We start from the raw sequence: 45,166 nt of genomic DNA on the forward strand, positions 1-45,166 counted from the left end.
CTGCCCATATCCGAATGAAACGCTCGTTTGCTTCTTTTATAATTGTTGAATATTTAATTCTTATTTCATTTATTCTATCCATGTGGCAAAGATAGGAAAAAAAATTAATAATGGAGCAATTATATATTTACAATTACTAAGTATCTTTATCAACTGCTGATTATAGAAAGGCCTGATTTTGTTCAGATATATTTCTCGTTTAATATTTTTATCAAATATACTTTTCATATTGCCACTATTTCTCATTTATATTAAATATACTTAACAAAGATAGATATATTTTCATATTCATTCAGCATACTTATAATTTTTTTAATTTTATTGAAAAAGACCAAAACCCTGAAAGGGTGGAACAAATATTCGGTCATAAAATTCGAAAATAATTATTAAATATCGGACTTTCAGCCCTAAATCTTCATCATTTCGCATATCACACAGGGTTTTACCCTGTGCTTTTACATGGTGGGCTTTCAGCCCTTTTAACTGCTAATTGGTATTGAAAAGAGCTATATCTGCATTTTTTTGTACTTATTACTGGACGGTTTACTTTTTTTTGAATAGTAATCTAAATTTATAGTTTTATACTTTATTGTGTAAACCTACTTTTAGAACAAGATAAAAAAACAAATTCGTAATTCGAAATGGGTGAAAAGTAAATTTCCAAGGTTTTATATTTGGAAATTTATGGCAATCTAAATTCAATGAAAAAAGCCCTGAAAAAAACCTTCAGGGCTTTGGGTGAATAATGGGAATCGAACCCACGACCTCTGGAACCACAATCCAGCGCTCTAACCGACTGAGCTATATCCACCATAATAAATCGGCTGCAAAAGTATTTATATTTTTTTTAATAATGAAATATTATTATTAAAATATTTTTCAGTTTTTATTGCAAAAAAATGTTTTTTCCCTATCTTTTGTCATTATACAAAAGAAACAATTCCGATAGCTTTCGGAACAATAAAAAAAAAGATGCTTCCACTCATATGCCATCACCCGCCCGCTTTTGTTCTGGTCAGGTGTAAAGATTGCTAATTTTACCAATTAATCAACAAACCAGCCTTAATTTGGAAAACACTATTTTTACTAGTCAAATCGCTGGTAATTCCGGAATATTTATTTGTTGTTTCCAATGTGATATCTGCAAATCCGTATGAATATCTGGCATCTAACATTAACTGGAGCTTCGGTCCTCTTCTGATATTGCTCCCAAGAGGAAAAAGTCCACCGAAACCACCAACAACACCATAATCGTTAGAAAGGGTTTCTCTATACAAATCGTCGTGAAGATCGTAGATAGTTTCTATTGCCATGCCTGAACTATTGATAGTGCCAATAGTTTGCTCACCTACAATTTGAGCAGATCTTAAAAAACTATAATACAAGCCGGCATTTAAATAAAACTTAATATCAACCCCAAAATATCTTTTCAGCATAATTGGAACTGTCAAATAATCGTAGGTTGTTTCTGCATCAGTAGCAATTGAACCAAAAGTTCCGGAGCCGGTAACACCACTTTCCTTGTTTACAACTCCAAATTCCGAAAAATTCAACTCAAGTTGAAACCCATAATCGTTATTTATGTTATAAATACCTAAAATTCCGTATATCGTACCTAATTTTTTTTGAGGATCTTCTATATCCTGAATTAAATCGGAAAGATTCGCACCCATCGAAAACCCAATTTGAAATTTTGGAATGTCGTTTTTATAAGCATTACTGCCTAAATTGCTATTAAAAGAATTATTCTTAAAAAATAGTTTTTGTGGTTTCAGAAATCTAAAACTTTCACCTACAGCTTTTGCTTTTATCACAGAATATTCTGCAAATGATTTCAAACTTATTGCATTGAAAAACACTAAACTAAGCACCAAAATTTGAATAAATCCTTTTTTCATAACTATCACATTTTAAAAAGCTGCAATTTAATACAAATCTTGTTTATTTATATTTTTTCTGATTTTATTGTTACAATTTTTCTTGAGTAAACTCAGAATTCTACATTTGAGATTTTCCTAAATCCTATCACCGTACATTTTCATTTGAAATAAAAAGAGTCTGTTGAAAACCTGTATCAAATAAAACTTATGGTTTATTAGTTTGAAGTTTTAACTTATGGGGACTTCTATAAATGCAAATTTCTTCGTTGTTTCAAAATTTCAAAATCCTCATTTACAATAGTAAACTGCGGTTTTGAAATTTCTTACGCCTTGAAATTTACTATTTTTAGAAGCCCCCTTATAATATTATTGATTGAAAAGGAATACCCTAATACTCAACAATAATAAACAAATCTTCGTCTTTTTTCTTCATCAAATATTTCTCTCGGGAGAATTTTTCAAGTTTGTTTTTGTCGAAATGAAGTTCGTTGTAGCTGATTTTATCTTGAGCAATTTTTTCAATATAAAATGCCTTATCCTTTTCTAACTGTTTGATATGGTATAAATCTTTTGCTCGTGAAATCCAGTCGTTCGAATCAATAAATGTTATCCAAATTAACGAAAGTAGAAGGGTAAAAATAAACTTATTCTGTAGAAAGGCCGGGATATATTTTTTATACTTATTAATATTCATTACAACATTTTTTTTTACAAATGTATAATTTCTGAATGAATTTCAGCTATAATATATTAAATTTTATATAATATTTTCATTCCTGAAAAATCCTGACTTACAATCGGATTCAAACGAATCCCCCAATTATTGGCATTATAAATAATTTTCCCAACAGCATATCCAAAACATGCACCGAGAAAAACATCGCTAGCCCAGTGAGCATTATCATAAATTCGTGATATTCCAACCAAACTTGCAATACCATATGCCAAAATTTTTGTGCCCGAAGAATTAGAATACTCCGAAGCTATAATTGTTGCCACTGAAAAAACAACCGATGTATGCCCCGAAAAAAAGGAACGGTAGTCAAAGCCCGGACCACTCCAGAAATGCGGATTTTCGGCACCGGTTTGAAATTGTCCGGGAGTATGCCTTCCAAACAGAAATTTTGGAACATGTGTAAGCAATCCTGTTAATGCAAAAGCTTTTGTGCCTAATATTGCAACTTTTTTTGTTTGTTCGTTGTGCAAAAAACTTCCGTGAAGATACAGCAAACCCAACGAAATAAGGGTGTAATTTCTGTAAAGATGAATATTGCCAAAAGGTTCCACAAAATTCTTTGAAAAATTATTCAATGAAGTAGTTTTACTTTTTTGTACAATCGACTGAATATCTCCATCTACACTCATTAATAAACCAGTAGTTCCAACAGCAATGCCAACTTTCAACCACTGGTTTTTTGTCAGATTTTTTGGGCTTAATGCAATATCTCTTATATCGTGCCAATACGACCAAATATATTCTCTATTCACTGAGGCTTTATTCGGAAACTGGAGTTTTTCCGATTGTGAAAAACCGTTTTTCGAAAAAGTTGAAATAATTATAAGAAATAAACCAAAATAAAAAACAATCTTGAAATCTTGATTTATGACTCTGAGTTTATTCATATAAAAAGAAAAGTCGAAAGATAATGCTAACAACAAATATCTTTCGACCAACTTTACAATTTTCATGTTTGAAACTATGATATAGGGTTATTTTCGGCAAACTTCTTCAAACGAAATTCTAAATCGACAAACTGGCTTCTTTGAATTTGTGAAACACAAGCGCGCATTCCTTCCAATCGTTTGCTGCCTGTAATATCAAGAGAAATTGCACTAATTCCGTAATATAGCAATTCTTCTAACAATTCTATACCGGAAAATCCGGGGTACGAAAATGTGAAATAAAATCCATCGGCAAGTTGCTTTTCTTCATCTTTATCGTAAACAATTTTAAATCCATTTTCAATAAACAATTTCTTCATTATTTTTGCTCTTTCGCCATATTCTTTTACCATTTCAATGAAATCGAAATCTCCATCGTTTGCAGCTTTCAGCATAGCTTTTAAGGCATATTGAGACGAGTGGCAAACTCCGGATGATAACGAATATAATGCTCCAAAAACCATTGCATATCCTAATTCGTCTGAATTGAAAAATCGTTTTAAATCTGGAAATTTTCTATAAAATAATTTGTTTGAAATTACCATACTACCAATTCTTTGCCCGGCATAACTAAAAACTTTCGAGCTTGAAATTAGCAAAATATAATTGTCGGTATAATTTGCAATTGTTGGCTGATAGGGCGGCTCACCGGGCTTTGAATAATCTTTTCTGAAATCCATAGCAAAATATGCAAGGTCTTCTAAAACTATAACATCATATTTATTAGATAGTTCTGCAATAATTTTCAATTCTTTTTCGGTGAAACAAATCCATGAAGGATTGTTCGGATTCGAGTAAATTATTGTGGAAATATTGCCTTTTTCTAAATAGCTTTCCAGTTTTTCATGCAATGCTTCGCCTCTGAAATCATAAACATCAAATGTTTCAAATTTAAGTCCAAGAACACGATGCTGTTGCTTTTGAACAGGAAATCCAGGATCAATAAATAGTGTTGTGTCCTTTTTGATGTCTCGTCGGCATGAAACTAAAAATGAAGCAAATCCTCCTTGCATTGACCCAACTGTAGGAATACAACTTTCAGCGTTCACATCAATGTTTAGAAACAATTTCACAAAACGTGCAATCTCAGGTTTCAATTCTGCAACTCCTTCAATCATAGGATATTTAGAGGCAACTCCACTTTTAAGTGCATCAATTTCTGCTTGAATTCCAACTTCTGCAGGTTCTAATCCGGGCACTCCCATTTCCATTCTGATAAACTTATCGCCACTAACTTTTTCAATATTATTTACCAATCTAACAATTTCTCTAATTGAGCCTTTCCCAACTACCGGCAATCCTGACTCTTTAATTTTTTGTTCAACCAATACTGAATCAATAGGTGTATTTTTCATTTTATAAAAATTAATTTTATTATCATTTTTCAGCAATATTACATTTTTTTTATTAAAATCTTATATTTTTCTATAATTAAAATCAATGAATGATGAAAGAGTTAATTGTGAGCTTAATTTCAATTTTATAAAATGCAATATCTATTTTACATTCAAATAATTATTTAGGAAAACTTGAAGAATAAACTAATTTTGTAAATAAATACTGGAGAAATGAGGTTAATAAATCCCTTATACTATAAGGCTTTTAAATATTTAATAGAGAATGAAAGGCTGACAAAAAAAGTGCGAAGTATTTTGTCTGACAAAGAAATTTTAGACAAAAGTATAAGCCAGCAGGAAACTGTTTTAAACAAAGAAAAATTAGAAAACATTTTATAATAATAAAGAATTGTACCTTATTAATGAACCCACAACTTAAAACCATAATCAAAGAACTTTCAGATAAATATTTTAGTGAAATACAAAATATCAGGCGGCATATTCATAGCAATCCTGAATTATCTTTCGAAGAATTTGAAACTTCAAAATACATTGCTTCAAAACTTGAAGAATACAATATCCCGTTCATTTCCGGGATTGCAAATAACGGCATAGTTGCGACAATAAAAGGAAAAGCAAATTCAAACAAAATTGTTGCACTGCGGGCAGATATAGACGCATTGCCAATTACTGAAAAAAATGATATTCCTTTCAAATCGAAAGTAGTTGGAAAAATGCATGCTTGCGGTCACGATGTTCACACCGCATCGCTTCTTGGAGCAGCAAAAATTCTTAACGAACTAAAAGGCAAATTTTCCGGCATCATAAAACTTGTTTTCCAACCGGCTGAAGAAAAAGCTCCGGGCGGAGCAAAAGCCATGTTAGAAGAAAATCTGTTCGGAAGTGAAAAACCAAATCTTATTATAGCTCAACATGTTATGCCAAGTATTGATGTTGGAAAAGTAGGTTTTAAATCTGGAATGTACATGGCTTCTACTGATGAAGTTTTTATTACAGTGAAAGGTAAAGGAGGACATGCCGCTTTGCCACACGAAATTACCGATACAGTTTTGATTGCCTCACACATTGTTGTGTCTTTGCAACAAATAGTTAGCAGGCATGCACCAGCCTCAATTCCAAGCGTATTGTCTTTTGGGAGATTTATTGCTGATAGTGCATTGAACGCAATCCCCGATGAAGTGAAAATTTCCGGCACATTCAGGACAATGGATGAAAATTGGCGAAAAGAAGCAAAGCAAAAAATAAAAACAATTTCAGAATCTATTGCAAAAGGGATGGGTGGCGAATGTGAAGTAAATTTTATTGACGGTTATCCTTTTTTGGTGAACGACCCAAAAATAACTTCACAGGCAAAAGAATTTACATCTGATTTTATTGGAACAGAAAATATTGAGGATATGGAAATCAGGATGACCGGAGAAGATTTTGCATATTTTTCTCAGGAATATCCTGCAACATTATTTAGACTTGGGACACGAAATATTAAGAAGAATATTACTTCACCTCTACATTCCTCCACATTTGATGTTGATGAAAATAGCCTAAAATTAGGAGCAGGAATTATGGCATGGCTGGCTGTTTCTTTTTTGAAATAGATGATCAGGTTTTGGATTTTCTAAAAATAATTAATTTATTCTTTAAACTACACCGTCAACATGTCGACGTGAGCGGAGTTTTATTTCCTTTTATAAAAAAAAACTTCATTTTAATACTTATTTTCTCTTCCAGAACTTCAAAATAATTTTTAACCAAAATTTACTAAGTTAAAAATATTGTTATTTTTGTGGAATATTAATTGCACAAACTAAACAAGGTTTTAGATGAATAGAGAAAAAAATAAACAAATCACACAAGAATCTATGAAATTGTTAAACCTTAGAATGATATGGATGTTTTAAACAAAACAATAAAGAAATATACTGAATTTTCTGTATATACTAATGTTAAGTGCAATTAGGAGTGACTACACAGCCACCTGATTTGGTTGAAAAAGAATTAAAGATAAAGAAACCTATTTTAAGAAAAAAACTGTATTTTTGTTTTAGTATAATTTATGTATTTTATAATGGAATTAACTCACAAATATTTAGAAAAAATAGGATTTTCAGTAGATACTGAGAGTACTAATTTTGGTGAGATATTCCTTAATATAATCACAATAAACGATGAAATAAACAATAATATTTTAATCCCATTCATATTTTATAAAAATGAAGATGCCTTATTTAAGTTTTATCTTAATGAATGGAATAAAAATGAAATTAATTATTTTATAGCAGTCGGTTCAGACAGGTCATATATTATTAATGCCAAAGAAAAAACTAAAAGCGAAGACATCTTAAAGAGTAGTTTGATAATTGATAATTTTGATTACGGAACTGATACTATCGACTACAATGATATTAAATTAGAAACATTACCTTATACAAAAGAAAATATCGACAATTCATATTTTTTCGATTATGTTCTAAAAAAACAAAAAGAAGTAAAAAATGAAGTTGATACATACCTATTAAACAACTTAGTAGCTTTAAAAGAGGAGTTGTCAAAGTTTGATACCGACAATGAAAACATAAACGGTTTAATTTTAAAAAGTCTTTTTGTAAAATATCTTGAAGACAGAAAAATACTTGCCAAAACATCTATTGCAAAAGTTTTAGAAGAAGGTAATCCGTCTGCATTAACTGAATTGTTTTCTAAAATTGCAGTAATAAATGGAGATATTCTAAAAAAGGATTTAAGGGTTACCGAAAAACACATAAATGAACTTAAGATTTTCTACACTCACGACTATAAAGAATATAAAAAAGGGCAACAAAATTTATTCTACCCTTATAAATTTAATAAAATTCCTATACAACTAATAAGTAATGTATATGAGGAGTTTTTGGGAAGAACGAATAAAGAAGAAAAAAAATCAAAAGGTATTTTTTATACAAAAACCTTTGTGATTGATTTTATGCTTTCGCATACTATATATCCTAAAATTGAAAAACAATCTCACTCAACTATACTTGACCCTGCGTGTGGGTCAGGTGCTTTTTTAGTTCAAGCATTTAATAGAATATTAAAATCGCAGCTCGAAAAAAATCTTTCAATAGACGAGAAAGCAGAAATTCTTCAAAAACAAATTTTTGGAATTGATACAGATGTAAATGCTTTGCAAATTACTGCATTTAGTTTATATCTTACTCTGTTGGACGGAATAAGCAAAAACGAAATTCAAGAACAACTCAAAAAACGAAATCCTATTTTACCTTCATTAATAGGATACAACTTATTGCAAAGAAACACCATTGTAGATGATATTAAATTTGAAATTAAAATCAATTCAAATATTTATTCATTCACGAAATTTGATTGTATTGTTGCTAATCCACCATGGTCACAATTAGATAAAAAGGAAAACATTGTTAGGAATGAAATAGATAAATTAGATATTTATAGAAATGTTTATAATTATCAAACATCTCAAGCTTTTTTATTAAAAATTGATAAGTTATGCCATACGAATACAGATATTGCAATTATTGTAAATAATTCAAATTTTTTAAACGAGAAATCCAAAGAATTTAGAATTGAAATTCTTGAAAAATATCGACTAAAATATTTTTATGAACTTTCCGAGATTGCAGATATTATTTTTAAAGGAACAAAACATCCAAGTGCTGTTTTAATACTTGATAAAAAAGATATAAAAACTCATGCGATAAAATATATAAGCCCAAGATTATCAAAGTTTAGCAAAATATTAAATATTATATCTTTTTCATCAAAAGACATAAGAGAAGTTAAACAAGAAAATTTAAAACAGGAAGATATTTTATGGAAAATTTTTGTGAATGGAAACTGGAAAGATTATCAATTAATAAGTAAAATTATTTTAAATAATAGTTTTTCAAAGGAGATAAGATGTCAAAGAGGATTTGAGGCCTTGCAGGAAAATAAAATGGTGCAAATAAAGAGCCCAATTAAGCATTCAATTTATAATACCAATGATAAGACGAACTATTTTATTATTGACAAATTAAATAGTTTTATTTGGAATAGAAAGTTAAGGCGTTTACCATTACCAAAAATATTTAGTGATAGTTACTTCAAAAAACATATTCTTGATAAATTGAAATCTGATAATGATAAGAAATTAATACAGAAATATTATAAAAAAACTAATGAAGAGTACATCTCAACTATAATTAGAGATTATAAAACAAAACTTGAAATAGATTATATTTTATCTAGAATTAATCAATCATTATTTAGTGGTAAAAGAATAATTATTGAAAGACAACCCTCAAGCCTTAATAAAATCAAAGCAATATATGCTGAAACCAAAGTGCTTAGCAAAGATAATACGTTGATATTAAAGGTGGAGGAGTTTAATAATTATAACATATTGTTAGCTATTTTAAATTCTTCTCTTACAGGATATTTTTTCACAAATGTATCTTCACAATTTTCAAAAGGAGGAAGAAGCTCATTAAGTGTAACAGATATTTCAAAATTTCCTTTCCCGAAAGTTGATATAAACAATTCGATTGTTAAGAAAATACAAAATAAGGTTGTTCTTATTAAAGAATATAAAGGTCTTAATAGAAATACGATTGAAATTGAAAAACAATTAGACGAGCTTATCTTTGACTTATATGGGTTACTAGAATTTGAAAAAGAAATAATTAGAGAGTTTTATCAAATAAATGTTGAACGAAAGAATAATGTCGTAGAGACACAAGACATACAAAATTATGTTGAAGCATTCCGAGATACTTATCAGTTAATGATTAAAAAGAATTTACGATTAAATGCTTCATACATTATTTCAACAAATATTGGTACAATTGTAGAGTTTAGTATTGTAGATAAAGAGGATTTCATTAGCGAAATAAAATACGGTAATTTTACTCAAAGGCAAGTTTTAAATCTTGTAAAAGAGCTTCAAATACAAAAAGAATTATTAAACGGTAGTATTAATGAAGAAAAGGTGAAAATTTATGAGGAAAATATTTTTTATATAATTAAAAGTAATCAGTTTAAAGATTGGACAAAGCGTCAGGCAATGGAAGATGCAAATGAAGAGGTAAAAGAAATGCTAAAAAAGTTGTTATAGTTATGGAGATGCCGACTGAATTTTATGATTTTATTGCTCAATATAAGGATAAGGAAGATTTTATAGAAAATTTGTTTATAAAAGCATTGATTGATAGTTATTCAAGAGTAAAAAATATTGAAAATATACACAATATAAGTGAAAATAAAATTCGTAATAAATTTCAATATGATTTAACACATTCAAATAAATTAACAAAACAAATAATTGAAAAAGGGTTTATAACGTTCACGGCTGAAAATCAAATTATCAATTATGAAAGAGAAGTAAAACGAACAGATATACAATTTATCATAACAGGCTTGTTAACATATGTTGTTGAATGCAAGAAGCTAAAAGGAATAAGCAAAGCTCAATATATTGACAGCGGAATTAATCGTTTTGTTGAAAACATATACATTAGTAAAAATGAGGAATATGCAGGGATGTGTAGTTTTATTGTTAGTGAAGATGTAAAGCATATTATTTCGGGTACAAAAGACAGAGTTAAGGTATATAATTTTGTATCATTAAACGACAATTTAATTTGTGATTTTGAAAATTCTTTTAGTTCCACTCATAATAGAGTAGATGATAATAATATTCAAATTCATCATTTATTTTTTGGTATGAATAATAAAAGTACATAATCGAGTAGGCGGCTGATGGTCAAATAACCGCCAGTACAACTCTCACTCCAGCTCACTCGAATATATTGTCCGTGCTTTTAACAAGCAATAGTTAATTCCGTATCAAAACCAGATAATCCACAATCAATTATTTTACAACAATCCGCCATCAATTTTGTTCAAAAAATTCAAGATTAAAATTGAAAAACCGAAAGTCTAATCAACATTATCATCAAGATAAGAATTCCTATTTAAGCCAATTTCCGGATCATCAGAGATTGAAAATCGTGAGATTTCTGAATCTGCCGATTGATTAAAATTTTCAATGTCAATATTTTTTCTTTTATATGCCGGAATATTTTCCATTAATTCTATATCGACATTTGATTGCTGATTCTGGTTTGCATAAGATGTATAATTCTCAGCTGATGTATTCATTTGATTTGCAGCAGGATATTTAGACTTTTTACTATTTGTACTATTTCCATTAGATGTATAATTATCATCTTTCGTATCAAATTCATATGATCTGGATCTATTTGTATCATCAGAAATTTTCCTGTTCTCAACTTTCCCGCTAAGTGAAACAACTGTTTTTATTCTTTCCTTTTTAACATAAATTTCCGGAATTACATCGGCAGAGAAGCCCGTTGCAATTATGGTGATATTAATCTTGTCGCCAAGGCTTTGGTCAATTCCATTTCCCCAAATCAAATTTGCATGAGAGCCTGCCGAATTTTGAACATGTTCGGTAATATCCCCAATTTCATCCATAGTAACTTCAGCATTTCCGGAAGTTATATTTAGCAGAATATTTTTAGCACCGGTAATATCATTATTATTCAAAAGTGGAGAATTTAAGGCTTCTTTAATTGCCCGCAGAGCTCTACCCTCGCCTTCCGACATTGCTGAACCCATAATAGCCACACCACTGGTTTTCATCACAGTTTTTACATCAGCAAAATCTACATTTATATATCCATGAACAGTTATTATTTCGGCAATTCCTTTTGCAGCAATAGTTAGAACATTGTCGGCTTTAGAAAATGCATCAGAGATTTTCAAATTTCCATGAATCTCGCGAAGTTTTTCATTATTGATTACTAAAAGTGAATCAACATGATCTTTAATTTTATTGATACCATCGATTGCCTGATCGATACGTCTTTTTCCTTCAAACCTGAAAGGAATTGTAACAATTCCAACTGTCAGAATATCAAGCTCTTTTGCTGTTTCAGCAATTACCGGAGCAGCCCCGGTACCAGTTCCTCCACCCATACCGGCAGTGATGAAAGCCATTTTTGTATTGTTTTTTAAAATGGTTTCAATAGCTTTAATATTTTCCTGAGCCGATTTTTTTCCCTGTTCAGGAATATTTCCTGCACCTCGCCCATCTGTAAGATTTTCGCCTATCTGAATTTTAGTAGGAACCGGACTTTCCAGCAAAGCTTGAGAATCGGTATTTACTACTACAAAACTTACATCTTTTATTCCTTGCCTATACATATAATTCACCGCATTGCTACCACCTCCACCAACACCAATAACTTTTATTATAGAATCGTTGTCGATGTTTGGAATTTCAAGATTTAATACATTTTCTTCCATTGGTTATTGTGTTTTGAAATTTGCTTTTAAAATAAATTTTTCAATCAGGAACATTCTATTGTATTATAATTTGTTAACTTTTTTCCTTAATACTATTTTCTTCTGTAGAATCTCCAACGAGTGTATCCGAAGCGAATGTTAGATTTAATTCTTTCTGAAATTCTACGATTGTTCTTCCTATTTTTTTTATAAAACCGTTTTTCTTCTTTTCCTTCTTTTCTTTTATAACTTTTTTCCTTTGTTTTAGCCGTTCAGGTTCTACCGGCATTTGAGGGAAAGCGCGAAGTTGATCGGTATTATCTGTTGTCTTTTTGTTTCTCTTTACATATTTCTTGATAGACTTATCGTTAGAATTATTTAATGTTGAATTTTCTGTATTCAGGTTTGTAATCTTTTCCTTTTCAATGTTTTGATTCTGAAAGCTGAGTTTTTCTGTCTCTTCAATTCTCGGAACAACTCGAATAGGTTTTACCCTCTTGTTTTCAATTGTATTTAAATCAGATTTAAGTGTTACAATTTCTTTTTTCTCAATTCTATTTTTTCTATCAAGTGTTTTGTTTATTAGTTCCGATTGAAAACCTGTTGCAATAATTGTTACACTAAGATTGTTTTCTAATTTTGTATCTGTGCAGTTTCCCCAGATAATTTGAACATTTTGTCCAACTTGCCCTTGCACAAAATCAGTTATCTGCGAAAGTTCCTCTATGCTACATTCTTCTGTGCCTGAAGCCACATTCAGCAAAATATTCTTTGCTCCTCTAATATTCGTGCTGTTTAACAAGGGTGAATGCAAACTGTTTTTGATTGCATCAATTGCCCGATTTTCGCCCGAGGCAATTCCTGTTCCCATAATTGCATCTCCACTAGCATTCATAACCGTTCTTACATCAGCAAAATCTACATTTACATAACCGTGAACAGTAATAATTTCAGCGATTCCTTTCACAGCTGAGGTTAAAACATCGTCAGCCTTCGAAAATGCGTCTGTCATTTTCAAATTTCCATAAAGGAAACGAAGCTTTTCATTATCTATAACAAGGAGCGAATCTACGTATTTTCGCATCTCTTCAATTCCTTCCAAAGCTTGATTGAACCGAACTTCACCTTCAAATCTGAATGGTACGGTTACAACCCCAATTGTTAATATATTTAAGTCTTTCGCAATTTTTGAAATTACCGGAGCAGCACCCGTCCCTGTTCCACCGCCCATTCCGGCAGTTACAAAAATCATTTTTGTATCTTCAAGTTCTTTTTCAATCTCGTGAGAACTTTCGATGGCTGACTCTTTTCCTTTTTTTGGAATATTTCCTGCCCCTTTTCCTTCGGTTAGGCTAGGTCCCAATTGTATTTTCTTTCGGATTGGGCTTTCTTCCAATGCCTGCCAGTCTGTATTGCAAATCATATAATCAACATCGTTAATTCCATATTTAAACATATGATTAACGGCATTGCCTCCACCTCCACCAACTGCACAAACCTTTATAATCGACTGTTTTTTTGTGGGAAAATCAAAGTCTAATAGTTCATTGTCCATAATTGAATATTTTAAGGTTTATAAATCTGACTTATTTTTATTGCATGTTTTTATCAGTAAGCAAGTTTTTGAAAAATCCCAAAACTCCGCCATTGTCAACATTTTTACCATCCGGCTCAACATCATTATCACTGTTTTGAATTGCAGGTTTAGTTTGATCTTTTGCTTTTTTTATCGCTTGGAGTGAATCCTCATAATCGCTTGCCTCGATGAGAATCCCAAGTGCTGTAGAAAATTCGGGTTTCTGCAATTCGATATCCAAGTTTTCAAATTTATCTTCAAATGGAATACCAATTCTTACTTCCATTCCTGTTTTAAAAGCCAATAATTCGTCAAGGTTTCTTAATAAAGCTCCGCCACCAGTAACAACAATTCCTGCACCAATTATATCGAAATATTTTGATTTCTCAATTTCGAATGCAACTTGTTCGGCAATTTCTTCAATTCGGGCTTGAATGATATATGCTAAACTTTTGAATGAAATTTCTTTAGGTTTTCTTCCATTTATTCCTGCAATAGATACTACTTTATCTTCAGGAGCACCGTCTCCAATTGCCGAACCAAACTGAATTTTAAGCAATTCTGCATCTCTCAACAAAATTTGGCAACCTTCTTTAATATCTCGAGTAACAACATTGCCACCAAAAGGAATGACTGCAATATGACGAACAATATTATCGTAAAATATAGCTACATCAGTAACACCTGCTCCTATATCTACAAGAACAACTCCGGCTTCTATTTCGTCCGGAGACAATACAGAAGCTGCCGAAGCAACCGGATTTAGAAATACCTGATTATATTTCAAATTTATTCGATTCAGGCTCTTTTCAATTCCAATTTTCGAGATTTGCTTATTTGTAATTATTTTGAAATCAGCTTCAAGCCTGTTTGCAGTAATACCTATTGGATTTGATTCTTCAGGATCGCCATCAATAATGTATGCTTGTGGAATTATTTCTAAAATTTCTTCGTCCAATCCTATTGAAATCTTATTCATTTCATCAATCAATAATCGAACATCATCGGCAGAAATCTCATTATTTTTGTTTTCGATATATCGCGAACCTTTGTTGAAAATCGTTTTTATCTGATGGCTTGTTACACCTACAAAAATATTATTTAATTCATAATCGTAGTTTTTTGTTGCCATTTCGATAGCTTCCTCAATAGAATTAACCGTTTCTTCAACATTTTTCACTACACCTTTTTTTATTCCTTTTGATGTAGAAGTTCCTATTCCGAGAATCTCAATTTGTCCCGATTCTTTAATCTGTGCAATCAACACAACAGTTTTTGTTGTCCCAATGTCGATTGCAGTTATATGTTTCATTTCCATAAGCATATGTTTTATATAGTATAACCTTTCTTTTGTTTATTAATTACTGATATTTTAGTTTTTTAGTGCAAACTATTTGATTTTCAAATTTTAAATTAATTGTTTTATACTTTCCCCAACCTTCCACTTTTAAGGCTTTGTTGTAAAAGTTCATCAAATTTTTGAATTTGATTTCTATATTTGTAATATCGCCCAATAAAACCTTATGTGCTCCAACTCTCGGAATTAAGATAAAATCTTTGTTTTCATCAATTTCAATATGTTCTATCTGCGATTTCCAAAATTTGTTTGAACTTATAAAGTTTGACAATTCAATAATTTTCTTAATTATTCCCAAATCTTTTTCATCAGAATTTGCATTTTTGCTCTCTTCATATTTTATAATATCACTTTTTGTAATATGGCCTGTTGCAACCAAAACATGAGCGGTATAATTTGTTGAAGTAGGCATAATATCTTCATTTTCATCGATATAAATATCTATTTTAGGTTGATTTATAATACGTAGAATTGGCTTTCTTTGTACAATTTCAATCATTAGATTTCCTCTAAAAGTAAAATAAACTTCTGCATTTTCGATAGATGGATGATTTTCAATAGTAGTTTCAATTTGAGCAGTGTTTATGCTATCAATATCTTGTTTTTTTAGATTTATTTTACTTTTTTCTAATATTTCAATTATTTCAGATTCACTTACAAATTTGTTTAATGAAGTATCTATCTCAATTTGTATATTTTCATAGCTGATATTTTTCCTTTTGAAAGAAACAAAACTAATGCTTGTAATTAAAAAAACAAGAAATACCGACCATAATACAATGGGACCTAAACGATTAGTTTTTTTTATATTTTGATTTTTAGGGGTTTTCATTTTTTTAACAGCACGTTTTTTATTGGTTCAACTAATTTATCAATATCACCGGCACCTAATGTTAGTAAAAGTTCAAATTTATTTTTTTTAATAATTTCGATAATATCATTTTTAGAACATAAGTGCTTATTTTCAATTTTTACTTCATCGAATATCAATTTTGAGCTAACATTTTCGATAGCTTCTTCGCGAGCAGGATAAATATCCAAAAGAAACAATTCATCCAATAAACTCAAACTTTCAGCAAATTCTTTATAAAAATCTTTTGTTCGACTGAATAGATGAGGCTGAAAAATTCCGCTTATAGTTTTCTTTGGAAAAAGCTTTTTAACAGAAGTTATAGTTTCAATCAATTCCTGTGGATGATGAGCATAGTCATCAATAAAAACCAAATTTTCTTCCTTTATTTGATAATCGAATCTTCTATTTATTCCTTCAAAATCCTTGAGTGAAGTATTTAAATTAGATGTATTTGCATCAAATAAAACTACTGCTGAAAGTGCAGCAATAGCATTTTCAACATTTATTATACCAGGCATTTTTAACTCAAAATCCTTAATTTCAATATTTTGAGAAACAAAATCAAAAACGTAAACTGAATTTTTAATTCTTATATTTTTTGCCCAAAAATCAGCATTTTCATTATCAATAGAGTATGTATAAAATTTTGCATTTGTGTGCTTCTCAAACTCTTGCTTAATCTTGAAGTTTATCAATAGTTTTCCACCTTCTTTAACTTGTGAGGCAAATTTGAAAAAAGCCTTTTGCAGGTTCAATTTATTTTCATAAATATCCAAATGATCGGGGTCCATTGATGTAATCACAGCAATTTCCGGATAAAGTTGTAAGAAAGAACGATCAAATTCATCGGCTTCAAGCACATAACAATTATCTTTTCCAATCATTAAATTGCTATTATTGCTTTTTGAAATTCCGCCCAAAAATGCAGTACAATCAATTTTCTGTTTCGTGCAAATATGAGCAATCATAGACGAAACGGTAGTTTTTGCATGTGTTCCGGCAACGGCAATAGAGTTTTTATCTCTTGTTATCAATCCCAAAATTTCTGCTCTTTTATATATTTTAAATTGTTCGTTTCTGAAAAAATTTAATTCTTCACTATTTTTCGGAATTGCCGGAGTATAAATTATTATTGTATCTACATGATTTTTAAACGTTTCAGGAATATTTTTTTCATCATCTTCGAAATGAATATTTATACCTTCGGCTTGTAAAGTATCGGTCAATTTAGTTTTAGTTTTGTCGTAACCGGCTACCTCATAACCCATTGCATGATAATATCTTGCAAGCGAACTTATGCCAATTCCTCCTATTCCAAGGCAAAACACCTTTCTAAATTTTTTCACTTTTTTGCTATTTTGTTGTTTTACAAAGTTTTAAAACTTCCTTCGCTATAATTTCATCCGAGTTTCTTAGGGCCATTTTTGCAATATTCTCCGACAATGATTTCAATTTTTCTTCGTCGTAAATAAGTTTAAATGCCACATCTACAAGCTTTTGTTCTGCTTCTCTGTCTATTATTAGAATTGCACCATCCAAATCTACAATTGCTTGAGCATTTTTAGTTTGATGATCTTCAGTAACATTTGGAGAAGGAACAAAAATTGTTGGTTTTTCAAGCACACAAAGTTCAGAGATAGTTCCTGCACCAGCACGCGAAATCACTAAATCTGCAATCGAGAAAGCATAATCCATTCGAGAAATAAATTTTGTTACACAAATATTTTCAAAACTAAAAGGTGTAACAAATTCTTCAACTTCATTGAAATAATATTGCCCGGTCTGCCATATCATTTGAATTTCACTTTTCCCAATTTTTTCAATAAATGACGAAATACTATCATTTATGGTTTTTGCTCCAAGACTTCCGCCAATTATTAATAGAGTTTTTTTGTTCGGTTTCAAGCCAAAATATTTTAATGCTTCGATTCTATCAATTTTATTGTTCAAAACATTTTGCCTTATTGGATTTCCTGTCAATACTATTTTTTGAGCTGGAAAATATTTGTCCATACTATTATATGCAACACAAATTTTGTCAGCCTTTTTCGAAAGCAATTTATTTGTTATGCCCGGATAAGAATTTTGCTCTTGCAATAAAGTTGGGATTCCAAGATGAGAAGCCACATAAACTACTGCTCCACTGGCATATCCTCCAACACCAACAGCTACATCTGCTTCAAATTTCTTTAATATTTTTTTCGATTTTATCAGACTTAATAAAAGTTTAACAACAACAACAATATTTTTTAGCGAAAACTTCCGCTGTAATCCAATTATCGGAAGCCCAACAATTTTATATCCTGCTGCTGGGATTTTCTCCATTTCCATTCTATTTTTCGCACCAACAAATAAAATTTCAATGCTACTATCAATTTTCTTCAAAGCATTTGCTATTGAAATAGCTGGAAAAATATGCCCTCCTGTTCCTCCTCCTGAAATAATTATTTTAGTCGTTTTACTCATATTTTTTCAATTTTTCTTGGAGAATTACTTACTGAGAGAATAATTCCTAAAGAGGCACTTGTGAAAATGATTGATGTACCGCCCATACTAATTAATGGCAAAGTTTGACCAGTTACAGGCATCATACTTAAAGAAACTGCAATATTCACCATTGCTTGTAGAACAAGACTTATAGACAATCCCGCTGCAAGCAGTCCACCAAAATGATGCGGACATCGTCTCAAAATAACTCCGGCTCTGTATAATAGAACGATGTATATAAAAAAAACAAAAGCAGAACCAAAAATTCCATATTCTTCAACAATCATAGCATAAACATAATCTGATTGTGCTTCGGGCAAAAAACTACGTTGAGTTCCATTTCCAGGACCTTTCCCAAAAACTCCCGCTGAAACTACCGCAGTTTTAGCTTGTCGAACTTGAATATTTCCATCCATATTTTCATAAAAATCCACGACTCTGTTTATCCAGGTTTCTATCCTGAATTTGTCGGTAAATGGACGGGAAACAACAGAAATCAACAATAAAGTGCCAATTATTGTAGAAAATAAGACAAACAAGTGTTTATATCTCACATTTCCAATAAACATAAGAATTATTGAAGCCAAAAATAAAAGTGCTGCTGTGGACAAATTTGATGGCAAAATTAAACCACACATTGGCAATAAAATTGCAAGAATTGGGACAATAACTTTTTTGTAGTTTCCCATGTCATGCTGATTTTTAGATAAAATTCTTGCAATGAACATTATCATAGCAAACTTTGCTAAGTCGGAAGTTTGAAATGAAATTCCAAGAATTTTCAAGCGTCTTGTAGCTTCATCGTCGGTTTCTCCAAAAATCAAAGTCAAAACCAATAAGACAAGTGAAAGTGCTACAAAAAGTATAGATAAATTTGAAAAGTAATTGTTTGGTATTCTATGCACAAATATTGCCATTAAAAAACCAATAGAAAGAAAACCGGCATGACGCAAAATTAATTTTGTAGTACTTGTGTTGTCGTGCCTAATTGGTAAAGCTTCTATTGCGCTATAAACTACAACTATAGAAATAAATGACAAAACAATCATTATTGTCCAAATCATTTTATCTCCTTTTAATAATTTGCCACTGAGTTCTTTCATTTTTTCTTAAAGTAATTGTAGATTTATTTCGGATAAAGAATTATAAATTTCGCACTTCTTCTTTAAATTGCGTTCCTCTGTCTTCGTAGTTATTGAAAAGATCGAAACTTGCACAAGCAGGCGAAAGCAAGACTGTATCATCCGGCATGCCATGATTATAAGCCTCATTTACAGCTTTTTCCATCGAATCTGTTTCAATTATTTCATCAACAATATCTTTGAAATATTCTACAAGTTTCGAGTTATTTTTTCCGAGGCAAATCAAAGTTTTAACTTTGTCTTTAACTAAATCGTGAAGAATTTTATAATCATTGCCTTTGTCAATACCGCCGGCTATCCACACAACAGGGGTTTTCATACTTTCGAGAGCATACCATGTTGAATTTACATTAGTTGCTTTTGAATCGTTAATAAACTGAATTCCACGCACTTTAATATGATATTCAAGCCTGTGCTCTACACCCTTAAAATTTTCCAGACTTTTTCTGATTACCTCTTTTCTTATTTTTAAAGTACTACCCACAATCCCTGCTGCCATTGAATTATAAACATTATGTTTTCCCTTTAATGACAAATTTTCTATAGCAACAGAGCAATCCTCAATTTCTTTGAGAAAAAATCTATTATTTTCCATATATGCCGAATTATTTTTATTATTTGAAAGTGTAAATGAATGTTTCTTAGAATTAATATTTAGCCTTTGTATCTCATCAAATATTGCCTGATCGTCGCCACAATAGATGAAATGATCATTTTTAGTTTGATTCTGAATTATCCTGAATTTAGACTCAATGTATTCTTTCATATTGTAGTTATATCTATCGAGATGATCGGGTGTAATATTCATAAGTGTAGCAATTTCCGCTTTAAAATCGTACATTCCGTCAAGCTGAAAACTGCTTAATTCTATAACCCAATATTGTATTTTTTCTTCTGCTTCATTTGCAATTTGATAGGCAAGACTTTTCCCAATATTTCCGGCAAGCCCTACTCTGAAACCAGAATTTTTAAGCATTTCATAAATCAATAATGTTGTGGTTGTTTTCCCATTACTGCCTGTAATACAAATCTTTACGGCATCAGTATATCTTCCAGCAAATTCTATTTCAGAGATTATTCTTATATTTCTATTCCTAATTTTAGTAATGATTTCAGCTTTTTCTGAAATTCCGGGACTTTTAACAATTTCATCAGCTGTGAGAATTAAATTTTCTGAATGCCCATTTTCCTCAAATTGAATTGAATAAGTATTCAAAAGTTTTTTGTATTTAGATTTAATCTTTGAAAAATCTGAAACAAAAATTTCATAGCCTTTATTTTTGGCAAGAATTGCGGCACCAACTCCGCTTTCTCCGGCACCAAGGATAACTATTCGTTTTATTTTTTTTGTTTTCTTCATATCATAAAATTTTTGATATTTTGCTTTTCGCTATCTGATTTTTAGTGTTACAATAGTTATTACAGCGAGAAGAATTCCTACGATCCAAAATCTAAGAACAATTTTTGACTCGGGATAGCCAAGTTTTTGGTAATGATGATGTAATGGAGCCATTTTAAATATTCTTCGTCCTGCACCAAATTTTTTCTTAGTGTATTTAAAATAAGTTACTTGCAGTATAACAGAAATATTTTCGATTAAAAATATCCCACACAAAATTGGAATTAAGAGCTCTTTGCGAATTACGATTGCAAAAACTGCAATTATTCCTCCAAGAGCAAGAGAGCCGGTATCTCCCATAAAAACCTGAGCCGGATACGAATTAAACCAAAGAAAACCAACAGTTGAGCCAAACAGTGCTGAAGCAAAAATTACAAGCTCAGCAGAATTTGGTATAAACATAATATTCAAATAATTAGCAAGTATAAAGTTACTCGAAACATAAGCTAAAATTCCAAGAATTGATGCTGTGATGGCAGAAACTCCGGTTGCTAATCCATCAAGCCCATCTGTAAGATTAGCCCCATTCGAAACTGCTGTTATTATGAATATTACAATGATGATAAACACTATCCAAACTCCATATTTTCTTCCTTTTTCGCCAAGAAAAGATACTATCCATGAATAGTCGAATTCGTTGTTTTTGAAAAAAGGGATTGTGGTTTTGGTCGATTTTTTTTCATTGCTGAAAAAATCTGTAATTTCAGTCTTTTGAGCACTGTTTTGAATTAATTCAGTATCATTTTCAATTGGCAATTCTGCTTTTTCTCGCACTACAATATCGGAACTAAAAAACATAGTTACGCCCACAATAAAACCTAATCCAACCTGACCGATAATTTTTGAACGACTTCGTAGTCCTTCCTTATTTTTTTTGAATACCTTTATATAATCGTCAACAAATCCTATAATTCCAAGCCATACAGTAGTGATAATCAATAGAATAATATAAATATTTGTGATATCAGCAAACAACAAAGTAGGAATCAAAATTGATCCAAGAATAATTAAACCTCCCATGGTTGGAGTTCCCTTTTTTTGCATCTGACCTTCGAGGTCAAGGTCTCTTATTGTTTCTCCAATTTGCTTTTTTTGCAATACATTAATTATTTTTTTACCGTAAAGCATTGAAAGTATGAGAGATGTGATAACCGCCATGGCAGAACGAAAAGTAATATATTTGAACATTCCTGCCCCCGGAATATCGAATTGATCTAAATATAGGAAAAGATGATATAGCATTTTATTGGTTTAAATATTTGGTTTCTAACAATTTAAATTGGAAAATATTTCTTTATCGTCGAAAGGATATTTTACTCCTTGAATTTCTTGGGTACATTCGTGCCCTTTGCCGGCTATAAGAATAATATCTTGTTTAGAAGCCATGATACAAGCAGTTTTGATAGCTTCTTTTCGATTTTTAATAGCAATAATTTTGTCTTCTTTACTTTGTTCTATTCCCGAAACCATATCATTAATAATTTCATCGGGATTTTCGTTTCGAGGATTATCTGATGTAAAAATGGCTAAGTCGCTATTCTCAGCAACAATTTTTGCCATTAATGGACGCTTAGACTTATCACGATTTCCACCGGCTCCTACAACTGCAATTATTTTGTTGGAATTCTTAACGTTTTTTATAGCTTTTAAAACATTTTTCAAAGCATCGGGAGTATGTGCGTAATCGACAATTGCAATTTTTCCGGATTTCGATTTTGCAATTTCAAAACGTCCTTTCACACTATCAAGATTGCTTAAAAACGGTAATATTTCTTCTCTCTTAGCTTTAAGCAAAATAGCAGTAGAATAAACTGCAAGAAAATTATAGGCATTAAACTCGCCAATAAATTTTGTCCAAATTTCTTGTTTTTCAATTTTCAGCAACATTCCCTCAAAACTCAATTCTAAAATTTTGCATGAAAAATCGGCAAATGATTTTAAGGCATAAGTTTTTGTATTAGCCAAACAATTCTGTACCATAACCTTAGCATTCTTGTCGTCTATATTGATTAGAGCAAAAGCAGCTTTTGGCAAATTGTCGAAGAAAAGTTTCTTTGCGTTCAAATATTCTTTGAAAGTTTTATGATAGTCGAGATGTTCGTGTGTAAGATTTGTGAAAATTGCTCCGGCAAAATACAATCCGCCAATCCTGTGTTGAACGATTGCATGTGAACTAACTTCCATAAAACAATATTCGCAACCAATTTCAAGCATTTTACTTAGTAAACTGTTCAACTGAATAGGATCTGGAGTTGTATGAGTTGAAGCAATAGATTCACCGTCAATAATGTTTTCAACGGTAGAAAGCAAGCCACATTTAAACCCAATTCCTGAAAATAATTTGTATAAATGCGTTGCTATTGAAGTTTTCCCATTTGTACCTGTAATTCCAACTAATTGAATATTTTTACTTGGGTGATCGAAATAATTTGTAGCGATAATTGCAAGTGCAGCACTCGAATTTTTGACAGTGCAATAGATAACTTTTTCGTTCAGGTTTTCAGGAAGATTTTCGCAAACAATAACTGAAGCACCATTTTCGATAGCCTTGTTTATAAAATTGTGCCCATCTGACAATAAACCAACTATCGCAACAAACAAATCGTTTTTTGCCACCTTTCGCGAATCAAAGTGGATATTTTTGATTTCGCAATTGTTCCAATTAGTTTTTGAAACAATTTCTACACTATCTAATATTTCATTTAGGTTTTTCACTATATATTCAATTTTATCCAAGTACTATTTTAATTGAGGTACCTTTTCTGATTTTTGTACCTTGTAAGATCGATTGATTTTTTACTCTGCCTGTTCCTGAAAAAATCACCCTCAAACCGCAATTCTCCAAAAGATACAAAGCATCTTGAAGCCCCATATCTCTTACATTTGGAACTATGTTTTTATATTCTGAAATTTTTCTGCTTTTCAAAGAAATTTCTTTTTCTTCCTTTTTTGTTGAAACCCATGCAGATTTGGTCAGCTTTGCATTCATAGGGATTTTCAACTCTTCCAAAACATTCTCAATTTCAAGCTTTTTGCCACTTTTCGAGGTAGGCAGAATAGATATAATATCTTGATTTTCTGCAATTTCAGAAATATCCTCGTGAAGTTCGTTCATTTTCGAATAAGTGCTTAAAGCAATATCTTTGAAAACAGGACCAGCAACAGTTGCACCATAATAATTCCAGCCTTTTGGATTATTTATTATCACAATACATGAATATTTTGGATCATTGCTAGGAAAATACCCGGCGAAAGTTGATTGATATTCCATTTTCTTTGACCTATTATTATATGTCAATTGTGTTGTTCCAGTTTTTCCGGCAATCTTGCAATATTTATCTTTCAAATTTGTTGCAGTTCCATTCTCAACAACTCCTTCAAGCATTTTTTGCATTTTTCTTAAAGTTTTTTTCGAACAAATTGTTGGCTTCCTTTGGGATTTAAATGTTTTGGTAATTTTTTCGTCGGAACGTAAATGTTTTATAAACATAGGTTTTACAGGTACTCCATCGTTCGCTATTGCATTATATAAATGCAAAATCTGCAAGGGAGTTAACATAATTTCATATCCATACGACATTTGAGGTAAGGAAATTCCAGACCAAAGAGTATCATCAGGATTTCTAAGAATTGGTTGAGCTTCGCCGATTAAGGGGATTTCTAATTTTTCACCGAGATTAAATTCTTTCAGCTTGGAGACAAAAGCTTGAGGATTATTTTTGAATTTCGCAATTATAGTTTTTACAATTGCAACATTCGATGAAATCTCAAAACCTCTTTTTATAGTAATTTTTCCAGTAGTTTCATCGTCAGAATCTTTGAATTTTTTGCCCATATAATAAAATGTACCATCTTCAATATCGACTATATCATTTGTGTCAATAAGATTTTCGTCTAACAGAGCCATATATGATGCCAATTTGAAGGTTGAGCCCGGTTCAACCAAAGTTCCAATTGCACGATTTTTTGTTTCCCTATATCCTGTCGAAGTTTTATCGAGATTAACTATAGCCTTTATCTCTCCGGTTTCTACCTCCATAACAATTGCAACTCCGTAATCGGCATCGTACTTTTTCAAGTTTTTCATTAAAGAATTATGAGCAATATCCTGAATTTCAATATTTAAAGTAGATACAATATCTGAGCCGGATTGTGGTTCAATCGTGTTTCCTTTATTTACCGAAATCCACAAATTTCCAGCAATTTTTTCTTCTAATTGTATTCCTTCTTTACCTTTAAGAAATCCATCGAAAGCTCCTTCTAAACCTGCATATCCTACTTTTTTTTGCTTTTGACTATCGTCTGAATCAACTACTCTTAAATTCCCTAATGTTCTGTCAGCTAATCCTTTAAACAATCTTGCTCGACTATTACTTTCGGTAATAAGCATGCCACCATAAAATCGTCCTCTTCTTAAAATTGGGAATTTTTTAATCTCTAATAATTGATTGTATGAAATATCTTTTGCAATTGAAAAGCCTCTATTCTTTTTCCTTCTTGCTTTTATTATTCGATTTTTATAATAATCTTTTGTTTTATTGTGAAATTTTGCAAGACATATTGATAGAGAATCGACATTTCTGTTAAATATTTTATCTGTAATTGCGGGTGTAATTAAATCCATTCGAACTTCATAAACCGAAACTGTGCTAACAAGCAACTTACCGTCATCGCTGTATATATTTCCTCTTTTTGCCTCAATAGGTTCATATCTTTGTGAATATTTGCTGTATTCTTTCCATTTATCACCTTCAACAATTTGAAGATGAAGTATTCTAAAAATTGCTAATACGAAAAATATACTGACAAGCAAAAAAACAAACTTGAATTTCCCCAGCATTTTTGCTTTTATTTTTCTATCGTTTTCAATCATAATCTACCACAATTTTTTTGGGTGGATATTTCGAAATCTTCAAATTCATATTCAGACTGTCAATTTTCTTTTGTGTTTGTGTTTGCAATCTTGAATACATATTGTTCGATACATTTTCTATATATTCTGCCTTAAGTTGTTTGACTTCTTCTTCTAAAGCAAAGCTTCTTCTTGCAACACTTTCTGCATTATAACTATTAGATATATAGGCAATTACCAAAAGGAAAACGAAAAGTATAAAGATTCTGTTTTTGCTGACAAAATTATTTATTATAGCTCCATTTATAATTTCTGTGAAATTTATTCTATTTTCACTGTCTATATTTTTAGTATCTTGATTTTTTTTCATCTTAAAGAATTTTCTTTGCTATTCTCAATTTCCCAGATCTCGATCTTTTGTTTTTCTCAATCTCAAATTCATCGGGCACAATAACCTTTGTATTAACAGGCTCAATATCAACAATTTTATTACCGTACAAATCCTTTTTTACTATACCCTCGAAATTCCCGCTTTTGAAAAAATTCTTAACAATCTTATCTTCGGCAGAGTGGTACGAAACAATTGAAACCCTACCATTTATCTTCAGTAGGTCTTTTGTCTGCATTAGTAATTCTTTCAAGGAAGTCAATTCATCATTCACTTCAATCCTAATAGCCTGAAAAACTTTCGAGAGATATTTATAATCGTTTATCTTTGGAACACAAGGACTTATCGAATCCAAAAAATTATTGATTGACTCAATTTTATTTGAAGCCCTATATTCACAAATTTGCTTAACCAGCTTGTTCGTATTTTTTATTTCGCCATATTTCCAAAAAATTCTTTTCAAATCATTTTCATGGAAATTATTCACAACTTCTTTAGCCGAAATTGAAGCTTTTTTATTCATTCTCATATCGAGAGGTCCATCTGTACGATAGCTAAAGCCCTTATAATCTGTATCAAACTGATTCGATGAAACACCGAGATCTGCAACTAATCCATCAATTTTTTCAATTTGGTGGTATTTTAAAAAATACTTCAAAAATCTGAAGTTGTGCTTTATATAAATAATTCTATCATCATTGATTCTATTCTTAAAAGCATCTTCGTCCTGATCGAAAACAAATAATTTTCCATCTCCTAAAGCAGAAAGAATTTGCTTAGAATAGCTTCCACCTCCAAAAGTTACATCAACATAAATTCCATCAGACAGCACATTTAGCCCATCTATACTTTCTTTAAGTAAAACAGGTACATGAAATATTTCCGTGTTTTGCGAATTAGACATTTGGATATAGTTTTAAGCTCTATTTTGTAAGATTCTTTTCGTATGATTGACCGAAATTTTCGATTTCCGATAGACTTTTTGTGAGTTCATCCTGGTCCCAGATTCTGATTCTGTTTCTTTGTCCGATGAAAGTTGCTTTGGTTTTCAAATTTGCATACTTGAGCATTTTCTCCGGAAAATTCATTCGTCCGTTGTCTGCTATGGTAAGTTTTGTGATATTTCTGAAAACCTGTTCAAGAAGTTTTGATTGGTTTCTATCATCAGGATCTAATTTCTCATAAATTTTCTCAACTTTTTTCTCCCATTCATCCACAGAAAACAAATTTAGGCACTTTTCAAAACTATCAATTTGTATTATTACAACAGTTTGATCGACAGAATCAAATTCCTTTTTTAATGGAGATGGTAGAATTATTCTACCTTTCCCATCAATTTTAGTATTATATTCGCCGTAAAATGTTGACATAAATTATTATTAAATTTTGTATGGTAAAAATATATATTATTTTGAACTTATTTGACCTTATTTGATTTTTTTTTACACACTTTGACACCAAAATGCAAAATAAATGGTGTATAACTATGTAATTATTGTTAATAACTTTAATAGTTATTAACAATTGAACAATGTATCTGCCTATCAAACAGAACAATAAAACAATTTTAGTTTTTTATTCATAACAGTTAATAAAATTTTCTTGAAAACATACATAAATGACATTTTTGTGAAAATTTAATGATCGGAAACATTGATTTTATTATTTTTAAATCTCAAATTGTCATGATAATATTATTAAGATTTCATTTTGAATACTATCAATTTTGTTGGAATCGAGAGATTTAAATATTATTAAACTAAGATAACTATAGGAAAATAAATAGACAAAGCAACTAAATATCAATATTTTATGAACTTTGAAAACAACAATACTCTTACGAAATTTATAAACTATCAAGTAATTGATGGACCTATAAAATTAGAAAACATTCATACTCTAAACGGTGCAAACTATTTTAGTGGAGGTCCTGTAATTCGTTTTAGAATAAATCTTGCTGACTACGATGAAGTTTTCACCGATGAAATTCCTGATTTTTATGAAAACTTAAAAAATTGCCTTCCATCGCTTCACGAACATTTTTGTTCTATTGGAAAACCCGGAGGTTTTTTTGTGAGAGTAGAAGAAGGAACTTTGTTGGGACATGTAATGGAACATATCGCAATCGAACTACAAACACTTGCAGGAATGGAAGTTGGTTTTGGCAAAACTCGAATGACAAAAAAGCAAGGAGTTTATAATGTAGTATTCAGATTTGCCGATGAAATTGCGGGAATTTATGCAGGAAAATTAGCATTAAACTTTATAAATTCAGTTTTACAAAAAAAGGATTTCGAGCTAAAAGAAGGGATTGAAAATTTAGTTTTTATTCGCGAAAAACAGCTTCTCGGATATAGTACGCAAAAAATTGTTGAAGAAGCAAACGAAAGAAGAATTCCTGCCATTCGATTAGATAAATATAACTTAGTTCAGCTTGGCACGGGAAAATTCAAACAAATTATTCGTGCTACAATAACCGGAAATACAAGCCTGATTGCTGTTGAAACAAGTGACAATAAGTTTCTTACAACTCAAATTCTTAAAGAAGCCGGTGTCCCAATTCCCAACAGGATTTTAACAAATGACATCAATGAAGTTCTGGCTTTTCATCAGAAATTGCAAAAATCAATTGTTATTAAACCTGCAGTTGGCTATCAGGGAAAACGAATAAGTGTCAATTTGAACAAAACTGATACAATAAAAAACGCCTTTGAATTTGCTAATGAATTCGATGATGAAATTATTGCACAAGAATTTATTGAGGGAAATACATATAGGCTTTTAGTGATTGATAATAAATTTGTAGCTGCTGTTCAGCTCGTTGCACCACACATTGTTGGCGATGGAATCAACAATTTGAAAACCTTATTTAACCGACTAAATTCGCATCCCGACAGGGAATTTGGAGATAAATCGAAGCTATCGAAAATAGAAATTGATGAAGATACTTTGAAAATTCTTGAGCTCGAAAACTACACTTTTGATAGTATTTTGGAGAATGGCGAAATATTTTACCTTAAAAATTCCTGCAATATGCGTCTTGGTGGTTCATCGGTCGATCTTACTGATTTGGTTCATCCATATAATATATTTTTGGCCGAGCGAATCAGCAAAATTCTAAACCTTAATGTTGCCGGTGTTGATATTATCACCATTGATATTTCAAAACCCATAATTGACAATAATGGGAAACTAATTGAAGTGAATGCTGCACCAGATTTTAGAATGCACATTCAGCCCACTTTAGGCAAAGCCAGGCAAGTTCAAAAGCCATTTGTTGAGATGTTGTTTCCTGAAAACAAACATTTTAGAATTCCGATTTTTTCTATTACAGGCTCAAACGGGAGAAATATTTTCATGGAAATATTTGGAACTTTTTTGCAAAAAAAATATCCAAAATTAGGAATAGCTTCTTCAAAAGGACTTTTTATCAATAATAATTGTTTAAGCAAAGAAAATCCAATAGACTCGCACAATACCGAAATTATACTGAAAGATCCAACTGTAGATGCCGTACTTATAGAAACTTCAGTTGAAACAATATTAGAATACGGAATTGCTTATAAATTTGCCGATATTGGAATTGTCCTGAACATAGATGAAAGCATTGAGAAATATTACGAATACGACCACATTAGAGATGCAGAAGATGTTGCCTATGCAAAATCTGTAGTTGCCGAAGAAGTTTATACAGAGGGCTTTACTATATTGAATGCAGACGATAAATTGGTTCTCGAAATGAGAGAAAGACTTTATAGTCAATTAATTTTGTTCACACAAAAAGCAGACAATGCAGAAATAAAAAAGCTGGTTGATAGTGGTGGAATTGCTTGTATTCTTACTGAAGGAAAAGTATGGATTTTACATGCAAATGAAAAAATAGAAATAATTGAAATTGAAAAAGTTCCAATAATCATTAAAAAATGTAATATAGATGCACTATTGGCAAGTGTTGCCGCAATGTATGTTTTGAAAACTCCGGTTGAAGAAATAAGAAGTTCCCTTATTTTGTAGAATTTCGTTAAAAATACTCACCATAGCTATGGGGCTATGCCTGTGTTTTTTGCCTTGTTATCGCACAAAATAACTTCGCTTACTTTGGCCAACTTATTTCGTAGCAAAGCCTTAGTTAAAAGACAGACTGGAAATTGTGTGGATAACAATTTAGTATATCCTATTTCTATTTTCAATTATTTGAGAGCCAGCCTTATTTTTTCAGCAATTTCACTAAATTCTTCTTTCGAGAATTTCAGTTTTGGTCTGGCAAAATTTATATCCTCAATATTATTTATTGGTATAAGGTGAATATGTGTATGCGGAACTTCAAGTCCGATAACTGCTACACCAACTCTTTCGCATTCAATAACTTCGTCGATAGCTTTTGCTATTTTTTTTGCAAAAACATTTAAACCGGCAAGTAGTTCATCTTCCATATCGAAAATATAGTCAACTTCCTTTTTAGGAACAACAAGAGTATGACCTTTTGCCAAAGGAAAAATATCTAAAAAGGCATAATAATTTTCGTCCTCTGCAATTTTGTAGGATGGAATTTCTCCACTAATAATTTTTGTGAAAATTGAAGCCATATTTCTTTGATTGATTTTTATTTTGAGATATTTACAATTTCCATTTGAATAATTCCGGAAGGAACTTTAATGTCGATGCAATCTCCAACTTTGTGTCCTAAAAGAGCTTTTGCAATTGGAGTTGAAACCGAAATTTTTTTCTCTTTGATATTTGCTTCGCTTTCCGAGACAATAGTGTATTCCATAAGAGAATTATTCTTTTTATTTTGAATATTGACTTTACTGAAAATTTGAACTTTCGAGGTATCTATCGTCGATTCATCAATAATTCTTAGTCCACTCATAGAATTTTGAAGTTTAGAAATTTTCATTTCCAACATTCCCTGAGCTTCTTTTGCAGCATCGTATTCTGCATTCTCCGAAAGGTCTCCCTTATCGCGGGCTTCAGCAATTTGCTTTGATATATTTGGTCGTTCTACCCTTGTCAAATGGTCTAAATCTTCTTTCAGCTTCTTTAAACCTTCTTCTGTAATATACGAAATATTCGCCATCTTTTTATATTAAATCACTAAAAACAAAAAAGAATTCCAAAACAATTTCGGAACTCTTTCGGCTGCAAAGTTATAAAAGATTTTTTATATACAAATTTTTTGGAAATTTTGGATTCTAATTCCTATTTAAAATAAATATTAACAATTAAAAAGCACTATAGTCAGTAGAACGAAATGCTCCGAACCATTTTAGAATCTTTTCACCAATTCCATCAGCATCGATATGAATAATGTAAACACCACTTGCAATGGCTAATCCGTATTGATTTTTCACATCCCAATCGAGAAAAGTATCAGAATTAGATTTTCTAAACCTACGAACAAGAGTTCCCCTGATAGTATAAATTGATATTGTACATTTTTGTGGCAAATTAGTGAATTTCACAATATTCTCGACTTGATTTCTCGCGTAACCGGAAATACCATAATATGGATTTGGTACAACATTTATTAAATCAAGGGCATCTTTTGCAGTTTCATCATCATTAGTAATTGTCTGAATATCTGATGTATTAAATGAATATTTTGGAGTATTAATAATATTACTATCCGGATTTGGACCTTTCACAAAACTTAGCTCATCGTTTCTATATGAATTTGCAACTCTTATTTTAATTGAAACATCGTTATCAAGAAGATTAGCCTCTTTAGCCAAGATTGGTAAGCCAACCCATGCAGCATTTCTCATAACTATTTTCTTACGTTTCTTGTACTGATAGCTCGATTCTCCTTCAACAGGAGTAAGCAAACTGTCAATATATTTTCCCTCGTCGTAGATTGGCATATAGTTTTTCTTATCATAAGTATAATGATTGTGTCCCATAATATAGATATAATGTTTGCCACCAAAAAAGAGTCCACCGGAACGACCACCAGTTGCAAAATACAAATCGGTAGCATACTCACTTGTCGGATTCCAAATCATATCTCTTCCATTCTGGCTTACAAGTCTTGAATCCTCACCATACATAATATTTAATCTTTCACCGGTTCCAATATCAATGGCATATCCGGGAAACCAGCCCATGTATTTTCCGTTGATAAAATTTGGATCGTTTTCGTTTGAACTGCCTATTTCAGTAGTTGAAGGATTTCCATTTTTATCGACAGAAAAACTTGCACGCTTGTCAAACTTATATGTTTCGCCAACAACTCCCATCCCAAGAATTAAATCATTTGGATTTCCATCAACCGAATCATTGTCAGCCATTTCTATAACTACAGACCTTGTCCACTTCGATTTGTCAGGAGTAATAACCAAGTCAATGCTTGGTAATTTTTGAGCTTTAAATTCAACAAAGGATCTCATCTCCTTCCATGCCGGACCATTATAGTGTTCAGAGGTTAATGCGTATGGTGCCCAGCTTCCATTTAAAACTGTTTCGTAAACTTCATTCTCATCATTTCCAAGATAGTCGTTATATTGTGGTTTTGTATCATCTCTTTGAGTTCCAGAACGAATCCAGTTGAAAGCATCATAAAATTCTCCATCATAAACAAAATCAAGCCATTCTTTAGAATCATCTTCAAAAGTCATAGAGGCTTCAATAAATCCGTGATTGTCCGGATCATCTAATCCTGCAAGATGTTGATTGTCTTCATTAATTATTCCAACTTGTTTTACAGATACTGAGAATCCCCATTCGGGAAAGAGTTTTTCATATCCAATTTCAATTTTTGAGTCGGAACGAACTGTATCCCCATTATTCGAGCAAATAAACCATTCGGCATTTGTAATAATTGAATAATTAAAAGATGTTGTTTCAAAAATTTCGACTGAATCAAATTCTATTGTGTATTCACCGTCAGGAATATTCAAAGGATCAATTACTTTAATATCAATTGGTCCTTGTCCGTTTTCATATGTGGGGCTATATGATTTCCATGGTGGTCCCGACATTATTTCATCAATTGTTTCCTGTGTTAATTCAAGTGAATTATTGCCACAGCCATGTCCGGAAAGCTGTGTTATTTTTGGTCCGTAACCATATTCACCATTTATTAGTGTTCCGTTGTTTTCAGGAGCAGGTATATGAGGAGATGCTTCATAAATTTTAAGATTACCTAAAGCACATTTATTACTTGCAATGTAAGGTCTTTTTTGTCCAGAAGCAGAAAATGGATCATTCTGGTTATAGTGCAAATAATCATTAAATCCATAGGCGATAGCCAAAAAATAATAGTTCTTATTATTTGATAGTTTTGTTTCATATGGAGCAAATGCATCGTATTCTAAAGTGAAGGTATGTTGTATTCCCATGTCTGCACCATCTACTTCAAGAATTGCAACATTGGCTTCAATTTCTTCATCCCACTCGTAATTCACAATTTTTGTAATTTCGTCTTTTATATCGCATTGAAAAATTTCTCTTGCCAAATCAGGATTACGAATATCTGATATTGACACATCGGCATCTTTCAGTTGAAAAACCTGATATCCTTGAAAGGAAAAATACTTATTGCATTCTTCGTTTGCAGCAGGGCAAACAATAAATGGATCTTCTTCGTGATATCCATCTAGATAATTATTTGAACTACTTAAATTTGATATATGGAAAATCAACTTTTTATCCATTTCAATAATTTTTAGTTCTGGTGCATCTGGTCCTTCAATTATTTTGAAACAATTGTCAAAAAAACTTTGTGCTTTATCATCTGCTTTCTTCATTGCTTCTACTGATTCTAAAGGTCCGCCACCAGTAGCTCTTGCCCAAACAACCCCAAGAGTAATATCGTTTACAGCACCTGACTCAAGTGTAAAAGGACCGGATGACATAATAAACCTTCTATCATCAGGTGGATTATCTTCTCCTTCTTCTGACCATGGATATTTAGGATAAGAAGTCATTGGAATTCCACCCTGTCCCCAGCCACAAGGGTCGGAATCGCCGGGAAACATAAAATCGGCTTCCTGGTTTTCTGTATCGCTATCCGATGGGTGTCCGGTACCTCCATATAATAAATTGTTCCCATCTTTCCACTTACCTCTTAAATAATTATAATGATTAAGGGGTGTATATGGGTTTCCCATACCACCTGCATCGCCATTATAGTAAATAAATTTTCTCATTCCCCATCTTTCGTTTCCAGCAATTCCATCTCCAAAATTTAATCCGTTTATACTCATATCGCAGCCTCCGTCTGGTCGGTCATCTCCATAATCGTCGTCCATATATGGACCTTCAAAAAAATCAATACCAGTTGCCGGTGGTGGAGGTGTTGGTCCTCCATAAGCAAAAAGTTGACCGGTTCCATCGGTTGCTTCTCCATTATAAACATAACCAAGTCCTCGCTGAACATCGCAGCCCACATAATCGTCAAATGCATAACCTAAATCGGCAGCGCTCCAAATGCCAACATATGTTTCGTATAAAGCAAATGTTGATCTATTTATAAGTGCATAATTGTAAAAGGTCATATCATTCAATTCGTCGTTGGTGGCAAAAGCAAATGCTTGGGCACGAATTTCAAGCCCAATTGCATTTCCTCCACTTTCGCTATGAATATTTCCATTATCGTTGTAAACCCACCATAGATTTTGGTCGCCAAATAGTCGAGGGACTCTTTTATCTCTTGTAGTTCCGCAAGGGATAGTTCCATCAAGGTCATAAAAAGGATAATCTCCGTCAAGATGATTGTAAACGCCATCATCGTTTTTATCGAAAAAAGGAGCGAGATAATAGTCATATCCTCCTGCAGGCCCGTGTGCAGGCCATTCTTCAATAATTGTTGGAATCTGGTAGCCTGCAAAATCATTTTCCAAAGTAGCCTGATCGCCTGCAAGTGAAGCATTTATATAAGTTCTAAACTTTGCGATATCATTCCTATAGCTTACAAAATGTTTATCATATTCATAGCAAATATCAGTTGTAACATTCGATTGTTCCGGTCCATCAACAATAAGTGGTCCTGTCCAATAATCCGATCCGCTACTTCTAAACTTTTGAGCAGCAAGTTTTAATTGCCCATTTATATCAAGTCCGCCAATCCAGAGTGCTGCTGCAAAAAGCGCTGTTTTCCCCGAACCTTTTGGAATTTCATATTCGGCAGTTCCTCGCAAATCCCACCACATATCACCTCCTGTGTGTATCAGTGCGCGAACATTATTGATATCGAGATATGTAGAAGTTGTTGCCTGAATACAACCTGAGGATAAAGATTTTCCTGAGTTTTTGTTTTTATTTGTATTATCATTCTTTTTATCATTCTCAGCAGAAACAGTATTTATGACCAATAAGCTTAAAATCAAAACTGTGAAACAGCATCTTATTTTTTTCATAGCTCAATAATTTTGTAATTATTAAATTATATTTCTTGCAATCTACAGAATAATCATGTCCCTAAATGTTTGTAATATAAACGGTTCATGAGTGCTTCATAAATAAATTTTATTGATATTACAAATATATGAAAAATTTGAATAAAATACAGGTTTTTGATTTATAAAGTATTTGAAAATATAGCACCGGTAAAATAGAAAATTGAACATTTATGGCAATAAAAAAAGCCTTGAGAAATCAAGGCTTTTTTTTATATCTTATATCTATATGAGTAACTTAAAGTTAATCTCTTATTTATCAATCAACTAAATAAACAAAATTCAATCAATTTATAATTCATAACTCATAATTATAAAGATACTCTTGCACCAAAAGTATGTGTTCCTTCAAAAGGATCGGTATCTCTGTAAGAATAATCGAGAGAGAAAGTCGAACCTTTTTCTTTATTTAAAGGAATTTGGATAGAAAATCCGGCAGTTGGTCCAGTATAGGCAGTTGATCTGGTATCATAATCGTCTTCAAAAGGATTGATACCATCTTCATAAACAAAACCACCACGTAGAAAAAGGATATTTTTATAATCGTATTCCATTCCGAAATGATATTGATCTTTAGAAAAAGAATTTGATGTAAAGTTTCCTGCAAGTGTGAGTCTTTGTCTATCAGCAAAATTGAAATCGTAAGAAGCTCCTATTCGAATTAGTGAAGGAAGTTCAAACTCTGCCGAACGATCTTCAACAGTTCTTTGAGGTCCTAAACCATCTTCTTGTCGATGAGAAAGACCATCGCCGGAAAACTTCATGGTTGGTCCAACATTTTGCATTGTAATACCAAATTTTATTTGTTGGTCAATACCTGTGATATATTGAATTCCAGCATCGAAAGCAACTCCACCTGCTGAAAGATCTGGAATAGCTTCGTTAATAATTTTTACTGTAGCACCACCATATATACTATTTGAAAATTCTTTTGCATAAGAAAGCATTATAGTTGTATATCTTGGATTGAATGTTCCAAATCCACCTTCAGGCATTTCTACAGTTGTCATCTCAATATCGCCGAAATCCATCGACATCAATGCTAAGCTAATAACACCCGATTCTCCAACTTTTTGTGAAAATCCGAAAGCATTGATAGCAATATCTGTACCTTTCAGCCACAACGAGTGAGTGTATATCAACTCGGTTCCTTGAGTAAATGCAGTTCCTGCCACATTCATAAAAACAGATTCTAATCCACGTGTGCACGAAATATTCGCAGTTCCCCATCCTGAACTTCTAGCCCATGGATTGATTAATAATTCTTGTGCACCAGCCGAACCGGCTCTTTGCTCGTTTCCGGCAAAACTGTAGAAATCAGTAAATAATAAACTTACTATTATTAAAGCGATTATATTTATTTTAATATTATTCATACTATTTTCGTTTTAAAAGATTAATAATATATATTTTAGAAAGCATTCAAATCAGTTGGACGTAGTGCTCCAAACCATTTTAGAATTTTTTCTCCAATTCCTTCAGCATCAACATGTATAATATAAATACCACTTGCAACCGCAATTCCGTATTGATTTTTTATATCCCATTCTATGAATGTATCTGCATTGTCTTTTTCGAATCTTCGAACAAGTGTTCCGCTGATAGTGTAAATTGATATGGTACATTTAGGTGGCAAATTGGTGAATTTCACCATTGTTTCAATTTGGTTTTTCTCATACTCTGAAAATCCGTAATAAGGATTTGGTACAACATTTATTAAATCTAATGCGTCTTTTGCAGTTGCATTATCATCTGTAACTGTTTTTATATCAGAAGTATTAAAAGAATACTTTGGAGTATTAATCCCACTTCCGTCAGGATTTTCTACTTTGGCAAAGCTAAGTTCATCGTTCCTATATGGGTTTGCAACTCTTAACTTGATTGAAACATCGGTATCAAGTAAATTTGCATCGCGTCTTAACATTGGTAATCCAACCCAGGCAGCATTTCTCATAACAGTTTTCTTACGTTTCTTATACTGATAGCTTGACTCACCTACAACGGGAGTTAACATACTGTCAATATACTTTCCGTCATCGTAAGTAGGCATATAGTTTTTATTTTCCTCGGAATAATTATTATGTCCCATAATATAGATATAGTGTTTTCCACCGAAAAACAATTCGCCGGAAGCTCCACCTGTAACAAAGAATAAATCGGTACCGTACGAACTTGTTGGGTTCCAAATCATATCTCTACCATTTTGAGTTAGTAATCTAGAATCTTCACCATACATTATATTTAATCTTTCGCCTGTTCCAACATCAATAGCATAACCCGGGAACCAACCCATTCCTTTTCCATCAATGAAGTTAGCATCATTTTGGCTATTACTTCCTGATTCTGTTTCTGAAGGATTTCCATCTTTATCAACGGAATAACTATCTCTTTTATCGAATTTATATGTTTCGCCTACTACACCCATTTGTAGAATTAAATCTGTTGGATTTCCATCAAGCGAATCATTATCAGCCATTTCAAGTACAACTGCTCTTGTCCATTTAGATTTATCAGAAGTAAAAACAATATCTACACTTGGTAGTCTTTGAGCTTTAAACTCTACCAACGATCTCATTTCTTTCCAAGCAGGTCCGTTAAAGTATTCAGAAGTAAAGGCATATGGTGCCCAGGTTCCATTTAATACTTTTTCATATACCTCATCTTCATCGTCTCCTAGATAATCATTAAACTCTGGTTGAGTATCATCGTTTTGAGTTCCTGAGCGAATCCAGTTGAATGCATCATAGCCTTCGCCATCAAAAACAAAATTCAGCCAGGTTTTCGTGTTATCCTCCATTGTCATGGAAGCTTCAATAAATGCTGAATTGTCCGGTTGGTCTAATGCAGTAAGATTTTGATTATCTTCGTTGATTACTCCAACTTGTTTTATTGAAATAGAAAATCCCCATTCAGGAAAAATTTGTTCGTTTTCAAGAGCAATCCATGAATCTGAATAAATTGTATCTCCTGATTCATCATAAATGAACCATTTTGCATTTTTAATAATGGAATATCGGAATGATGTTGTTTGGAAAATACTAATAGAATCAAATTCAAGAGTATAGTTTCCATCAGGTATATTTAATGGGTCAATTACTTTTACATCTATTGGTCCCAGCCCATTTTCATATGTAGGATTATTTGATTTCCATGGAGAACCCGACATAATTTCATCAATTGTTTCTTCGGTTAATTCAAGTGAATTGTTTCCATTTCCATGACCTGAAATTTGAGTAATTTTAGGACCATAACCATATTCTCCATTTACTATAGTTCCATTATTTTCAGGAGTAGGAATATGTGGAATAACTTCGTAAGTTTTGATAGCTCCAAGTGCTCCTTTTCTACCAGCTTTATAAGGTTTCTTCTGTCCGGAAATTGATAATGGATCATTTTGATCGTAATGCAAATAATCGTTGAAACCATAGGCTATGACAATAAAGTAGTATCGCTTATTATTAACAAGGCTTCCGCTTGATAAACTAAATTCATCATTCACAATAGTGAATGTATGTTGAATTCCTTCGTCGGCACCATCAACTTCCAAAATTGGAATATTTGCAGCAAGCTCTTCATCCCATTCGTAATTAACAATCTTTGAAATTTCGTCTTTAATATCACATTGGAAAACCTCTCTTGCAAGATCAGGATTATGGATATCTGTAATAGATACATCAGCATCATACAATTGGAATACCTGATATCCCTGGAAATCAAAATATCTATTGCAATCATCATCTCCGTCAGGGCAAACAATAAATGGGTCTCTTTCGTAATATTCTTCGAGATAATTGTTTGAAGTACTTAGATTTGAAATGTGGAAAATTAATTCTTTATCTAATTCAATTATTGTTAGTTCCGGTGCATCCGGTCCGTCAACAACTTTAAAACAATTTTCAAAAAGAAGCTGTGCTTTATCATCAGCTTTTTTAACCTCTTCTACCGATTCGAATGGACCTCCACTTGTTGCTCTTGCCCATACAACACCAACCGTGATATCATTTATAGCACCAGGTTCAAGTGTAAAAGGACCAGCAGATTGAATAAATCTTCTGTCATCAGGTGGATTATCTTCCCCTTCTTCTGTCCATGGATATCTTGGATAAGAAGTCATTGGAATTCCATCTTGTCCCCAACCACATGGGTCAGTATCGCCCGGGAACATAAAGTCAGTTATTTGGTCTTCTGTATCACTATCAGAAGGGTGTCCTGTACCTCCATATAGTAAGCTATTTCCATCTTTCCAAAATCCTGTTAAGTAATTATAGTGCTCGACTGCTGATCCAGGATTTCCCATATTTCCTTGGTCATTATTATAATATATGTACCTTCTCATTCCCCATCTTTCATTTCCGGCAACTCCATCACCAAAATTTAATCCATTGATACTCATATCGCAACCACCATCGGGTCTGTCGTCTCCATAATTGTCATCCATATAGGGACCTTCGAAGAAATCTACTCCGATTGCTGGTGGTGGAGGTGTTGGACCTCCATAAGCAAAAAGTTGTCCTGTTCCATCAGTTGCTTCTCCATTATATAAATAACCAAGTCCACGTTGAACATCACATCCTACATAATCATCAAAAGCATAACCCATATCGGCATCAGACCATACTCCAAAATATGAATCGTACAATACAAATGTAGATCTGTTTAGAAGTGCATAATTATAAAAGGTCATATTATTCAATTCGTCGTTAGTTGCAAAGGCAAAACCTTGAGCTCGAATTTCCATACCCACAGCATCGCCTCCTGTTTCGGTATGAATATTTCCTTTATCATTATATACCCACCATAAAGTTTCATCACCAAATAGTCGTGGTAATCTTTTTTCTCTTGTTGTTCCGCAAGGCAAAGCACCATCAAGGTCGTAAAAGGGATAATCTCCATCAAGGTGATTGTATGTTCCATCATCGTTTTTATCGAAGAAAGGAGCAAGATAGTAATCATAACCACCTGCCGGCCCATGTGCAGGCCATTCTTCAATAATTGTAGGAACCTGATATCCAACAAAATCTTTTTCTAAAGTAGCCTGATCGCCTGAGAGAGAAGCATTAATATAATTTCTGAACATTGCAACTTCATTCCTAGAAATTGAATAGTGCCTATCATATTCATGACATATGTCGGCTGTAACATTTGAACGCTCAGGTCCGTCAACAATAAGGGGTCCGGTCCAATAGTCAGTTCCACTACTTCTAAACTGGATTGCAGCAAGTTTTAACTGCCCATTTATATCTTTTCCACCGATCCAGATAGAACCTGCAAAAAATGCTGTTTTCCCTGAACCTTTAGGGACTTCATATTCGGCAGTTCCTTGCAAATCCCACCACATATCACCTCCGGTATGTATCATTGCACGAACATTATTGAGTTCGAGATTTGTAGATGTTGTTGCTTGTGTACAGCCGGCTGAAATAGAATGGGTTGACTTGTTGTTATTACTTGAATTAGAATTTGTTTTATTTTTTTCAGCAATAACATAATTCGAGAATAACAAGCTCAAAATCAAAATTGTAATATTATATCTTATTCTTTTCATTATATTTATTTTGTTTTATATTTACTTTTAAAAAATTATTAAAATCCTAAAATAACTCCAAATCTAATTCTTCTCGGAAGAGTATAGTTTCCCGGATTGTTAATCATCATAGCATAATAATTTCTGTATGCTTCTTCGTCGGTTTGTGTTTCGATTGCAGGTTGATTTTGCGGAGCGAATAAATATCCATTATCATCCGGATTTCCGGTTGTAGCATATACATTTCTAATATTTAAGGTGTTGAGTACATTTGAAATGTCAAAATATACATTTAAGTAGATTTTCTTTTTGTCTTCGCCTTCACCTAATGATAGATTTATATTTTTGTCAATTTTCATATTTATTGAAGTTCGGGATGGTTCTCTTGAGCCATTCATTGAACCTTCAATTGTATTTCCAATTATTGATCGTTTAGTATAAGGAGAACCGGTTCCAAATCTTAATACAGTATTTACGCCTGCATTTGATAGGATTTTTTTAAGACTTTTTGGTCCATTATAATTTTGTCCTCCTGCAAATCTGAAGTCAACAGTTGCAACTAAAGCATGCCTTTGGTCAAAGTTTAAAGGAATAGTTGTCCTTAAATTTGGTTGCCCTGATCGTAAAATCGAAACGGCATCGTTTACATTCGAACCTGTTCCATTTGCAAATTGTAGAGTATAACTTGTTCTTAAGGAAACATTTCCTGTTCTTCTCATATCATATGTGGCTGTAAAACCTTTTACTGTTCCGAAATCGATATTTCCATAAGTCATATAATCTAAAGGAAAAGCTCCTACTACCATGACAGCCTGCTGCATATCTCTCATTTCTTTATAAAATGCAGTTAATCGTAATGCCGATGAACTACTAAGTCTTTGCTGGAATCCTAATTCGTAATCGATAGTTTTCTCCGGTCTCAGATTTGGATTGTTTACCATATCACCTGCTCTTGTGATGAAGAATAAATAATCCATAGGGTCGAAATTATTTGAGAATGAAGGACGTTTCGATAATACATCGTAGTGTGCAAAAAACAAAGCTTCATCGGAAATTGGGAACGAAAACGAAATACGTGGCATTACTGTTATTGCCGGTTTATAATCTTCAAAGGACATAGAAACAAGATAATCTTCTGAATTCATATCAATTTCGGGATGCACTAAATAAGGTGCTATTCCTGTCGCAGAACTTATTATATCTGGGTCGGCTACTTCTGTTCCATTTGCATCGTACCAAGTAGAACCATTCCTATACCCTTTTATTGAAGTTGGATCCATTACATTATCAACATATACTGTGTAATCGTCTCCAATATTATCTGGATGGTTTGATAAGATTCCTTTCGGATCAGAATCTCCAGCAGTGTATGAATCATATAAAAGATATTTATCTTTCAAAGTCATCTGATTTGCATCGAATCTGTCTATTCTTACACCTACATTAAATACAAGATCGTCGAACTGAAAGTGGTCTTGGATAAATGCAGCGGAATATATTGGCTCAAAAGGAGCTTTTTCTCTTTTATATCTTTTGTTTCCATTGATATCAGTATAAGTATCGCTGAAAAAATCCTGAAGACTAGGATTTTGTGTTAATCTATTTCCCCAGGCATCATAACCAACATATCCGACATAACTATTTCCACTATTTAATAGTTCGTCCGCACTAAAATAATCTATTGATAATTCTGAAGGATCATATGAATCTACATCAATCCAATTTAAACCATCTAATTCCATATTTTGAGATTCGCGAAATCGAAGATCAAACAATGCTTGATTTTCTGCAGAATATAATCTACTGTACCATATAGTATCCATGAAAACAGCTTCTCCCATATCATTATAAATTAAATTCCCATCATCGTCCCTTAAATAAAGTGCATGTGGTTTAGTAAAATCTAACTGATCGATATGCATATTTGCCATATCTCTAGCTAATGACCATAAACCAACAGGTCCTACAGCATAGGATCTGAAACTTCGTTGTTCAAATTCGAAACCCATTTCAATAGCATGGTCTCCAATATCGGCAGAACCAAAAGCAGAAACTCTAAATTGACCATTATCGCTAATTGAATAAGAGTTGCTAACAGAACCCGGACTTGTCCATAAGCCATAAACACTAGGAATTCCTTCTCCATTTAATATCCCTAAACCAAAGGAAACATCGTCATCAACTCTAAATCCTCTGGCATTTGCAAGAATATCGTCCATTTCAAAATATCTCGATGTCCATTTTTCAGCTTCTACATTTACTCCACCCGGAATAAAAGTGTCAAGTATATAAATATAATTATCGTGAACATAACCTGAAAGATTGAGAGTCGTATCTAAACCAAATGAATAATTGTTTTCTACATGATGCTCAAATTTCCCAATATATCCATAACCAAAAAGATTGTCTTTATGAGTAACATCCTGATTCAAATTATCTGTTTTTTCATAATCGAACTGAAGAGTATAATAAACATTTTTAACTAATGCGTTGGCTTCTTCTTCTGTAGTTTGCGATCCGAATTTTTGGGTGATTCTAATATATGTTCGCCAATTATCATAAACGGATTGTGAATTGTTTTCCCAATTGAAAAGTGAACCTGCATAACTGTAATTCGTTCTGTCGTTATGCAAATACGAACCTCCAAGTATAAAATTTAAATTTTTTGAGGGTTTAAATTCTATTTTACCTTGCAGATTTATTCTCTTACTCCCAACATTAAGTTTTGCATCTATTTTTTCAAAATTTTCTTCACCCAAAAAATCGGCATTTTGGAAGGTTCCAAAACCCAGACCACTTGGACGAAGAGGATCGTTAATAATATCCTGATTTATTTCATCTTTAACTTTCCACATACCAATTGCCGATGGTCCACCATCAGCAATGTGGCTAAGTTCTCCGGAAATAAAAAATCCAAGTACAGATTTTTTTCTATCCGGATACTCTTTATCAACTACTTTTAAGATAGGTCCTGAAATACTAAAACCCAATAAGTTGTATCCATATGGGTCTAAAACTTCAGAAGTAACACCTTCTATACCACCAAAAAAGAAGCCTGATGGTCCTTTTGTAGTCATATTAATTATACCTCCGGTAACATCACCATATCGTGCAGGAATACCTCCTGTTGTAACCTGAACCTGCTCAATAGCAGCAGCCGGTATACTTGAAGAACCAATAATTCTGATACCATCAACAAAAGTTGCATTACCTTCCGACCTTGATCCGCGAATACTACCAATCTCGCCATCTTCCGAATAAACTCCACCAACTGTTGTGGCTACTGAAGATGCATCACGACCTGGCATTTGAGCAATTTCCTTTGCTGTTACAGTTTCTGTACTCGAAACTTTATCTTTATCGATTAAAGGTACTTTATATCCAGTTACTATTACATCTGGAATTAATTGACTTGTTGATTCTAATTTTACATCCAATACAGTATTACTCCCAGCTTTACATAATACATCATTCAATTGAAACGTATTGTATCCAACATATGAAGCTTTCAAAGTATATCTACCCGGCGGTATTGGTTTTATCAGGAAGTTCCCATTAAAATCAGTAATTCCTCCACTAATATTCTGACCGTCTTGCTCTACTGCTACATTTGCAAAAGGAATTCCTTCGCCTGTTTCCTTATCCGCAACTTTTCCTTTGATACCACTACTTTGAGCTATAAGCCCATTAGCGAGGAGGGTTGCAAAAATGACAAAAAGTAATTTTCTTAGCATATTCAATTATTTATTTAAAATTATTTTAAAAAACCGTAAATATAGACATTATCATTTTGTTTTAACAAAACTTTTGTCATAAAATAAGCATTAATATTAAATCACAATTTAATGTGTTCTGAAGTTTCCTCAATTTTCCTCCCAAATTATAGATAGCTGGCTATCAGGGATTTTGGGTTTAGTTTTATAAATTAGCCCATATTTATTATCAAACAGATAATTAAAGATACCATCTGCCATGGCATAGCTATAGAAAG

Annotated in this window: 28 protein-coding genes and 1 tRNA gene; 4 read left to right on the plus strand and 25 right to left on the minus strand. The window is 32.2% G+C overall.

Features of this window, described 5'->3' with window-relative positions:
- Nucleotides 1-737: 737 nt before the first annotated feature.
- From HN894_10845 to HN894_10865, 5 genes are all read right to left on the minus strand, one after another.
- Nucleotides 738-811, minus strand: a tRNA-His gene (locus HN894_10845).
- A gap of 226 nt (nucleotides 812-1,037) precedes the next feature.
- A complete protein-coding gene (locus HN894_10850) occupies nucleotides 1,038-1,898 on the minus strand; it encodes an outer membrane beta-barrel protein (protein ID MBT7143825.1) in 861 nt (286 codons plus the stop codon).
- 370 nt (nucleotides 1,899-2,268) lie between these two features.
- A complete protein-coding gene (locus HN894_10855; protein MBT7143826.1) occupies nucleotides 2,269-2,574 on the minus strand; it encodes a septum formation initiator family protein in 306 nt (101 codons plus the stop codon).
- A gap of 56 nt (nucleotides 2,575-2,630) precedes the next feature.
- On the minus strand, nucleotides 2,631-3,569 hold the full coding sequence (locus HN894_10860; GenBank protein MBT7143827.1) for a phosphatase PAP2 family protein: 939 nt from the start codon (nucleotides 3,567-3,569) through the stop codon (nucleotides 2,631-2,633).
- Between the two features lie 8 nt (nucleotides 3,570-3,577).
- Nucleotides 3,578-4,897: a pyridoxal phosphate-dependent aminotransferase gene (locus HN894_10865; protein ID MBT7143828.1), complete on the minus strand. Its 1,320-nt coding sequence runs from the start codon at nucleotides 4,895-4,897 to the stop codon at nucleotides 3,578-3,580.
- A 404-nt stretch (nucleotides 4,898-5,301) separates the two neighbouring features.
- Here HN894_10865 and HN894_10870 point away from each other — a divergent pair, with 404 nt between their 5' ends.
- From HN894_10870 to HN894_10880, 3 genes are all read left to right on the plus strand, one after another.
- Nucleotides 5,302-6,495 (plus strand): amidohydrolase, encoded by a 1,194-nt coding sequence (locus tag HN894_10870; protein MBT7143829.1) that lies wholly within the window; start codon nucleotides 5,302-5,304, stop codon nucleotides 6,493-6,495.
- Between the two features lie 470 nt (nucleotides 6,496-6,965).
- Nucleotides 6,966-10,007 carry an N-6 DNA methylase gene (locus HN894_10875; protein MBT7143830.1) on the plus strand — a complete coding sequence of 1,014 codons (3,042 nt, stop codon included), beginning with the start codon at nucleotides 6,966-6,968 and terminating at the stop codon, nucleotides 10,005-10,007.
- 2 nt (nucleotides 10,008-10,009) lie between these two features.
- Nucleotides 10,010-10,636 (plus strand): hypothetical protein, encoded by a 627-nt coding sequence (locus HN894_10880; protein ID MBT7143831.1) that lies wholly within the window; start codon nucleotides 10,010-10,012, stop codon nucleotides 10,634-10,636.
- Nucleotides 10,637-10,831: 195 nt separating this feature from the next.
- Here the strand turns inward: HN894_10880 and ftsZ (HN894_10885) are convergent, their stop codons facing one another.
- From ftsZ (HN894_10885) to HN894_10950, 14 genes are all read right to left on the minus strand, one after another.
- Complete coding sequence (ftsZ, locus tag HN894_10885) at nucleotides 10,832-12,223, minus strand: cell division protein FtsZ (GenBank protein ID MBT7143832.1); 1,392 nt, start codon at nucleotides 12,221-12,223, stop codon at nucleotides 10,832-10,834.
- Nucleotides 12,224-12,296: 73 nt separating this feature from the next.
- Nucleotides 12,297-13,757 (minus strand): cell division protein FtsZ, encoded by a 1,461-nt coding sequence (ftsZ, locus tag HN894_10890; protein ID MBT7143833.1) that lies wholly within the window; start codon nucleotides 13,755-13,757, stop codon nucleotides 12,297-12,299.
- A gap of 37 nt (nucleotides 13,758-13,794) precedes the next feature.
- Nucleotides 13,795-15,096 (minus strand): cell division protein FtsA, encoded by a 1,302-nt coding sequence (gene ftsA / locus HN894_10895; GenBank protein ID MBT7143834.1) that lies wholly within the window; start codon nucleotides 15,094-15,096, stop codon nucleotides 13,795-13,797.
- Nucleotides 15,097-15,139: 43 nt separating this feature from the next.
- Nucleotides 15,140-15,967 carry an FtsQ-type POTRA domain-containing protein gene (locus tag HN894_10900; protein MBT7143835.1) on the minus strand — a complete coding sequence of 276 codons (828 nt, stop codon included), beginning with the start codon at nucleotides 15,965-15,967 and terminating at the stop codon, nucleotides 15,140-15,142.
- The gene (locus HN894_10905) at nucleotides 15,964-17,334 is read right to left on the minus strand and encodes a UDP-N-acetylmuramate--L-alanine ligase (protein ID MBT7143836.1); all 1,371 of its coding nucleotides are present in this window, start codon (nucleotides 17,332-17,334) and stop codon (nucleotides 15,964-15,966) included. The genes HN894_10900 and HN894_10905 overlap by 4 nt, the downstream gene beginning before the upstream one ends.
- Nucleotides 17,335-17,341: 7 nt before the next feature.
- The gene (gene murG, locus HN894_10910) at nucleotides 17,342-18,454 is read right to left on the minus strand and encodes an undecaprenyldiphospho-muramoylpentapeptide beta-N-acetylglucosaminyltransferase (GenBank protein MBT7143837.1); all 1,113 of its coding nucleotides are present in this window, start codon (nucleotides 18,452-18,454) and stop codon (nucleotides 17,342-17,344) included.
- Complete coding sequence (locus tag HN894_10915; GenBank protein ID MBT7143838.1) at nucleotides 18,451-19,578, minus strand: FtsW/RodA/SpoVE family cell cycle protein; 1,128 nt, start codon at nucleotides 19,576-19,578, stop codon at nucleotides 18,451-18,453. The genes murG and HN894_10915 overlap by 4 nt, the downstream gene beginning before the upstream one ends.
- Nucleotides 19,579-19,618: 40 nt before the next feature.
- Nucleotides 19,619-20,977 (minus strand): UDP-N-acetylmuramoyl-L-alanine--D-glutamate ligase, encoded by a 1,359-nt coding sequence (murD, locus tag HN894_10920; protein ID MBT7143839.1) that lies wholly within the window; start codon nucleotides 20,975-20,977, stop codon nucleotides 19,619-19,621.
- Nucleotides 20,978-21,007: 30 nt separating this feature from the next.
- On the minus strand, nucleotides 21,008-22,258 hold the full coding sequence (locus HN894_10925; protein MBT7143840.1) for a phospho-N-acetylmuramoyl-pentapeptide-transferase: 1,251 nt from the start codon (nucleotides 22,256-22,258) through the stop codon (nucleotides 21,008-21,010).
- A 24-nt stretch (nucleotides 22,259-22,282) separates the two neighbouring features.
- A complete protein-coding gene (locus tag HN894_10930; GenBank protein ID MBT7143841.1) occupies nucleotides 22,283-23,731 on the minus strand; it encodes a UDP-N-acetylmuramoyl-L-alanyl-D-glutamate--2,6-diaminopimelate ligase in 1,449 nt (482 codons plus the stop codon).
- A gap of 13 nt (nucleotides 23,732-23,744) precedes the next feature.
- A complete protein-coding gene (locus HN894_10935; protein MBT7143842.1) occupies nucleotides 23,745-25,889 on the minus strand; it encodes a transpeptidase family protein in 2,145 nt (714 codons plus the stop codon).
- A complete protein-coding gene (locus tag HN894_10940) occupies nucleotides 25,882-26,238 on the minus strand; it encodes a hypothetical protein (protein MBT7143843.1) in 357 nt (118 codons plus the stop codon). Before HN894_10940 ends, HN894_10935 begins: the two co-directional genes overlap by 8 nt.
- Nucleotide 26,239: 1 nt before the next feature.
- On the minus strand, nucleotides 26,240-27,160 hold the full coding sequence (gene rsmH, locus HN894_10945) for a 16S rRNA (cytosine(1402)-N(4))-methyltransferase RsmH (protein ID MBT7143844.1): 921 nt from the start codon (nucleotides 27,158-27,160) through the stop codon (nucleotides 26,240-26,242).
- A 19-nt stretch (nucleotides 27,161-27,179) separates the two neighbouring features.
- A complete protein-coding gene (locus HN894_10950) occupies nucleotides 27,180-27,626 on the minus strand; it encodes a hypothetical protein (protein ID MBT7143845.1) in 447 nt (148 codons plus the stop codon).
- A 442-nt stretch (nucleotides 27,627-28,068) separates the two neighbouring features.
- Here HN894_10950 and HN894_10955 point away from each other — a divergent pair, with 442 nt between their 5' ends.
- Complete coding sequence (locus HN894_10955; protein MBT7143846.1) at nucleotides 28,069-30,270, plus strand: ATP-grasp domain-containing protein; 2,202 nt, start codon at nucleotides 28,069-28,071, stop codon at nucleotides 30,268-30,270.
- Nucleotides 30,271-30,446: 176 nt separating this feature from the next.
- On the opposite strand, the gene HN894_10960 is transcribed toward HN894_10955, so the two are convergent.
- From HN894_10960 to HN894_10985, 6 genes are all read right to left on the minus strand, one after another.
- Nucleotides 30,447-30,842, minus strand: a complete 396-nt coding sequence (locus tag HN894_10960) for an HIT family protein (protein ID MBT7143847.1) — start codon at nucleotides 30,840-30,842, stop codon at nucleotides 30,447-30,449.
- A 17-nt stretch (nucleotides 30,843-30,859) separates the two neighbouring features.
- Nucleotides 30,860-31,333, minus strand: a complete 474-nt coding sequence (greA, locus tag HN894_10965; GenBank protein MBT7143848.1) for a transcription elongation factor GreA — start codon at nucleotides 31,331-31,333, stop codon at nucleotides 30,860-30,862.
- Between the two features lie 145 nt (nucleotides 31,334-31,478).
- Entirely contained in the window at nucleotides 31,479-35,612 is a 4,134-nt protein-coding gene (locus tag HN894_10970) for a T9SS type A sorting domain-containing protein (GenBank protein MBT7143849.1), read from the minus strand.
- A 350-nt stretch (nucleotides 35,613-35,962) separates the two neighbouring features.
- Complete coding sequence (locus tag HN894_10975) at nucleotides 35,963-37,027, minus strand: PorV/PorQ family protein (protein MBT7143850.1); 1,065 nt, start codon at nucleotides 37,025-37,027, stop codon at nucleotides 35,963-35,965.
- A 35-nt stretch (nucleotides 37,028-37,062) separates the two neighbouring features.
- A complete protein-coding gene (locus HN894_10980; GenBank protein ID MBT7143851.1) occupies nucleotides 37,063-41,196 on the minus strand; it encodes a T9SS type A sorting domain-containing protein in 4,134 nt (1,377 codons plus the stop codon).
- Nucleotides 41,197-41,234: 38 nt separating this feature from the next.
- Nucleotides 41,235-44,909, minus strand: coding sequence for a TonB-dependent receptor plug domain-containing protein (locus HN894_10985; protein MBT7143852.1), 3,675 nt, complete (start codon nucleotides 44,907-44,909; stop codon nucleotides 41,235-41,237).
- Nucleotides 44,910-45,166: the final 257 nt, after the last annotated feature.

Source organism: Bacteroidota bacterium (assembly GCA_018692315.1).
Taxonomy (GTDB): domain Bacteria; phylum Bacteroidota; class Bacteroidia; order Bacteroidales; family JABHKC01; genus JABHKC01.

Bases quoted from the DNA above. Each gene is read 5' to 3' on its own strand.
- ftsA (MBT7143834.1), bottom strand. From the start codon at position 15,096: ATGGAAATGAAACATATAACTGCAATCGACATTGGGACAACAAAAACT.
- HN894_10960 (MBT7143847.1), bottom strand. From the start codon at position 30,842: ATGGCTTCAATTTTCACAAAAATTATTAGTGGAGAAATTCCATCCTAC.
- HN894_10970 (MBT7143849.1), bottom strand. From the start codon at position 35,612: ATGAAAAAAATAAGATGCTGTTTCACAGTTTTGATTTTAAGCTTATTG.
- HN894_10935 (MBT7143842.1), bottom strand. From the start codon at position 25,889: ATGATTGAAAACGATAGAAAAATAAAAGCAAAAATGCTGGGGAAATTC.
- HN894_10870 (MBT7143829.1), top strand. From the start codon at position 5,302: ATGAACCCACAACTTAAAACCATAATCAAAGAACTTTCAGATAAATAT.
- HN894_10875 (MBT7143830.1), top strand. From the start codon at position 6,966: ATGGAATTAACTCACAAATATTTAGAAAAAATAGGATTTTCAGTAGAT.
- ftsZ (MBT7143833.1), bottom strand. From the start codon at position 13,757: ATGGACAATGAACTATTAGACTTTGATTTTCCCACAAAAAAACAGTCG.
- HN894_10940 (MBT7143843.1), bottom strand. From the start codon at position 26,238: ATGAAAAAAAATCAAGATACTAAAAATATAGACAGTGAAAATAGAATA.
- HN894_10880 (MBT7143831.1), top strand. From the start codon at position 10,010: ATGGAGATGCCGACTGAATTTTATGATTTTATTGCTCAATATAAGGAT.
- HN894_10865 (MBT7143828.1), bottom strand. From the start codon at position 4,897: ATGAAAAATACACCTATTGATTCAGTATTGGTTGAACAAAAAATTAAA.
- rsmH (MBT7143844.1), bottom strand. From the start codon at position 27,160: ATGTCTAATTCGCAAAACACGGAAATATTTCATGTACCTGTTTTACTT.
- murD (MBT7143839.1), bottom strand. From the start codon at position 20,977: ATGAAGAAAACAAAAAAAATAAAACGAATAGTTATCCTTGGTGCCGGA.
- HN894_10985 (MBT7143852.1), bottom strand. From the start codon at position 44,909: ATGCTAAGAAAATTACTTTTTGTCATTTTTGCAACCCTCCTCGCTAAT.
- HN894_10980 (MBT7143851.1), bottom strand. From the start codon at position 41,196: ATGAAAAGAATAAGATATAATATTACAATTTTGATTTTGAGCTTGTTA.
- greA (MBT7143848.1), bottom strand. From the start codon at position 31,333: ATGGCGAATATTTCGTATATTACAGAAGAAGGTTTAAAGAAGCTGAAA.
- HN894_10855 (MBT7143826.1), bottom strand. From the start codon at position 2,574: ATGAATATTAATAAGTATAAAAAATATATCCCGGCCTTTCTACAGAAT.
- HN894_10925 (MBT7143840.1), bottom strand. From the start codon at position 22,258: ATGCTATATCATCTTTTCCTATATTTAGATCAATTCGATATTCCGGGG.
- HN894_10850 (MBT7143825.1), bottom strand. From the start codon at position 1,898: ATGAAAAAAGGATTTATTCAAATTTTGGTGCTTAGTTTAGTGTTTTTC.
- HN894_10950 (MBT7143845.1), bottom strand. From the start codon at position 27,626: ATGTCAACATTTTACGGCGAATATAATACTAAAATTGATGGGAAAGGT.
- HN894_10915 (MBT7143838.1), bottom strand. From the start codon at position 19,578: ATGAAAGAACTCAGTGGCAAATTATTAAAAGGAGATAAAATGATTTGG.
- HN894_10900 (MBT7143835.1), bottom strand. From the start codon at position 15,967: ATGAAAACCCCTAAAAATCAAAATATAAAAAAAACTAATCGTTTAGGT.
- ftsZ (MBT7143832.1), bottom strand. From the start codon at position 12,223: ATGGAAGAAAATGTATTAAATCTTGAAATTCCAAACATCGACAACGAT.
- murG (MBT7143837.1), bottom strand. From the start codon at position 18,454: ATGAGTAAAACGACTAAAATAATTATTTCAGGAGGAGGAACAGGAGGG.
- HN894_10975 (MBT7143850.1), bottom strand. From the start codon at position 37,027: ATGAATAATATTAAAATAAATATAATCGCTTTAATAATAGTAAGTTTA.
- HN894_10955 (MBT7143846.1), top strand. From the start codon at position 28,069: ATGAACTTTGAAAACAACAATACTCTTACGAAATTTATAAACTATCAA.
- HN894_10860 (MBT7143827.1), bottom strand. From the start codon at position 3,569: ATGAAAATTGTAAAGTTGGTCGAAAGATATTTGTTGTTAGCATTATCT.